This window comes from Pseudomonas sp. ABa2, from assembly GCF_056676075.1.
The window spans coordinates 2,558,097-2,613,414 of sequence record NZ_CM155239.1 but is presented as its reverse complement, the minus strand read 5'-3'; the positions used below and the strand labels follow the sequence as shown (position 1 = coordinate 2,613,414).

The 55,318-nt window shown below is 67.1% G+C and carries 51 protein-coding genes (2 of these 51 only partly in view); 29 read left to right on the top strand and 22 right to left on the bottom strand.

The genetic code is table 11. The features are described from left to right. The 7 genes from AC1G9C_RS12740 to AC1G9C_RS12710 form a co-directional block, all read right to left on the bottom strand. Positions 1-758: the 5' portion of an acetoacetate--CoA ligase gene (locus AC1G9C_RS12740; protein WP_480407739.1), read on the bottom strand. Its footprint begins 1,198 nt before the window's first position; 758 of the gene's 1,956 nt are visible here — the first part of the coding sequence; the start codon lies at positions 756-758; its stop codon lies off the left edge, out of view. A gap of 137 nt (positions 759-895) precedes the next feature. Further along, positions 896-1,795, bottom strand: coding sequence for a hydroxymethylglutaryl-CoA lyase (locus AC1G9C_RS12735; protein ID WP_480407738.1), 900 nt, complete (start codon positions 1,793-1,795; stop codon positions 896-898). Positions 1,796-1,919: 124 nt separating this feature from the next. Then, positions 1,920-3,854 (bottom strand): acetyl/propionyl/methylcrotonyl-CoA carboxylase subunit alpha, encoded by a 1,935-nt coding sequence (locus tag AC1G9C_RS12730; RefSeq protein WP_480407737.1) that lies wholly within the window; start codon positions 3,852-3,854, stop codon positions 1,920-1,922. After that, the gene (locus AC1G9C_RS12725) at positions 3,851-4,651 is read right to left on the bottom strand and encodes a gamma-carboxygeranoyl-CoA hydratase (protein ID WP_480407736.1); all 801 of its coding nucleotides are present in this window, start codon (positions 4,649-4,651) and stop codon (positions 3,851-3,853) included. Before AC1G9C_RS12725 ends, AC1G9C_RS12730 begins: the two co-directional genes overlap by 4 nt. A gap of 109 nt (positions 4,652-4,760) precedes the next feature. Beyond that, positions 4,761-6,368: a carboxyl transferase domain-containing protein gene (locus AC1G9C_RS12720; RefSeq protein WP_480407735.1), complete on the bottom strand. Its 1,608-nt coding sequence runs from the start codon at positions 6,366-6,368 to the stop codon at positions 4,761-4,763. Positions 6,369-6,468: 100 nt separating this feature from the next. Then, positions 6,469-7,632, bottom strand: a complete 1,164-nt coding sequence (locus tag AC1G9C_RS12715; RefSeq protein ID WP_480407734.1) for an isovaleryl-CoA dehydrogenase — start codon at positions 7,630-7,632, stop codon at positions 6,469-6,471. A 64-nt stretch (positions 7,633-7,696) separates the two neighbouring features. Then, the gene (locus AC1G9C_RS12710) at positions 7,697-8,077 is read right to left on the bottom strand and encodes a MerR family transcriptional regulator (protein ID WP_129482315.1); all 381 of its coding nucleotides are present in this window, start codon (positions 8,075-8,077) and stop codon (positions 7,697-7,699) included. Positions 8,078-8,282: 205 nt separating this feature from the next. Here AC1G9C_RS12710 and AC1G9C_RS12705 point away from each other — a divergent pair, with 205 nt between their 5' ends. The 3 genes from AC1G9C_RS12705 (at position 8,283) to AC1G9C_RS12695 (ending at position 11,539) form a co-directional block, all read left to right on the top strand. Further along, positions 8,283-9,050, top strand: coding sequence for a 3-hydroxyacyl-CoA dehydrogenase (locus tag AC1G9C_RS12705; RefSeq protein ID WP_480407733.1), 768 nt, complete (start codon positions 8,283-8,285; stop codon positions 9,048-9,050). A 90-nt stretch (positions 9,051-9,140) separates the two neighbouring features. Beyond that, positions 9,141-10,328, top strand: coding sequence for an acetyl-CoA C-acyltransferase (locus AC1G9C_RS12700; protein ID WP_480407732.1), 1,188 nt, complete (start codon positions 9,141-9,143; stop codon positions 10,326-10,328). 83 nt (positions 10,329-10,411) lie between these two features. After that, positions 10,412-11,539 (top strand): acyl-CoA dehydrogenase family protein, encoded by a 1,128-nt coding sequence (locus AC1G9C_RS12695; RefSeq protein ID WP_480407731.1) that lies wholly within the window; start codon positions 10,412-10,414, stop codon positions 11,537-11,539. A gap of 186 nt (positions 11,540-11,725) precedes the next feature. On the opposite strand, the gene AC1G9C_RS12690 is transcribed toward AC1G9C_RS12695, so the two are convergent. Continuing rightward, on the bottom strand, positions 11,726-13,813 hold the full coding sequence (locus AC1G9C_RS12690) for a TonB-dependent receptor family protein (RefSeq protein ID WP_480407730.1): 2,088 nt from the start codon (positions 13,811-13,813) through the stop codon (positions 11,726-11,728). A 195-nt stretch (positions 13,814-14,008) separates the two neighbouring features. Here AC1G9C_RS12690 and AC1G9C_RS12685 point away from each other — a divergent pair, with 195 nt between their 5' ends. From AC1G9C_RS12685 to gntR, 4 genes are all read left to right on the top strand, one after another. After that, on the top strand, positions 14,009-15,130 hold the full coding sequence (locus AC1G9C_RS12685; RefSeq protein WP_480407729.1) for a gluconokinase, GntK/IdnK-type: 1,122 nt from the start codon (positions 14,009-14,011) through the stop codon (positions 15,128-15,130). A 50-nt stretch (positions 15,131-15,180) separates the two neighbouring features. Further along, entirely contained in the window at positions 15,181-16,458 is a 1,278-nt protein-coding gene (locus AC1G9C_RS12680; RefSeq protein ID WP_021446292.1) for a TRAP transporter large permease, read from the top strand. A gap of 58 nt (positions 16,459-16,516) precedes the next feature. Beyond that, positions 16,517-17,530 (top strand): TRAP transporter substrate-binding protein, encoded by a 1,014-nt coding sequence (locus AC1G9C_RS12675; protein ID WP_480407728.1) that lies wholly within the window; start codon positions 16,517-16,519, stop codon positions 17,528-17,530. 123 nt (positions 17,531-17,653) lie between these two features. After that, on the top strand, positions 17,654-18,673 hold the full coding sequence (gene gntR / locus AC1G9C_RS12670; RefSeq protein ID WP_480407727.1) for an HTH-type transcriptional regulator GntR: 1,020 nt from the start codon (positions 17,654-17,656) through the stop codon (positions 18,671-18,673). Between the two features lie 97 nt (positions 18,674-18,770). Here gntR and AC1G9C_RS12665 read toward each other — a convergent pair whose 3' ends face one another. The 3 genes from AC1G9C_RS12665 to thpR form a co-directional block, all read right to left on the bottom strand. Then, positions 18,771-19,811: a lipase secretion chaperone gene (locus AC1G9C_RS12665; protein WP_480410379.1), complete on the bottom strand. Its 1,041-nt coding sequence runs from the start codon at positions 19,809-19,811 to the stop codon at positions 18,771-18,773. Positions 19,812-19,863: 52 nt separating this feature from the next. Continuing rightward, positions 19,864-20,817 carry an alpha/beta fold hydrolase gene (locus AC1G9C_RS12660; protein ID WP_480410378.1) on the bottom strand — a complete coding sequence of 318 codons (954 nt, stop codon included), beginning with the start codon at positions 20,815-20,817 and terminating at the stop codon, positions 19,864-19,866. A gap of 185 nt (positions 20,818-21,002) precedes the next feature. Next, on the bottom strand, positions 21,003-21,548 hold the full coding sequence (gene thpR, locus AC1G9C_RS12655) for an RNA 2',3'-cyclic phosphodiesterase (RefSeq protein ID WP_480410377.1): 546 nt from the start codon (positions 21,546-21,548) through the stop codon (positions 21,003-21,005). A gap of 193 nt (positions 21,549-21,741) precedes the next feature. Here thpR and AC1G9C_RS12650 point away from each other — a divergent pair, with 193 nt between their 5' ends. Further along, positions 21,742-22,050 (top strand): class I SAM-dependent methyltransferase, encoded by a 309-nt coding sequence (locus tag AC1G9C_RS12650; protein ID WP_480410376.1) that lies wholly within the window; start codon positions 21,742-21,744, stop codon positions 22,048-22,050. Positions 22,051-22,056: 6 nt separating this feature from the next. Here the strand turns inward: AC1G9C_RS12650 and greB are convergent, their stop codons facing one another. From greB to AC1G9C_RS12635, 3 genes are all read right to left on the bottom strand, one after another. After that, the gene (gene greB / locus AC1G9C_RS12645; protein WP_031304191.1) at positions 22,057-22,554 is read right to left on the bottom strand and encodes a transcription elongation factor GreB; all 498 of its coding nucleotides are present in this window, start codon (positions 22,552-22,554) and stop codon (positions 22,057-22,059) included. Positions 22,555-22,683: 129 nt separating this feature from the next. After that, complete coding sequence (locus tag AC1G9C_RS12640) at positions 22,684-25,188, bottom strand: ABC transporter permease (RefSeq protein WP_480410375.1); 2,505 nt, start codon at positions 25,186-25,188, stop codon at positions 22,684-22,686. Further along, positions 25,188-25,871, bottom strand: coding sequence for an ABC transporter ATP-binding protein (locus AC1G9C_RS12635; RefSeq protein ID WP_122109752.1), 684 nt, complete (start codon positions 25,869-25,871; stop codon positions 25,188-25,190). The genes AC1G9C_RS12640 and AC1G9C_RS12635 overlap by 1 nt, the downstream gene beginning before the upstream one ends. 10 nt (positions 25,872-25,881) lie before the next feature. Here AC1G9C_RS12635 and AC1G9C_RS12630 point away from each other — a divergent pair, with 10 nt between their 5' ends. The 3 genes from AC1G9C_RS12630 to AC1G9C_RS12620 all read left to right on the top strand — a co-directional run bounded on the left by AC1G9C_RS12630 (position 25,882) and on the right by AC1G9C_RS12620 (position 27,851). After that, positions 25,882-26,487, top strand: coding sequence for an arylesterase (locus tag AC1G9C_RS12630; protein ID WP_480410374.1), 606 nt, complete (start codon positions 25,882-25,884; stop codon positions 26,485-26,487). Between the two features lie 56 nt (positions 26,488-26,543). After that, positions 26,544-26,825 (top strand): hypothetical protein, encoded by a 282-nt coding sequence (locus AC1G9C_RS12625; RefSeq protein WP_021445790.1) that lies wholly within the window; start codon positions 26,544-26,546, stop codon positions 26,823-26,825. Positions 26,826-26,894: 69 nt separating this feature from the next. Next, positions 26,895-27,851 carry a L,D-transpeptidase family protein gene (locus AC1G9C_RS12620; protein ID WP_021445791.1) on the top strand — a complete coding sequence of 319 codons (957 nt, stop codon included), beginning with the start codon at positions 26,895-26,897 and terminating at the stop codon, positions 27,849-27,851. A 130-nt stretch (positions 27,852-27,981) separates the two neighbouring features. Here the strand turns inward: AC1G9C_RS12620 and oprI are convergent, their stop codons facing one another. After that, entirely contained in the window at positions 27,982-28,233 is a 252-nt protein-coding gene (gene oprI, locus AC1G9C_RS12615) for an outer membrane lipoprotei OprI (protein WP_003239826.1), read from the bottom strand. 265 nt (positions 28,234-28,498) lie between these two features. On the opposite strand from oprI, the gene AC1G9C_RS12610 reads away from it, so the two are divergent. Then, on the top strand, positions 28,499-29,872 hold the full coding sequence (locus AC1G9C_RS12610; protein ID WP_480410373.1) for a GntP family permease: 1,374 nt from the start codon (positions 28,499-28,501) through the stop codon (positions 29,870-29,872). A 141-nt stretch (positions 29,873-30,013) separates the two neighbouring features. Next, complete coding sequence (locus tag AC1G9C_RS12605; RefSeq protein ID WP_021445793.1) at positions 30,014-30,292, top strand: GNAT family N-acetyltransferase; 279 nt, start codon at positions 30,014-30,016, stop codon at positions 30,290-30,292. Positions 30,293-30,355: 63 nt separating this feature from the next. Here the strand turns inward: AC1G9C_RS12605 and AC1G9C_RS12600 are convergent, their stop codons facing one another. Further along, a complete protein-coding gene (locus tag AC1G9C_RS12600) occupies positions 30,356-31,432 on the bottom strand; it encodes a 3-deoxy-7-phosphoheptulonate synthase (RefSeq protein WP_021445794.1) in 1,077 nt (358 codons plus the stop codon). Between the two features lie 163 nt (positions 31,433-31,595). Then, positions 31,596-32,009, bottom strand: coding sequence for a PilZ domain-containing protein (locus AC1G9C_RS12595; RefSeq protein WP_021445795.1), 414 nt, complete (start codon positions 32,007-32,009; stop codon positions 31,596-31,598). Between AC1G9C_RS12595 and AC1G9C_RS12590 the strand changes: the two genes are divergently transcribed. The 5 genes from AC1G9C_RS12590 (at position 32,008) to cysB (ending at position 35,950) form a co-directional block, all read left to right on the top strand. Next, the gene (locus AC1G9C_RS12590; RefSeq protein WP_457787074.1) at positions 32,008-32,394 is read left to right on the top strand and encodes a YbbN family protein; all 387 of its coding nucleotides are present in this window, start codon (positions 32,008-32,010) and stop codon (positions 32,392-32,394) included. The genes AC1G9C_RS12595 and AC1G9C_RS12590 overlap by 2 nt on opposite strands. After that, positions 32,394-33,350 carry a putative 2-dehydropantoate 2-reductase gene (locus tag AC1G9C_RS12585; RefSeq protein ID WP_480410372.1) on the top strand — a complete coding sequence of 319 codons (957 nt, stop codon included), beginning with the start codon at positions 32,394-32,396 and terminating at the stop codon, positions 33,348-33,350. The genes AC1G9C_RS12590 and AC1G9C_RS12585 overlap by 1 nt, the downstream gene beginning before the upstream one ends. 3 nt (positions 33,351-33,353) lie before the next feature. Further along, the gene (locus AC1G9C_RS12580) at positions 33,354-34,259 is read left to right on the top strand and encodes a 5'-nucleotidase (RefSeq protein WP_480410371.1); all 906 of its coding nucleotides are present in this window, start codon (positions 33,354-33,356) and stop codon (positions 34,257-34,259) included. A gap of 110 nt (positions 34,260-34,369) precedes the next feature. Next, entirely contained in the window at positions 34,370-34,870 is a 501-nt protein-coding gene (locus AC1G9C_RS12575; protein WP_021445799.1) for a universal stress protein, read from the top strand. A 105-nt stretch (positions 34,871-34,975) separates the two neighbouring features. After that, positions 34,976-35,950, top strand: coding sequence for an HTH-type transcriptional regulator CysB (gene cysB, locus AC1G9C_RS12570; RefSeq protein ID WP_021445800.1), 975 nt, complete (start codon positions 34,976-34,978; stop codon positions 35,948-35,950). Between the two features lie 50 nt (positions 35,951-36,000). Here the strand turns inward: cysB and AC1G9C_RS12565 are convergent, their stop codons facing one another. Beyond that, positions 36,001-36,735 carry a phosphoadenylyl-sulfate reductase gene (locus AC1G9C_RS12565; protein WP_480410370.1) on the bottom strand — a complete coding sequence of 245 codons (735 nt, stop codon included), beginning with the start codon at positions 36,733-36,735 and terminating at the stop codon, positions 36,001-36,003. Positions 36,736-36,924: 189 nt separating this feature from the next. Between AC1G9C_RS12565 and thrH the strand changes: the two genes are divergently transcribed. Beyond that, complete coding sequence (thrH, locus tag AC1G9C_RS12560) at positions 36,925-37,542, top strand: bifunctional phosphoserine phosphatase/homoserine phosphotransferase ThrH (protein WP_021445802.1); 618 nt, start codon at positions 36,925-36,927, stop codon at positions 37,540-37,542. Between the two features lie 52 nt (positions 37,543-37,594). On the opposite strand, the gene pabB is transcribed toward thrH, so the two are convergent. Then, entirely contained in the window at positions 37,595-38,938 is a 1,344-nt protein-coding gene (gene pabB, locus AC1G9C_RS12555; protein ID WP_397498491.1) for an aminodeoxychorismate synthase component I, read from the bottom strand. A gap of 165 nt (positions 38,939-39,103) precedes the next feature. On the opposite strand from pabB, the gene AC1G9C_RS12550 reads away from it, so the two are divergent. From AC1G9C_RS12550 to AC1G9C_RS12520, 7 genes are all read left to right on the top strand, one after another. Then, positions 39,104-41,818, top strand: a complete 2,715-nt coding sequence (locus AC1G9C_RS12550; RefSeq protein ID WP_480410369.1) for a winged helix-turn-helix domain-containing protein — start codon at positions 39,104-39,106, stop codon at positions 41,816-41,818. Beyond that, positions 41,815-44,538, top strand: a complete 2,724-nt coding sequence (locus AC1G9C_RS12545; protein WP_480410368.1) for a winged helix-turn-helix domain-containing protein — start codon at positions 41,815-41,817, stop codon at positions 44,536-44,538. The genes AC1G9C_RS12550 and AC1G9C_RS12545 overlap by 4 nt, the downstream gene beginning before the upstream one ends. Before the next feature lie 240 nt (positions 44,539-44,778). After that, positions 44,779-45,201 (top strand): DUF6160 family protein, encoded by a 423-nt coding sequence (locus AC1G9C_RS12540; RefSeq protein ID WP_397498488.1) that lies wholly within the window; start codon positions 44,779-44,781, stop codon positions 45,199-45,201. Between the two features lie 85 nt (positions 45,202-45,286). Then, a complete protein-coding gene (locus tag AC1G9C_RS12535) occupies positions 45,287-46,048 on the top strand; it encodes a C39 family peptidase (RefSeq protein WP_480410367.1) in 762 nt (253 codons plus the stop codon). A 38-nt stretch (positions 46,049-46,086) separates the two neighbouring features. Then, complete coding sequence (locus AC1G9C_RS12530) at positions 46,087-47,091, top strand: transporter (RefSeq protein WP_031303833.1); 1,005 nt, start codon at positions 46,087-46,089, stop codon at positions 47,089-47,091. Between the two features lie 18 nt (positions 47,092-47,109). Beyond that, the gene (locus tag AC1G9C_RS12525; protein WP_480410366.1) at positions 47,110-48,699 is read left to right on the top strand and encodes an outer membrane protein transport protein; all 1,590 of its coding nucleotides are present in this window, start codon (positions 47,110-47,112) and stop codon (positions 48,697-48,699) included. A 4-nt stretch (positions 48,700-48,703) separates the two neighbouring features. Next, positions 48,704-49,855, top strand: coding sequence for a MalM family protein (locus AC1G9C_RS12520; RefSeq protein WP_480410365.1), 1,152 nt, complete (start codon positions 48,704-48,706; stop codon positions 49,853-49,855). 170 nt (positions 49,856-50,025) lie between these two features. Here AC1G9C_RS12520 and AC1G9C_RS12515 read toward each other — a convergent pair whose 3' ends face one another. Genes AC1G9C_RS12515 through rloA form a run of 3 tightly spaced genes read right to left on the bottom strand, consistent with a single transcriptional unit; the run spans position 50,026 to position 53,083 of the window. Next, positions 50,026-51,009, bottom strand: a complete 984-nt coding sequence (locus AC1G9C_RS12515; protein ID WP_021445811.1) for an alpha-L-glutamate ligase-like protein — start codon at positions 51,007-51,009, stop codon at positions 50,026-50,028. 4 nt (positions 51,010-51,013) lie between these two features. Continuing rightward, positions 51,014-52,540 (bottom strand): osmotic stress tolerance membrane protein RloB, encoded by a 1,527-nt coding sequence (gene rloB / locus AC1G9C_RS12510; RefSeq protein WP_021445812.1) that lies wholly within the window; start codon positions 52,538-52,540, stop codon positions 51,014-51,016. Positions 52,541-52,546: 6 nt separating this feature from the next. Beyond that, positions 52,547-53,083: a retropepsin-like aspartic peptidase RloA gene (rloA, locus tag AC1G9C_RS12505; RefSeq protein WP_021445813.1), complete on the bottom strand. Its 537-nt coding sequence runs from the start codon at positions 53,081-53,083 to the stop codon at positions 52,547-52,549. Between the two features lie 299 nt (positions 53,084-53,382). On the opposite strand from rloA, the gene AC1G9C_RS12500 reads away from it, so the two are divergent. The 3 genes in view from AC1G9C_RS12500 to prpC are tightly spaced (at most 32 nt apart) and all read left to right on the top strand, a layout consistent with a single transcriptional unit that may run on beyond the window. Continuing rightward, the gene (locus AC1G9C_RS12500) at positions 53,383-54,105 is read left to right on the top strand and encodes a GntR family transcriptional regulator (RefSeq protein WP_021445814.1); all 723 of its coding nucleotides are present in this window, start codon (positions 53,383-53,385) and stop codon (positions 54,103-54,105) included. Beyond that, positions 54,102-54,986, top strand: a complete 885-nt coding sequence (gene prpB, locus AC1G9C_RS12495; protein ID WP_480410364.1) for a methylisocitrate lyase — start codon at positions 54,102-54,104, stop codon at positions 54,984-54,986. The genes AC1G9C_RS12500 and prpB overlap by 4 nt, the downstream gene beginning before the upstream one ends. A 32-nt stretch (positions 54,987-55,018) precedes the next feature. Then, a protein-coding gene (gene prpC, locus AC1G9C_RS12490; RefSeq protein WP_457787062.1) for a bifunctional 2-methylcitrate synthase/citrate synthase crosses the window boundary here: on the top strand, positions 55,019-55,318 show its beginning. The gene runs 855 nt beyond the window's last position; only the first 300 of its 1,155 coding nucleotides appear in the window; it begins with the start codon at positions 55,019-55,021; the stop codon falls past the right edge of the window.

Below are 55,318 nucleotides of genomic sequence, written 5' to 3'. Positions count from 1 at the left end.
CCGGGGCGGTAGAAGTCCTGCCACAGCGCCACTCGGGCCTGGGTGCTGAAGTCGGCGGGCTTCGCCTCGGGCCGGGAGTAGGGCACGACGACGAGTTGCTCCAGGCTCGGCAGGCGTTCGAGGATTTCACCCAGCTTGGCGGTCAGGTCCAGGTTCTTGCCAGCGTAGCGGTAGCCGGCGGCGGCGATCAGCACCTTGGGCTCGATCTGGCCGAAGCGGTCGATCACCCCCTGGGTGCCGAAGTCCGGCGAACAGGACGACCAGGTGGCGCCGAGGCTGGTGGCGGCGAGCATGCCGACCACGGTCTGCCAGGTGTTGGGCATAAAGGCCGCGACCCGGTCGCCGACGCCCACGCCGGCCTCGCGCAGGCTGCGCTGCAGGCCGGCGACATGGCCGGCCAGCTCCAGATAGCTGAGCTGCTCGCGGCTGCCGTCTTCGCCTACGGCCGCTAGCGCCGGATGCGGGTCGCGGCGGCGCAGCAGGTGTTCGGCGAAATTCAGCCGGGCGCCGGGGAACCAGTCGGCGTCGGGCATGGCCGGGCCCTCGCGCAGTACCCGCTCGGCGGGCGTGCTGAAGCGGATCTCGAAGAAATCGACGATGGCCTGCCAGAAGGCTTCGCGCTGTTCGATGCTCCAGGCGTGCAGGACCGGGTAGTCGGCCAGTTCGAGGCCGTGGCGCCGGTTGATCAGGCGGCGGAAGGCATCCAGGCGGGTGGCGGCGATACGCTCGGCGGAGGGCGTCCAGAGAGGCTGCTGCATGGCCGGTCCTCGTTGCTTGTCGGTACTTTCTACCCTAGCGCAAGCGGACGGGGTTGCCTTGACGCGCAGCGACGCTTCTCACCACCGTGTCGACCTTTTTGTTGGGGAGATGGCCTTTCACCTATGCCGCGGTGGTCTTACTGGCTCAGGCGTGCGCGGGCCACCCGCGAGCCGTTGGCCTTGCCCAGCACCTCGCAGATGCGCTGGCCGGCGGCGATCAGCTTGTCCATGTCGATACCGGTGTCGATGCCCAGACCTTGCAGCATGTACAGCACGTCTTCGGTGGCGACGTTGCCGGTGGCGCCTTTGGCATAGGGGCAGCCGCCGAGCCCGGCGACCGAGCTGTCGAACACCTGGATGCCTTCGAGCAGGCTGGCGTAGATATTGGCCAGCGCCTGGCCGTAGGTGTCGTGGAAATGCCCGGCCAGCAGGTGGCGGGGGATATCGCGGCCGACCACGTTGATCAGGTGGCGGGTCTTGCCCGGGGTGCCGGTGCCGATGGTGTCGCCGAGGGAAACCTCGTAGCAGCCCATGGCGTAGAGCTCGCGAGCGACGCTGGCGACCTGCGCCGGGTCGATCTCGCCGTCGTAGGGGCAGCCGAGCACGCAGGACACATAGCCGCGCACGCGCACCTTGGCGGCCTTGGCCGCCTCCATCAGCGGCACGAAGCGCGCCAGGCTCTCGGCGATGGAGCAGTTGATGTTCTTCTGCGAAAAGGCCTCGCTGGCGGCGGCGAATACCGCCACTTCCTCGACCTCGGCCTGCAGGGCGGCCTCGAAGCCTTTCAGGTTCGGCGTCAGTGCGGCATAGGTGACGCCCGGCTGGCGCTGGATGGCGGCGAACACCTCGGCGGAGCCGGCCATCTGCGGTACCCACTTGGGCGAGACGAAACTGCCCACTTCCACGTAGCCAAGGCCGGCGGCGCTCAGCTCGTCGACCAGGCGCACCTTGTCGGCGACGCTGATCGGCTGTTTCTCGTTCTGCAGGCCGTCGCGCGGGCCGACTTCGACCAGGCGTACGGATTTGGGCAGGCTCATCGGGGTTCCTCTTGTATATCCGTTGTCATCGCGCGTGCGCGGTGGCGTAGGGTGCGCTGTGCGCACCATGGAATGACGATCTTACGGCGCCCGGTGCGCATGGCCTAGGCGGCCCCGCGACACCCTACGTTAGCTCCACCAGCACCGCGCCGTCGCTGACCAGCTCGCCTTCGCGGCAGTAGATGGCCTGGACCGTACCGGCCTCGGGCGCGCGGATGCTGTGCTCCATCTTCATCGCCTCCAGCACCACCAGTGCGGTGCCGGCCTCCACGGCCTGGCCCGGCTCGACCAGCACGCGGACGATGCTGCCGTTCATCGGCGCCGTCAGGCCGCCGTGCTGATGATGGCTGGCCTCGGCGGCGGCGATCGGGTCGAAGCGGCTGACCGCGTGCAGTTCGCCCTGCCACTGCAGGTACAGGGTGTCGCCCTGGCGGATCGCGGGCAGGCGCTGCTGCGCCGCGCCGGGCACCAGCAGGCTGTCACCCTGCAGCTGCGCCTGGCCGCTGGCGCGCACCTTGCGGCTGCTGCCCTGGCAGTTCAGGTGCAGTTCGATCTCCGCCGGGCCGCCGCTGCGCCAGCCGCTGCGCGCAGCCCAGGGCGAATGGGCGTCGTCGGCGCGGCGGCGTGCGGCTTCGCTCTGGATAAAGGCATCGGCCGCCAGCTGCCAGAAGGCCTCCGGCAGTTCGCTCGGCGGCGGTAGCAGCTGCGCCTCGTGACGCGGGATAAAGCCGGTGTCCAGCTCGGCGGCGGCGAAGGCCGGGTGGGCCAGCACGCGACGCAGGAAGGCCAGGTTGGTCTTGACCCCGCCGACCAGGGTTTCGTCGAGCATGGCGAGCAGGCGCAGGCGCGCTTCCTCGCGGTTCTCGCCCCAGGCGATGACCTTGCCGAGCATGGGATCGTAGAAGGGCGAGACCACATCGCCCTGAGCCACGCCGCTGTCGGTGCGCCGGCCGGGGCCGGCGGCGGCTTCGCGGTACAACTGCAGGGTGCCGGTGGCCGGGAGGAAGTCGTGGTCCGGATCCTCGGCGTACAGGCGCACCTCGATGGCGTGGCCGTTAAGCGGCACTTGTCCCTGCGTGATCGGCAACGCCTCGCCGCGGGCGACGCGAATCTGCCAGGCCACCAGGTCCAGATCGGTGATCAGCTCGGTGACCGGGTGTTCCACCTGCAGGCGGGTGTTCATCTCCATAAAGAAGAAGTCGCCTCGCTCGTCCAGCAAAAATTCCACGGTGCCGGCGCCGACGTAGCCGATAGCCTGGGCGGCCTTGACCGCCGCCTCGCCCATGGCGCGGCGCAGTTCGGGAGACAGGCCGGGGGCGGGAGCTTCCTCCACCACCTTCTGGTGGCGGCGCTGGATCGAGCAGTCGCGCTCGTTCAGGTACAGGCAGTGGCCGTGCCGGTCGGCGAATACCTGGATCTCCACGTGGCGCGGCTTGAGTACGTATTTTTCCACCAGCATGCGCGAGTCGCCGAACGACGACTGCGCCTCGCGCTGGGCGCTGGCCAGGGCCTCGGCTAGCTCGCTTTCTCGCTCGACCACCTTCATGCCCTTGCCGCCACCGCCGGCAGCGGCCTTGAGCAGCACCGGGTAGCCGATGCGCTCGGCGGCCTGGCGGAAGGTGTCGATATCCTGCGCTTCGCCGTGATAGCCGGGCACCAGCGGCACGCCGGCGGCCTCCATCAGCGCCTTGGCCGCCGACTTGCTGCCCATGGCGTCGATGGCCGAGGCGGGTGGGCCGAGGAAGATCAGTCCGGCCTCTTCGATGGCGCGGGCGAAACCGGCGTTTTCCGAGAGAAAGCCGTAGCCGGGGTGGATGGCCTGGGCGCCGCTGGCTCTGGCCGCGTCGATCAGCTTGTCGATCAAGAGGTAGCTTTCCGCTGGCTTGGCGCCGCCCAGATTCACCGCCAGGTCGGCCTTGCGCACATGCCGCGCCGTGGCGTCGATGGCGCTGTGCACCGCCACGGTACGGATGCCCATGGCCTTGGCCGTGCGCATCACGCGGCAGGCGATCTCGCCGCGGTTGGCCACCAGCAGGGTGTCGATAGGCTTGAGGTTCATGCTTGTTGCTCCTGCCAGGCGGGCGTGCGTTTGTCGAGGAAGGCGCGCAGGCCTTCCTGGCCTTCGGCGCTGACGCGCAGACGGGCGATGGCGTTCTCGGTGTAGCGGCGCAGGGCTGGCGTCAGTTCGCCGCTGCCGACTTCGCGCAGCAGGTCCTTGCTGGCGCGCATGGCCTGCGGGCTATTGAGCAGCAGGTTGGCGATCCAGGCCTCGGCCTGGGCATCGAGTTCGGCGGCCGGGCAGGTCTCGGCGAGCAGCCCGAGCTCGCGGGCGCGGTGGCCGTCGAAGCGCTCGGCGGTCAGTGCGTAGCGCTTGGCCGCGCGTTCGCCCAGTGCCTGGACCACGAAGGGACTGATCACCGCCGGGGCCAGGCCGATACGCACCTCGGACAGGGAGAACAGGCTGTCCTCGGCGCCGATGGCGATATCGCAGCAACTGACCAGGCCCACCGCACCGCCGAAGGCCGCGCCCTGTACCACGGCCAGGGTGGGGATCTTCAAACCGTGCAGGTTGTACATCAGCTCGGCCAGCTCGCGGGCATCACTGAGGTTGGCGTTGTAGTCGAGCTCGGCGGCCTGCTGCATCCAGGCCAGGTCGGCGCCGGCGGAAAAGTGCTTGCCGCGGCCGCGCAGCAGCAGGAAGCGCAGGGCCTTGTCCTCACCGACGGCGTCGAGGGCGAGAATCAGCTCGCGGATCATCGCGGCGTTGAAGGCGTTGTTCTTCTCCGGACGGTTGAGCCAGAGGGTGGCAAAACCGCGCGGGTCTTTTTCCAGTTGGATGGTGCTGAAGTCGGTCATGGCCATTCCGTAGGGTGCGCCGTGCGCACCGATACATTGGATTCGGTGTGGGAGGGGCTTTAGCCGCGAGCTTTGCTGTGGCTGTCGCGGCTAAAGCCCCTCCCACGGATTACATGCGGAACACGCCGAAACGGGTCGGCTCGATCGGTGCATTGAGGCTGGCCGACAGCGCCAGGGCCAGCACTTCGCGGGTCTGCGCCGGGTCGATCACGCCGTCGTCCCACAGCCGGGCGCTGGAGTAGTAGGCGTGCGCCTGCTTCTCGTATTGCTCAACTATGGGTTGCTTGAGGCGCTGTTCATCCTCGTCCGAATAATGCTGGCCGGCGCGCTCGGCCTGCTCGCGCTTGACCTGTACCAGCACGCCGGCGGCCTGCTGCGCGCCCATCACGCCGATCTTGGCGTTGGGCCACATCCACAAGAAGCGTGGGTCGTAGGCGCGGCCGCACATGCCGTAGTTGCCGGCGCCGAAGCTGCCGCCGATGATCACGGTGAACTTCGGCACCTGGGCGCACGCCACGGCGGTGACCAGCTTGGCGCCGTGTTTGGCGATGCCGCCTTCCTCGTACTTCTTGCCGACCATGAAGCCGGTGATGTTCTGCAGGAACAGCAGCGGAATGCCGCGCTGGCAGGCCAGTTCGACGAAGTGCGCGCCTTTCTGCGCCGACTCGGCGAAGAGGATGCCGTTATTGGCCAGGATCGCCACCGGGTAGCCGTCGATGCGGGCGAAGCCGCACACCAGGGTGGTGCCGAACAGCGCCTTGAATTCATCGAACTGCGAGTCGTCGACGATGCGCGCGATCACCTCGCGCACGTCGAACGGCTGCTTGGCGTCGGCCGGGATCACCCCGTACAGCTCCTCGGCCGGGTAGCGCGGGGCGATGGGCGCGCGGGCGTCGAGCTGGCCGAGCTTGCGCCAGTTGAGATTGGCGATGCTGCGCCGGGCCAGGGCCAGGGCGTGCTCGTCGTCGTCGGCATAGTGGTCGGCCACGCCGCTGGTCTTGCAGTGCACATCGGCGCCGCCCAGCTCCTCGGCGCTCACCACTTCACCGGTGGCGGCCTTTACCAGCGGCGGTCCAGCCAAAAAGATCGTCGCTTGCTGGCGCACCATAATGGTCTCGTCGCTCATCGCCGGCACGTAGGCGCCGCCGGCGGTGCACGAGCCCATCACCACGGCGATCTGGGGGATGCCCAGCGCGCTCATATTGGCCTGGTTGAAGAAGATCCGGCCGAAGTGCTCGCGGTCGGGGAACACCTCGTCCTGGCGTGGCAGGTTGGCGCCACCGGAGTCCACCAGGTAGATGCACGGCAGGCGGTTCTCACGGGCGATGGCCTGAGCGCGCAGGTGCTTCTTCACGGTCAGCGGGTAGTAGCTGCCGCCTTTTACCGTGGCGTCGTTGGCCACGATCATGCACTCGACGCCTTCGACCCGGCCGATGCCGGCGATCACCCCGGCGGCGGGCACCTCTTCGCCGTAGACCTCGTGGGCGGCGAGCTGGCCGATCTCAAGGAACGGCGAGCCGGGGTCGAGCAGGCGGTTGATGCGTTCGCGCGGCAGCAGCTTGCCGCGCGCGGTATGGCGCGCCTGAACCTTCTCGCCGCCGCCTTCGTGCAGGCGGGCGAGCAGGGCGCGTAGGTCGGCGACCTGCTCGAGCATGGCCGCGCTGTTGGCGACGAACTCGGGGGAGCGGGTATTGATCTGGGTATGCAGGATGGCCATCTGGGGCGCTCCGATTTCTGGCTACCGTCTGTAGGGTGCGCCGTGCGCACCATGCCGTTGTTTTGGTGCGCACGGCGCACCCTACGGGGCGTTCCCGCGATCACTTGGTCTCGTTGAACAGCTCGCGGCCGATCAGCATGCGGCGTATCTCGCTGGTGCCGGCGCCGATTTCGTAGAGCTTGGCGTCGCGCAGCAGGCGGCCGGCCGGGTACTCGTTGGTGTAGCCGTTGCCGCCGAGCAGCTGGATGGTGTCCAGGGCCATCTTGGTGGCCATTTCGGCGGTGTAGAGGATCACCGCCGCGGCGTCCTTGCGCGATTCCTCGCCGCGGTCGCAGGCCTTGGCGACGTTGTACAGGTAGGACTTGGAGGCGTTCATGCCGGCGTACATGTCGGCCAGCTTGCCCTGCACCAGCTGGAACTCGCCGATCGACTGCTTGAACTGCTGGCGCTCGTGCACGTAGGGCAGCACCACGTCCATGCAGGCGCTCATGATCCCGGTGGGGCCGCCGGAGAGCACGGTGCGCTCGTAGTCCAGGCCGCTCATCAGCACGCGCACGCCGCCGCCTTCGACGCCTAAGATGTTCTCTTCCGGCACCTCGCAGTCTTCGAACACCAGCTCGCAGGTGTTGGAGCCGCGCATGCCCAGCTTGTCCAGCTTCTGGTGGCGGGAGAAACCCTTGAAGTCGCGCTCGACGATAAAGGCGGTCATGCCGCGCGAGCCGGCATTGACGTCGGTCTTGGCGTAGATCACGTAGGTGTTGGCGTCCGGGCCATTGGTGATCCACATCTTGTTGCCGTTGAGCACGTAGCGGTCGCCGCGCTTCTCGGCGCGCAGCTTCATGGACACCACGTCGGAGCCGGCGTTGGGCTCGCTCATGGCCAGGGCGCCGACGTGCTCGCCGGAGCACAGCTTGGGCAGGTACTTGAGCTTCTGCTCGTGGGTGCCGTTCTTGCGGATCTGGTTGACGCACAGGTTCGAATGCGCGCCGTAGGACAGGCCGACCGAGGCCGAGGCGCGGCTGATCTCTTCCATGGCCACCACATGGGCCAGGTAGCCCATGTTGGTGCCGCCGTATTCCTCTTCGACAGTCATGCCCAGCAGGCCCATGTCGCCGAACTTGCGCCACATGTCCATGGGGAACTCGTTGTCGCGGTCGATCTGCGCCGCGCGCGGGGCCAGCTCGGCCTGGGCGAAGTGGTGGACCGCATCGCGCAGCATGTCGATGGTTTCGCCGAGGCCGAAGTTGAGGGTGGGGTAGCTCATGGGACACCTTTTGTTGTCTTGGGGTGCGCCGTGCGCACCGGGTCGGTTGGGGGCGCGACGCACCCTACATGTCGGTTTCGGCCAGGGCTGCCAGGCAGCGCTCCTCGGCGGTATCGAGTTCCAGCTGCATCTGCCGGATGTCCAGCAACTGCTGCTCGAGCTGGGCGCGGCGTGCGGCGATCTTGTCCATGAAGGTTTCCAGCTGCTTGCGGTTGCCGCTGCTGGGGTCATAGAGGTCGATCAGCTCCTTGCACTCGGCCAGGGAAAAGCCGATGCGCTTGCCGCGCAGGATCAGTTTCAGGGTGACCAGGTCGCGGGGGCTGAAGATGCGCTCCTGGCCGCGGCGCTCGGGGGCGAGCATGCCTTGCTCCTCGTAGAAGCGGATGGCGCGCGGCGTCACGTCCAGTTCGCGGGCTAGGTCGGAGATGGAGTAGGTGGTGGGCATCGGGGTGTTCTCGTTTACCTTTACGTTAACGTAAAGCTTGCTTCGTCACCCTGTCAAGCGCGACGTGGCGTCCGTGGAATAGGCATCGGGCGTGCTGCGATAAAAAACGACCGGCGGGTCGCATCCGGGCAAAAGGGGCTTGACGTTGCTTTCCGTTAACGTAAAGGTAAATGGCACGGCCTCATTGCCTCGGGGAAAGTCGTTTATGCGTATCGAAGGTTCCGTGTTTCTGGTTACTGGTGGCGGTTCCGGCCTGGGCCTGGCCGCTGCCCGTCAGCTGCTCGGCCAGGGCGGCAAGGTGCTGCTGTTGGACATCAATGCCGAGGCAGGGCAGCGCGCCGCCTTAGAGCTGGGCGAGGGCGCCCGCTTCGTGCAGGCCGACATCACCCGCGAGGAGGATGGCCGCGCGGCCGTGGAGCAGGCCCTGGAGGCCTTCGGCGCCGTGCACGGGCTGGTCAACTGCGCCGGTATCGCACCGGCCGAGAAGGTGCTGGGACGTAACGGCGTGCACGGCCTGGACAGTTTCCGCCGCACCGTCGAGGTCAACCTGATCGGCAGTTTCAACCTGCTGCGCCTGGCCGCCGAGGCCATCGCGCAGAACTCGCCGAATGCCGAGGGCGAGCGCGGGGTGATCGTCAACACCGCTTCGGTGGCGGCCTTCGACGGGCAGATCGGTCAGGCCGCCTATGCCGCGTCCAAGGGTGGGGTGGCCGCCATGACCCTGCCGGCGGCGCGCGAGTTGGCGCGCTCGGGCATCCGCGTGATGTGCATCGCCCCGGGCATCTTCGAGACGCCGATGATGGCCGGCATGCCGCAGGAGGTGCGCGACTCGTTGGCCGCCGGCGTGCCGTTCCCGCCGCGCCTGGGCCGTCCCGAGGAATACGCCGCGCTGGTGCGCCACATCGTCGAGAACCCCATGCTCAACGGCGAGGTGATCCGCCTCGATGGCGCGCTGCGTATGGCGGCGAAATAACCGACAAATGACCCGGATTGCATCCGGCCGGGGTGAGCTGATCGGCCTGGCCGCAACCCATGGCAAACCATCGACTTTCAGGAGACAACCATGTCTGCAACCGATCCGGTCGTGATCGTCAGCGCCGCCCGTACCCCCATGGGCGGTTTTCTCGGTGACCTGGCCGGCCTGTCCGCCGCCGAACTGGGCGCCGCCGCCATCCGCGCCACCCTGCAGCGCGCCGGACTCGCGGCCGAGGCGGTGGATACCGTGCTGATGGGCTGCGTGCTGCAGGCCGGTCAGGGCCAGGCCCCGGCGCGCCAGGCGGCGCTCGGCGCGGGCCTGAGCCAGGCGGCGCAATGCACCACTTTGAACAAGATGTGCGGTTCGGGCATGCAGGCGCTGATGCTCGGCCACGACCAGCTGCTGGCCGGTAGCGCCGAGGTGCTGGTAGCCGGCGGCATGGAGAGCATGTCCAACGCGCCGTACCTGCTACAGCGCGCCCGCGCGGGCTATCGCATGGGCCACGGCCAGGTACTCGACCATATGTTCCTCGACGGTCTGGAAGACGCCTACGAGCGCGGCCGGCTGATGGGCACCTTCGCCGAGGACTGCGCGCAGAGCTACGGTTTCACCCGCCAGGAACAGGACGCCTACGCCCTGGAGTCGCTACGCCGGGCGCAGCAGGCGATGGAGGCCGGCCATTTTGCCGACGAGATCGTCGCGGTCGAGGCTCCTGCCGGGCGTGAGCGGCGCCTGATCGCCGCCGACGAGCAGCCGCCCAAGGCCAGGCCGGAGAAGATTCCCACGCTCAAGCCGGCGTTCCGCGACGGCGGCACCGTGACCGCAGCCAACTCCAGCTCGATTTCCGACGGCGCTGCGGCCCTGCTGCTGATGCGCCAGTCAGAGGCCGTGCGGCGTGGCCTGAGCCCGCTGGCGCGTATTGTCGCCCATGCCGGCCATGCCCAGGAGCCGAACCTGTTCACCACCGCGCCGGTCACCGCGATTCAGCGCGTGCTGGCGCGCAGTGGCTGGAGCCTGAACGAAGTGGACCTGTTCGAGATCAACGAGGCCTTCGCGGTGGTGCCCATGGTGGCCATGCGCGACCTGGAGATCCTCCACGCCAAGCTCAACGTGCACGGCGGCGCCTGCGCCCTCGGCCACCCCATCGGCGCCTCCGGCGCGCGCATCCTGGTGACCCTGCTCGCGGCGCTGCAGCAGCGCGGCTACAAGCGCGGCGTGGCCGCGGTGTGCATCGGCGGCGGTGAGGCCACGGCGGTAGCCATCGAGCTGTATTGATGGCTGTAGGGTGTCGCGGGGCCACCTAGGCCGTGCGCACCATGGTTCGTGTCATTGATTAACCCGCATTATCGGAGCCAGCCATGCTGCCCAACGAAGAACAACTACTGATCCGCGACATGGCCCGCCAGTTCGCCCAGGAACGGCTAAAGCCTTTCGCCGCCGACTGGGACCGCGAGCATCGCTTCCCGGCCGAGGCCATTGCCGAGATGGGCCAGCTGGGCTTTATGGGCATGCTGGTGCCGCAACAGTGGGGCGGCGCCGAGACCGGCCACCTGGCCTACGCCATGGCCCTGGAGGAAGTCGCCGCTGGCGATGGCGCCTGCTCCACCATCATGAGCGTGCACAACTCGGTGGGCTGCATGCCGATCCTGAAATACGGCAGCGAAGAGCAGAAACAGCACTTTCTCCGCCCGCTGGCCGAAGGCAGCATGCTCGGCGCCTTCGCCCTGACCGAACCGCAGGCCGGCTCCGACGCCAGCGACCTGCGCACCCGCGCGCGGCGCGACGGCGGGCACTACGTGCTGAGCGGCGCCAAGCAGTTCATCACCTCCGGCAACCACGCCGGCATGGTCATCGTCTTCGCCGTCACCGACCCGGGGGCCGGCAAGAAGGGCATCAGCGCCTTTATCGTGCCGACCGACACGCCCGGGTTCTCGGTGGTGCGGGTGGAGGACAAGCTCGGCCAGCACGCCTCGGACACCTGCCAGATCCAGCTCGACGAAGTGCGCATCCCGGCCGAGCTGCGCCTGGGCGAGGAGGGCGAGGGTTACCGCATCGCCCTGGCCAACCTGGAAGGCGGGCGCATCGGCATCGCCGCGCAGGCGGTGGGCATGGCCCGCGCCGCGTTCGAAGCGGCGCGCGACTACGCCCACGAACGGGTCACCTTCGGCAAGCCGATCATCGAGCACCAGGCGGTGGCCTTTCGCCTGGCCGACATGGCCACCCAGATCGCCGTGGCGCGGCAGATGGTGCACCACGCCGCCAGCCTGCGCGAAGCCGGCCTGCCATGCCTGACCGAGGCCTCGATGGCCAAGCTGTTCGCCTCGGAGATGGCCGAGCGGGTCTGTTCGGCGGCGATCCAGACCCTGGGTGGTTACGGCTACCTCAAGGACTTCCCGGTCGAGCGCATCTACCGCGACGTGCGCGTGTGCCAGATCTACGAGGGTACCAGCGACGTGCAGCGGATGGTGATTGCGCGCGGTTTGTAGGCGCCGGCTGCCGTAGGGTGCGCCGGGGCTGACGCCATAGGCTCAGAGAATCGACCCTCTCCCCCAACCCCTCTCCCACAAGTGGGAGAGGGGAGCAAATCCGCGTGGTGATCGAGCATTGGTGCCAGGCCAGGCGGTGCGCGCGACTCAGGCGGCCCCGCGACGCCCTGCGGGACGTCGTGCGACCTAATCGAACCGGTACTGCACCCCCGCACCGACATACCAGGCCCGTTCCGGCCCGGGCTCGTAGTAGCGGCCGTTGCTCTCGCCGACTATCACCGAGCCGATGTACTGGCGGTCCAGCAGGTTGTCGATGCGCAGCACCTGGTTGAAGGTCAGCGCGCCGAGTTGCTGCTCGAAGCGTGCCTGCCAGTTGAACAGGGCGTAGCTGGGCGCGGCCTTGGCGGCGTTGCTGTCCTCGACATACAGCTTGCTGCGGTACAGCCCTTCGAGGGCGGTGCTGAAACCCTCGCGCGGCTGCCAGGCCAGTTCGCCATACAGGGTGCTGGCGGGGATGCCGGGCAGGCGATTGCCAGACGCGATCGGCCGGCCGCCGCTGGCGAAGTCCTGGCTGTAGACGGCCTCGATATGGCTGTAGGCGAGGTTGCCGCGCAGGGTTTCGCTCAGTTGGCTTGCCACCGTCAGCTCCACGCCGCGGCGGCGGGTCTGTGCGGCGTTCTGAAAGCGCGTGCGGCCGCCGCTGGCCGATTCCACCACCAGCTCGTCGTCGGTGTCGATCTGAAACAGCGCCAGTTGCAGGTCGCTGGCCTGGCCGAGGCGGGCCTTGAGGCCGATTTCGGCCTGCTCGCTGGTGGCCGGTTGCAGGTCGAAGCCGAAACCGTTGTCGGGACCGGAGTACGACAGTTCGTTGAGCGTCGGCGTCTCCAGGCCCTTGCCCCAGCTGGCGTACAGATTCAGCTCCGGCAGCAGCGCGTAGCTGGCGCCTAGGGTCGGGGTCAGCTCGCGGTAGGTGACCGCGCCGCCATCGTCGCCATTGCTCAGGAAGCGGTCGTCCACCTCGAACCGCACTTCGTTGTGGCGCAGGCCGGCCTGCAGGTCGAGCTTGCCCAGTTGCCAGGCGGCCTGGACATAGGGCGACAGGCTGCTGACCTCATCGCGCTCGTCGCGGCGCAGGTTGCCCTTCACCCCCAGGGTGCTGCCGACGAAGTTCTCAAAGCCCTGGCGGTCGTCGCGGGAATGGTCGTAGTCCAGGCCGGCGGTCAGGGTCAGCAGGCTGCTGCCCAGGTCGAAGGGCTGGATCCAGCGGTTGCTGGCGCCGAAGAAGCGCCGCTCGAAGTCGATCACTCCGCCTGAGTGGGACGGGTTGGCCTGCACCGCCACCGGGATCGACTGGTACTGGATCACCCGCCGGATACCGCTGTACAGGGTGCTCTGCCAGGTGCCGGCGGCGAAGCTGCGCTCGTAATTCAGGCCAAGCTGCTGGTGATCCACCGTCTTGCGCGTATTGAACGCCAAAGCGCTGGGGGCGGCGGCGCGACGGTCGGCCTGCACCTGTTGCCAGGTCAGGCCCTGCGGGTCCTGAGTGTCGTTCTGGTCGAGCTGATTGAAGCTCAGGCTGAGCTTGCTGGCATCGTCCGGGTACAGGGTCAGCTTGGCGAAGCTCTTGTCGAGGATGGCGCCGCTGTGCTCGCGATAACCGTCGGTCTCGAAGTGCGAGCGGTTGAGGATAAAGCCGGCCTGGTCGTTGCCGCCCTCGGCACTGACTCGCGTGCGGCTGGTGCCGAAAGCCGCCTGCGAGGTATCGAGCGATACCCTCGGTGCGCCTTCGCCATCGCGCGAGAACAGCTGGATCACTCCGCCGGAGTTGCTGCCGTAGACGCTGGCAAAGGGGCCGCGCAGCACCTCGATGCGCTCCAGGGTATCGAGGTCGAAGGTCGCCGCCTGGCCTTGGCCGTCGGGGTTGGACAGTGGCACGCCATCGGCCAGCAGCTTGACACCGCGAATGCCGAAGGCCGAGCGGGCGCCGAAGCCGCGCGAAGACAGCTGCAGATCCTGGGCGTAGTTCTGCCGGTTCTGCACCACCAGGCCGGGCACGCTGCCGAGCGCCTCGGACAGGTTGACCCCCGGCTTGCCCAGGGTGGCCTGCTCGGCATCGATGCGGTTGACCGAGAAGGGCAGGCGCCAGCCGCTGGCCTGGTAACGGCTGCCGGTGACCACCAGCGGTTCGGCCTGGTAGTCGGGCACGTTCTCGGCCTGCGCGGCCAGCGGCAGCAGCAGGGAGGCAAGCCAGGGGCGAGGGCGGAATGGGGTCATGGTCGAGGGATCTTCTGCGGTCGCTATCCCGCGATGGTGACCGCAGCAGCGGACCGCGGGCTAGAGTCGCTGCGCCGCCTGGCGCAGAAATGCTCTACGAAATGTTGCCGCAATAGGGTTGTCGAACGATTTGGATAGCGCTAACATCCGGCCAAACAATGAGCGGCACCACGTCGATGGCGCCCTGGAGTTCCCATGCAGCAACAGCCTTTCGCACTGCCTGCCCGCACCACATTGGTGGTCATGGGCGTCAGCGGCTCCGGCAAGAGCGAGATCAGCCAGGCGGTGGCCACCGCGCTCGGCTGGCGCCATATCGAAGCCGATCACTTCCATCCCCGCGAGAACGTCGAGCGCATGCGCGCCGGCATCCCCCTGAGCGACGACGACCGCAGCCACTGGCTGGACGCCCTGAGCGAGCAGATGCTGGCCGCCCAGGCGGCGGGCGAGGGCTTCGTGCTGGCCTGCTCGGCGCTCAAGCGCGCCTACCGCGAGCGCCTGCGCGCGGCGGTGCCGGGGCTGCAGTTCGTGCATCTTCAGATCGACCAGGCCACCGCGCTGCAGCGAGTCGGCGCGCGTCCCGGGCATTTCATGCCCACCTCGCTGGTCGACAGCCAGTTTGCCACCCTCGAAGCGCCGGCCGGCGAACCCCAGGTGCTGACCCTGGATGCGGCCGCCAGCCGCGAGGCGCTGCTGGCGGATATCTGCGCCTGGTTGCGCCGCGATCTGCCGGAGGCCGGCTCGGGCGCCGATGCCGCTGGTTCGACGACAGAATTTGATAGCGCTAACCATGCCGCGCAGCTGGGCGCCGAACCCATCTACGAGGGCCGTCTGGCGCGGCTGTTCGACCGCCTCACCGACGGCCTGATGGCGACGCTGATGGCCTTCATGGTGCTGGCGGTGTTCGCCAACGTGGTGCTGCGCTACGCCTTCGGCACCGGCTGGGCCGGGGCCGAGGAACTGTCGCGGCTGGCCTTCGTCTGGCTGGTGTTCGTCGGCGTGGCCTCGAGCATGCGCCGCGGCGAGCTGATGACCTTCCGCATGATCCGCGACCGCTTCCCGCAGTCTGCGCAACGTCTGCTGGACTCGCTGAGCTGGCTGCTGGTGGCCGGCGCCAGCCTGCTGGCGGCCTGGGGCGCCTGGATGCAGGTGCAGTTCGGCTGGGGCAACCACAGCACCGTGGTCGGTTATCCGGTGGTGCTGGCCATGGTGCCGGTGCTGGCCTGCATGACGGTGCTGGCCGTCCTCGCCCTGGTGCAACTGATCAACCTGTGGCGCCGCGCGCCGCAGGCAAGCCTGGCTCACGCGCAAGTCGATTGAGGCTGCGTCATCACTAACAAGAACGGGCACTGCCCACCGAGGACCTGCCGATGACCGTCGCCGTCTTCCTTTCATCCCTGCTGGGCTTCATGGCCTTCGGCATGCCCATCGCCTTCGCCCTGATCCTCACGGCGGCGCTGCTGATGTGGTACCTGGACTTCTGGGACGTGCAGTTGCTGGCGCAGAACCTGCTCGCCGGCGCCGACAGCTTCCCGCTGCTGGCCGTGCCCTTCTTCATCCTGGCCGGCGAGCTGATGAATGCCGGCGGCATCTCCAAGCGCATCATCGCCATGGCCCAGGCCTATTTCGGCCACCTGCGCGGCGGCCTCGGCTACGTCGCCATCGCCGCCGCGGTGCTGCTGGCGAGCATGTCCGGCTCTGCCCTGGCCGACACCGCGGCGCTGGCCACCCTGTTGCTGCCGATGATGCGCCAGCGCGGCTACCCGCTGCATTCCTCGGCCGGCCTGGTGGCCGCCGGCGGCATCATCGCGCCGATCATCCCGCCGTCGATGCCCTTCGTGATCTACGGTGTGGTCACCAACACCTCGATCAGCCAGCTGTTCATGGCCGGCCTGGTGCCGGGGCTGATCATGGGCGCCGGGCTGATCGTCGCCTGGAGCCTGATCGCTCGCGGCTTCACCGAGCCGACCCCGGCCAAGGCCAGCGCCGCCGAGCGTCGTCGCGTGCTGGTCGACGGCGCCGCGGCGCTGATGCTGCCGGTGATCATAGTCGGCGGCCTGCGCTTCGGCATCTTCACCCCGACCGAGGCGGCGGTGGTCGCCGCGGTCTACGCCCTGGCGGTGTCGACCCTGCTGTACCGCGAGCTGAGCTGGGCCAGCCTGATGGAAACCCTGACCCGTGCCAGCCGCACCACCGCCTCGGTGATGTTCCTCTGCGCCGCCGCCACGGTATCGGCCTACATGATCACCCTGGCCCAGTTGCCGGATGAGATCGGCGCCATGCTCGGGCCGCTGGCCGACCACCCGCAACTGCTGGTGCTGGCGATCATGCTGCTGATGATCGCGGTGGGCATGGTCCTCGACCTGACCCCGACCATCCTCATCCTCGCCCCGGTGCTGGCGCCGATCGCGATCAAGGCTGGGGTCGACCCGGTGTACTTCGGCGTGATGTTCGTGCTGATCGGCTCCATCGGCCTGATCACCCCGCCGGTGGGCACCGTGCTCAACGTGGTCGGCGGCATCGGTCGGCTGCGCATGGAGGTACTGGTGCGCGGGGTGATGCCGTTCTTCCTGATCTACCTGGGCATCGTCGCGTTGCTGATCGCCTTCCCGGCCATCGTCACCGTGCCGCTGACCTGGCTGCGCTGATTCGCCCCAACCGGCGCGGGCGCGCCGGCTTCGTTCACAACAATAAGAGGTAGTTCCGATGAAACGTCCGCTGCTCGCCATCCTCACCGCTGCCCTGCTGTGCAGCCCGCTCGCCGCCGTCAGCGTCCACGCCGACGAAGTCCGCTCGCGGATGATCCGCTTCGGCTACGGCCTCAACGAGAACAGCAACCAGGGCCGCGCGGCCAAGCTGTTCGCCGAGGAGGTGGCCAAAGCCTCGGACGGCAAGCTCAAGGTGCGCACCTTCGGCGCCGCCAGCCTGGGTTCGGACGACCAGATGCAGAGCGCGCTGATCGGCGGCGCCCAGGAAATGATGGTCGGCTCCACCGCCACCCTGGTCGGCATCACCAAGGAAATGGCGGTGTGGGACACGCCCTTCCTGTTCAGCAGCGCCGAGCAGGCCGACGCCGTGCTCGACGGCCCGGTCGGCCGCCAGGTGATGGACAAGCTGCAGGAGAAGGGCCTGGTTGGCCTGGTGTACTGGGAGAACGGTTTCCGCAACCTGACCAACAACGCCCGGCCGATCAGCAAGCTGGAGGATTTCGCCGGCATCAAGCTGCGCGTGATGCCCAACCCGGTGTTCCTCGAGACCTTCAAGCTGATGGGCGCCAACGCCGTGCCGCTGCCGTTCTCCGAGCTGTTCACCGCGCTGGAGACCAAGGCCGTGGACGGTCAGGAAAACCCGTTCAACACCATCCTCTCCTCGAAGTTCTACGAGGTGCAGAAGTACCTGACCGTGACCAACCACGTTTACAGCCCGTGGATTCTCACCGTGTCCAAGCGCTGGTGGGACGGCCTGTCTGCCACCGAGCAGAACATTCTCATGGAGGCGGCGCAGAAGGCGCGTGACTTCGAGCGCCAGGACACCCGCGCCGAGGCCGCCCGCGCCCTGGCCGAACTGAAGGACAAGGGCATGCAGATCAACGAAGTGGACGCCGCCGAGGTGCAGCGCATGCGCGAGCAGGCCGCCCCGGCGATCCAGAAGGTGGTCGAGACGGTCGGCCAGCAGCTGTTCGATCAGGTGCAGGCCGAGGCCGCCAAGGCTGCCTTGTAAGTTTCGCGGGGCACGTTGGGACGGCCGCTCCTTGCATGGTGGTGGCCTCCCGGGCGGCGTGTCCCGCGCTTTATCCGCTGGCGAGGCTGGTAGAATCCCCGCCAGACCATCTCTGGAGGCGCTATGAGTCAACGTCGTCGCCGTTCCGCCGAACGCGTCACCCTGTCGGATGTGGCCAAGGCCGCCGGCTGCTCGCTGATGTCCGCCTCGCGTGCGCTGTCGCAGCCGGGCAGGGTCTCCGACGCCCTGCGCGAGCAGGTGATGCGCGCGGCCAAGGCGCTGGGCTACGTGCCCAATCCGGCGGCGCGGGCGCTGGCCAGCTCGCGCTCGAACCTGGTGGCGGTGGTGATTCCCTCGCTGTCGAACTCGGTGTTCGTCGATACCGTCGAGGCGATCCAGCGGGTGCTGATGCCGGCCGGCTTCGAAATGATGATCGGCGTCAGCCATTACCGGGTCGAGGAGGACGAGCGCCTGCTGCGCTCCTACCTGGCGCACCAGCCGGCCGGCCTGCTGGTCACCGGCTTCGAGCGCAGCGACGCGGCGCGCGAGATCCTCGGCGCCAGCAGCTGCCCGCTGGTGACCCTGATGGAGCTGAGCGACGAGCCGGAGGACTACTGCGTCGGTTTCTCCCAGGTCGAGGCCGGCGCCGCCATGACCCGCGCCCTGGTCCAGCGCGGCTACCGGCATATCGCTTTCGCCGCCGCCCAGCTCGACCCGCGCACCCTGCAGCGCGCCGAGGGCTACCGCCAGGTGATGCGCTACCTCAACCGTTACGACCCGGCGCTGGAGCTGCTCACCCCCGAGCTGTCGTCCATCGGCCTCGGCGCCGAGCTGCTCGACCGCCTGCTGGCGCAGCAGCCGCAGATCGATGCGGTGTTCTTCAACAACGACGACCTGGCCATGGGCGCGCTGTTCCGCGCTCGTCAGCTGGGCCTCGAGGTGCCGGGGCGGCTGGCCATCGCCGGCTTCAACGACCTGCCGGCGGCGGCCTGGATGCACCCGGCGCTGAGCACGGTGCGCACCACCCGCGGGCGCATCGGCGAGTTGGCGGCGAACATGCTGCTGGCCTTGATGCGCGGCGAGACGCCCGAGCAGCACTGCATCGACGTCGGCTTCGAACTGGTGATGCGCGACAGCACCTGAGGGTAAGGGAGGCCGTGCCGGGTAGGTTGGCGCTGAGCGCAGCGAAGCCCAACGGGGGAGCGCAACACGCTCCGCCCGACGATCCGGCGGCCCGGACTCAGCCGCCGCTCGTATTTCTGCCAGCCTCGGCCAACTGCTCGGCCGCCTCCAGGCGCAGGCGCTCGCGTTCGTCGAAACGCTCCGCCGCCAGCGCCTCGATGGCGGCGCGCTTGTCGCCGCTGCTGAGCCCCTCGTTGGCCTGGATATGCGCCTTGGCGGCGAGATACTCATCGAGACGCTTCTGCCAGCCCTGGCGTTGGCTGTCCAGCGCCTCCAGGCGGGCGGTGGCCTCGGCGCCGACCAGCTGCTGGCGCAGCTGGCGAATCTGCGCGGCGCTGGCGCCTTCGGCCTGCAGGCGCGCGGTGTGCTGGCGCAGCTCCTGCTGCAGCTGCGGCAGCACCATGTCCTGCAGCTCCTCCGGCAGGCTGGCGCGCAGCCGGTCGACCGCCAGGCCCTTTTCCTCGTCGCTCAGTCCGGCGTCCTGGCGGATCGCCAGGCGCTCCAGGGTGAAGCGGTTGTAGCCTTCCTCGCGGGCGAAGAAGGCCTGATGGCTCTCGCTGTCGAACAGCCGCGCGCGCAGCGCCTGCACCGCCGCTTCGCGTTGGCGCATGGCGTCCAGGCTGGCCAGTTGCGGCAGGTCGCGCTCCAGCAGCACCAGCTCGCGCTTGTAGGCCAGGTACTGGTCGAGCAGCGCCTGCGCGCGGGCCCGGGCCGGTTCCTGCAACTGGCCGTCGATATAGCCGCGCAGACGCGCGACGCTGGCGTCCAGGCTCTCCTCGCCGAGGCTGGCGAGGAAGTAGTCGAAAATACGCCGAATGTCTTCGCTGACGATCAGGTTGCCGGCGGCATCGACGCGAAAGCGGCCGTCCACCTCGGTGCCGACGAAGGATGCCGGCAAGCCGAGAGCGGCGGCTTTTCTCGCCGGCGTGACGGGCGCGGGCAGCGCTTGCTGCAGCGCGGGTGGCGCCGCCGGTGGCGGGGTTTCCCCGCTGGTCGCGGGTGGATTGAACCGATCGGGCAGATGCCCGGGCTCGAGATAGAGCATCGACGCCAGGCAGACGGTGAACAGCAGGGGCAACAGCAACAGGGCTTTGTTCACGGCAGATTCCACTACGGCGTCCGGGCCGGATGACCCCGGCCCGGACTTTGGCTCAGAGCCCGGCGTTCTTCAGGCGGTTGGCATGCTGGCGGTAGACGGTCACCGGATCGGTCTCGAACAGGCTGGTCAGGCCCAGGGTCTGGTTGACCTCGTCGAGGTGGTTCATCCGGTAGTTGTCGCGGATCACCTGGCCCATGCGCGAACTGCAGCGGCCGACCAGGCCGTCGTTGGCTTCGCTGCCGAAGGTCAGCGCGCTGGCGCCCAGCAGCAGGTCGCTGGGGTCGAGCAGGTTGGTCAGCGGGCTGGTGCCGCTCCAGGAGTAGTAGCGCACGCCGTTCACGCTGTAGGCGCCTTCGCCGCAGGCGCTGGTGGGAATGCCCTGCGGGAACTTGGCGTTGAAGCGCGCCGCGCCCTCGCTGTTGAGCGACTCCAGCGAACCGAGGGCGTTCTGCGGGGTGGTGCTGGGGCTGCCGGAGAGAAAGTTGATCAGCGCGCCGAGGCCATTGACGATGCCCGCCAGCAGCGGGGTGGCGACCGGGCCGGCGGGGCCGTCGCTGATGCCCTTGAGGAAGTCGGCGGTGGCCGAGCCCTTGTGCGGCGCGCCGACGCTGGTGACCGAGGCGACCAGGTCCGGGCGCACGGCGGCGACGTAGCGGGTGGTGGGGCCACCGTGGCTGTGACCGATCAGGTTGACCTTGGCCTTGCCGCTGATGGCGACGATGTCCTCGACCTGCTGCAGCAATTGCTCGCCGCGCGCTTCGGAGGTGTCCAGCTGGCTGACTTCGGTGACGTAGACGCTGGCGCCGTCGCGGCGCAGGGCGGCGGGAATGCCGTACCAGTAGTCGACGCCGAGGATGCTGTCGAAGCCGAGCATGCCGTGGCCGAGGACGATGGGGTACTGGGTCTGGGTATAGCCGGACGAGCCGAACCAGAAGGCCTGGGTCTGGCCGCTGGCGAGCAGGCCGGCGCCGAGGCAGAGGGCGAGCAGGGTCTTGTTCTTGTTCATGGGCGCTCTCGATGGGTGTGTTGAGGTGCGTCCTGCAACAAAATCGCGCCCATCCCGTGGCACGTACGGCACGAGGGAGATGGCAGGAAACATGCCATTGCCGAGTTTTCCAGACTAACCCCTCTATCGCGGCACTTTTCCCGAGATTGCCCTGTTTTGCCGGCGAGATTGCCCAGGCTTTGCTGTTACGGGGCGCTACGCCCGGTTGGGGTCGCAGGCCGCAACGGCCACTGGCCGAGCAGGCGATAGCGGCTGCCGTGGCCGTCATATTCCGAGCAAAACAGGGCGAACTGCCGCAGCGGCCAATCGAAGGTTGGGGCGGCGCCGGCCGGCGGCTGCGGGTAATGCCGCGCCAGCGTCAGGTGCGGGCGGAAGGCGCGCGGCTCCAGTTCGAAACCGGCGCCGCTCAGGCGTGCGTGCAGCTGCCGCCGCAACTCGTCCAGCGCCTGCGGCACCCGGCTGGGCGCCAGGTGCAGCACGCCGCCGCGCCAGCGGCCGAGGCGATCCAGGCGCAGTTCGCAGCCTGCGCCCGGCAACTGCGCGGCGAGGCTCAGCAGCGGCGCCAGGCAGCTGGCCGGCTGTGCACCGAGAAAGGCCAGGGTCAGGTGCAGGTCGGCGGCATCGACCGGCCTGCCGCCGGGCGCTTCGCGCTCACGCCAGGCGCAGATCGCCGCGGCCAGCGGCGGCGGGCAGGGCAGGGCGAAGAACAGGCGCAACTGGTCGGCGGTCATGGCGCTTGGCCGGTGGTGGCTCGCCTTGACAGTATCGCGCGGGCTTCTCTAGGATGCGCGCTGCGCCGATTTAAACAGCTACTTGCGGGGCGCCACAGGGTGAAGTTTCCAGCACCCGAAATTCCGCTAAAGCGCTGGTTCGGTGTCGCCTCCCACCGCTGCCCAGCGGGATTTTTGAGGCGGAGACTCGAGCATGACCTGTCCCCAACCGCACATTCGCCTGGCCCCCATCACCTCGGGGCTGTTGCTGCGCAACCCGCGCATCCTGCTCGGCGGCAATCACCAACCGACCCTGCTGCGTTACCTCGACGGCTGGCCCAAGCGCTGGAGCGGGCCGCGTACCTTCCGTATCCAGTTCGTGCAGCGCGGCGAGTCGCTGGCGCGCTTTCCGCGCGACAGCTTCGACCTGGCGGTGGTCCAGGCGCCCAGCGCCGATGCCCTGACGGAAACGGTCGCCGAGCTGATACGGGTGGCGCGCCAGGGCCTGATTACCCGGCGGTAGGGAGTCTCAGGGGTAGTCGATCTCGACTATGTAGCAGGTCTTCTCGCCGCTCGGGCTGTGCACCCGCACCTCGGCGTCCAGCGGCTTGCCCACCAGCGCGCGGGCCAGCGGCGAGTCGATGCTGATCAGCCCCTGTTTCAGATCCAGCTCGTCCGGACCGACGATGCGGTAGCGCGACTGTTCGCCGTCTTCGTCCTCGATGGTGACCCAGGCGCCGAAATAGACCTTGTTCGGGTCCGAGGGTCTGTCGCTGACCACCTTGAGCTTTTCCAGGCGTTTGCTCAGAAAGCGCACGCGGCTGTCGATTTCGCGCAGCATCTTCTTGCCGTAGGTGTACTCGGCGTTCTCCGAGCGGTCGCCCTGGGCGGCGGCCTCGCTGACGGACTGGGTCACCTGCGGCCGGCGCACGTGCCACAGCTCGTGCAGTTCGGCGCGCAGGCGCGCCTCGCCTTCCGGGGTGATCAATGGCGTGCCGGCGGGGCGAGGGGGGCGGTAACGGCTCATGGCATCTCGGAATGATTGGAGAGGCGGCAAGTCTAGGGGCTGCCGTCGTTTCGTCGCAAATGCTCCGTCGGGGCAGGCACTCCTAGCGGCGACGGTCGCAGCGCAGAGCCCTTCCGGGTCCTTCCTCAGTCAACCCTCGCGCAGCACGCTTAGCGGGCTGGCATTGAGCGCGCGGCGGGTGCCGAGCACGCCGGCGGTGCCCACCAGCAGGGCACCGATCAGCGGCAACAGCAGCAGCCAGGGGTGCGGTTGCCAGCTCATGTCGAAGGCATAGCGATACAGCAGGAAGCTCACCAGTTCGCAGCCCAGTGCGGCGAGCAGGCCGGCGGCGGCGCCGAGCAGGCCGAATTCGGCGCGCCGGGCGCTGACCAGCAACTGGCGTTCGGCACCCAGGGCGCGCAGCAGGGCGCCCTGGCGGATGCGTTCGTCGAGCGTCGCCTGCAACCCGGCGAGCAGCACGGTGATGCCGGCGGCGAGGACGAACAGCAGCACGTACTCGATGGCCAGGGTGACCTGGGCGAGGATGCTGCGCAGCTGCGCCAAGAGCGCGTCGACCTGCAGCAGGGTGACGCTGGGGAAGGCGCGGCTGAGCGTCACCAGCTCGGCGTCCTGACCCGGCGGCAGGTAGAAGCTGGTCAGGTAGGTGGCCGGCAGGTCCTGCAGGGTCTGTGGCTCGAAGATCATGTAGAAGTTGGGCTGGAAGCTGTCCCAGTCCACCTCGCGCAGGCTGCTGACCTGCGCCTCGCGTTCGATGCCGCCGACGTTGAAGCGCAGACGGTCGCCCAGCTCGAGTTGCAGGCTCTCGGCCAGTTCGGCTTCCACCGACACCCCCGGCAGCTCGCTGGCATGCGCCGCGCCCCACCAGCGGCCGCTGGTGATCTGGTTGTCCGCGGGCAACTGTTCGGCCCAGGTCAGGCTGAGGTCGCGCTGGATCGCCCGTTCGCCGCGGCTCTCCTTGCTTACCAGCTGACGCACCGGCTCGTCGTTGATCGTCACCAGGCGGCCCGGCACCACCGGGTAGAGCGGAGCCGGATGCGGCGAGAGTTCGGCCAGGCGCGCGGCGAAGGCGTCGCGTTCGGCCGGCAGCACGTTGAGGGCGAAGTGGTTGGGTGCGTCTTCCGGCAACTGGTCCTGCCAGGTGTCGAGCAGTTCGCCGCGCAGCAGGGCGATCAGCGCCATGGCCAGCAGGATCAGGCCGAAGGCCAGCGACTGGCCGGCGGCGGCCAGCGGGTGACGCAGCAGTTGGCCGAGGCCCAGACGCCAGGGCAGGGCGGCGCGTTGCAGCAGACGACGCAGGCTCTGCAGGCCGAGCAGCAGCAGGCCGCCGAGCAGCAGGGCGGCGAGCAGGCCGCCGCCGAGCAGCGCCAGGGTCAGGCGCAGATCCAGGCTCAGGCGCCACATGATCAGACCGAGCGCCAGCAGCGCCGCGCCGTACACCAGCCAGGAGCTGGCCGGCACCGGCAGCAGGTCGCGGCGCAACACTCGCAGCGGCGGCACACGGCCCAGCGCGGCCAGCGGCGGCAGGGCGAAGCCAGCCAGCGCGACCAGGCCGGTGGCCATGCCGGCCAGGGCCGGCCAGACGCCGGCCGGCGGCAGGTCGTCGGGGATCAGCCCGCGCAACAAATGGAACAAGACGTGCTGGCCGAGCCAGCCGAGCAGGGCGCCCAGCAGGCAGGCGAGCAGGCCGAGCAGCGCCAGCTGCAGGGCAAATAGCGTCAGCGCTTCACGGCGCGACAGGCCCAGGCAACGCAGCAGCGCGCTGGCGTCGAAACGGCGGGCGGCGAAGCGCGCCGCCGACAGTGCCACGGCCACCCCGGCGAGCAGCACGGCGGCCAGGCTGGCCAGATTCAGGTAGCGCTCGGCACGGCCCAGCGCACTGCCGACCTGGCGATTGCCATCGCGAGCATCCTCCAGGCGCTGGTTGGGTTCGAGGCTGGTCTGCACCGCCTGACGGTAGGCGGCCAGCACCTCGGCATCGCCGCGCCACAGCTCGCGAAAGCGCACGCGGCTACCCGGTTGCACCACTTCGGTGGCAGCCAGATCGTCCAGGTGCATCAGCACCCGCGGGGTCAGGCTGTAGAAGTCGCCGGCGCCGTCCGGATCGTAGGTCAGCACGCGGGTCAGGCGCAGGCGCTTGGCGCCGATCTCGAGCTCGTCGCCGATCTGCAGGCCCAGGGCGGCCAGCAGACGCGTCTCGGCCCAGGCTTCGCCGGGCGCCGGACCCGCGCCAGGCTCTTCCGGCTGATAGGGGGCGGCAGCACTTTTCAGTTCGCCACGCAGAGGGTAGGCGTCGCTGGCGGCCTTGACGCTGGCCAGCTGAATGCCGTCGTCGGCGGCGACCACGCTGGAGAATTCGACTATCTGCGCGTGATCCAGGCCCAGGCGGGTGCCGGCTTCGATCTGTTCGGGTTTGGCCTGCGTGCTGCCGCTCAGGCGCAGGTCGGCGGCGAGAAATTCGCTGGCGCGCAGCAGCATGGCGTCGTTCAGCCGAGCGCTGAAGTAGCCGATGGCGCTGCTGGCGGCCACTGCCACCAGCAGGGCGAAGAACAGCACGCGCAGCTCGCCGGCGCGGGCGTCGCGCAGCAACTGGCGGGTGGCCAGTGCCAGCAGGCGAGTAAGCGGTACGCGGTTCATCAGGGTTCCACGCGGTCGATCAGGTGGCCGGCCTCCAGACGGATCAGGCGTTGGCAGCGATGGGCCAGACGTTCGTCGTGGGTGACCAGCACCAGGGTGGTGCCGCGCTCCTGGTTGAGCTCGAACAACAGGTCGCTGATGCGCTCGCCGGTGTGGCTGTCGAGGTTGCCGGTGGGCTCGTCGGCGAACAGCACGTCCGGCTCGGCGGCGAAGGCGCGGGCGATGGCCACCCGCTGCTGCTCGCCGCCGGACAGCTGGCGTGGGTAGTGCGACAGGCGCTGGCCCAGGCCGACCCGCTCGAGCAGGGCGCGGGCGCGCTGGCGGGCGTCGCCATGGCCTTCGAGCTCCAGCGGCAGCATGACGTTCTCCAGCGCGTTGAGGCTGTCGAGCAACTGGAAGGACTGGAAGACGAAGCCGACATGCTCGGCGCGCAGGCGTGCGCGCTGGTCTTCGTCGAGTTCGCCGAGGTCCTTGCCGGCCAGCAGCACGGTGCCGCCGCTGGGCAGGTCGAGCCCGGCGAGCAGGCCGAGCAGGGTGGATTTGCCCGAGCCGGAGCTGCCGACTATGGCCAGGCTGTCGCCTTTGGCCAGGTTCAGGTCGAGGTCGTGGAGGATGGTCAGCTCGCCTTCCGCGCTCTCGACCACTTTGCTAAGGTTCCGCGCAGCGAGAATGCTCGAAGTCATGGAGATTCCAATGCGTGCATGGTGGCTGAGTGGTGCCTTGGCCCTGCTGTTCTGGGTCCAGGGGGCGGTTGCAGGCACCCTGCTTGTGGTCGGCGATAGTATCAGCGCGGCTTTTGGCCTGGATAGCCGCCAGGGCTGGGTCGCGTTGCTGGAACAACGCCTGCAGGAGGAGGGTTTCGACCACAGGGTGGTCAACGCTTCGATCAGCGGCGATACCAGCGCAGGCGGCGCCGCACGGCTGTCTGCGCTGCTTGCCGAGCACCAGCCCGCGCTTGTGATCATCGAGCTGGGCGGCAACGATGGCCTGCGTGGCCAGCCGCCTGCGCAATTGCAACAGAATCTTGCATCGATGATCGAGCAGTCCCAGGTCGCCGGGGCGCGCGTGCTGCTGCTCGGCATGCGTTTGCCGCCCAACTACGGCGCCCGCTACACCCAGGCCTTCGCCCAGGTGTTCGCCGACCTGGCGCAGGACAAGCAGGTGCCGCTGGTGCCGTTCTTCCTCGAAGGCGTTGGCGGCGTGCCAGCGATGATGCAGGCCGACGGCATCCACCCCACCGCGGCGGCGCAGCCGCTGCTGCTCGATAACGTCTGGCCGGCGCTGAAACCGCTGCTCTGAGACTTTTCCGCCCCAAGCCTTTCGGCTAATGTGGCCGGCCCGCCATGGAGCCCCAGATGCCGCGTCTCGCCTGGTCCCTGTATGCCTATCAACTGATCGAGCCGGACGAGCAGCTGGATCTGTTCGCCTGCCGCGAGGTGCGCCTGCACCTGGTCGCCCGCCAGTTGCGCCTGGGCGGCCATGCCGACCGTACCCTGTGCGGCGGTTTGCTGCCGGCGCAGCCGCGCTGGCGGGCACTGGACAAACCCTTGTTGCGCGACCGGCGCCTGTGTCCGGCCTGCCTGGCCACGTTCGAGGCCCAGCGCCAGGGGCTGTACTCGAACTGGGCGGATGGCTGACGGCTGCCCTGGGCTCGAACGGCGGTGTACAATCGCTGCACTTCTAGTCAACCCATCAAGGATTCCCGGATGTTGTCGCGATTCTCTGCGGTCAACCGTTGCCTGACCCTCATGGCGCTGTGTACCAGCGCCGCGGTGCAGGCGCTCGAACTTCCCCTGCCGCCGCCCGGCGAAGACGTGGTCGGTCAGGTGCAGGTGATCAAGGCCAAGTACGAGGATACCTTCGCCGATCTGGGAACCACCCACGACCTGGGCTACCTGGAGATGGTCGCGGCCAACCCCGGGGTCGACCCCTGGCTGCCGGGCGAGGGCACCGAGATCGTCCTGCCGACGCGCTACGTCCTGCCGCCGGGCCCGCGCGAAGGCATAGTGATCAACCTGGCCGAGTACCGTCTGTACTACTACCCGAAAGGCCAGAACGTGGTGCATACCTTCCCCCTCGGCATTGGCCGCGAGGGCTGGGGCTCGCCGCTGGGCACCGGACGCATCACCGCGAAGACGCCGAACCCGGCCTGGTATCCGCCCAAGTCGATCCGCGAGGAGCATGCCGCCGAAGGCGATATTCTGCCCACCGTGGTGCCGCCGGGGCCGGACAACCCGCTGGGGCCGTACAAGATGGGGCTGTCGTTTCCGGGCTACCTGATCCACGGCTCGAACAAGAAGTTCGGCATCGGCATGCGCGTCAGCCATGGCTGCTTCCGCATGCTCAACCACAACGTGCTGGAGCTGGCGGACATGGCGCCGGTGGGGACGCCGGTGCGCATCCTCAACGAGCCTTACAAGTTCGGTGTGAGTGGCGGCAAGGTCTATCTGGAGGCCCATGCGCCGCTGGACGACGAAGGCGCGCCCTCGGTCGTCGACAAGCACACGGCGGTGATCAATACCCTGCTCAAGCGCGAGGAACTCAGCGGCCTGCGCCTGGACTGGGAGATGGTCCGCGAAGTGGTGGCTTCGGAAGACGGCCTGCCGGTGCCGATCGCCGCCCAGGGCGACAACGTGGTGGCGAGCAGCGCTAACCCGTTCTAACGCGATCTGTGCCGAACAGCCCGCCCGCACTTGTGCCGGCGGGCTTTTTATTGCTGGTAGTGTGCGTGCAGCGGCCAATAAAAAAGCCGACCCAGTTGCCTGGGGCGGCTTTCTAAAAGCCGGTCGCCTATTACTTGCGGCTGGCTTTTTCCAGCATGCGCAGAGCGCGCTCGTTGGCTTCGTCAGCGGTCTGCTGAGCCTTCTGAGCGGCAGCCAGAGCTTCATCGGCCTTGCGGTAGGCTTCGTCGGCACGGGCTTGAGCGCGGGCAGCTGCGTCTTCGGTAGCAGTCAGACGAGCTTCGGTTTCTTTGGACATGCTGCTGCAACCGGTAGCCAGAACTGCGGCCAGAGCCAGAGCAGAGAATTTCAGAACGTTGTTCATCGTGTTCCCCTTGAGGTGGAGTTTTCCATAAAAGCAATTCCCCAACTGCGGGAAATTAGCCGGCCTACATACTACCTATTACTTTTAGTAAGTAAACGGAGGGCGAGCAAGAGTTGCGTGTTTTTTTACTGGCTGAGTCGTTTTCAGGTCAGTGGCTATGCTCTTTGGATAAAAAATAGCCAACTCCGATGCTGTTAGGACGTGCTCGCGGCCAAGCTGTTATAACTGTCGCGCAAGGACTACAACAATAAGGGCGGGGACGAAGATGTTGGGTAACTTGGGGTTGTTGCTGGGCTTGGCGTTGCTTATCTACATGGCGCTGCGTGGGGTGAACATTTTCATTGCGGCGCTGGTCTGCGCCATGCTGGTGGCCTTGACCAACGGCGTGGCCGTGCCCAAGGCTTTGCTCGAGCACTTTCCGTTCGGCCCGCTGGGCGCATTCACCTTCGCCGGCAAGTTCTTCGTGCTGTTTCTCTGCGGCGCCATCTTCGGCAAGGTCATGGCCGCCAGCCAGGCCGCCGGCAGCATCGCCCAGGCGATCACCCGCGGCCTCGGCACCCAGCGCACCCTGTGGGTGGCCATGCTGGTCTGCGCGGTGCTGACCTACGGTGGCGTGGTGGTGTTCGTGGTGATCTTCACCATGTACCCGCTGGGCATCACCCTGATGCGCGAGGCCAACCTGCCCAAGCGCCTGTTCTGCGCGGCGACGGCCCTGGGCGCGGGCACCTTCACCATGACTGCCTTACCGGGGTCGCCGTCGATCCATAACGTGATCGCCGCCAGTGCCCTGGGTACCGATCTGTTCGCCGGGGCCTGGATCGGCGTGTTTGCCAGCCTGCTGATGATCGGCCTGGGCATGGCCTATCTGCAGCGCGAATGGCGCCTGGCGCGCGAGCGGGGCGAGGGTTTCGAGGCCAACGCCCAGGATGCGCGCATGGAGCAACTGGCCGGCACACCGGGAACCGGGCCGCACTGGGGCATGGCGCTGGTGCCGATCGTCGTGGTGCTGGGCATCATCCTGCTGCCGCGTCTGCTCGCCTTGTCCGGCGCGGTCGCACCCGGCGAGGGCGCCCTGGGCGGGCTGCTGGCGTTCAGTCAGGCGCAACCGATTCTCTGGCCGAGCCTGGCGCTGGTGCTGGCCACCGGAGTGGCGGTGCTGATGTTCCCAACCTTGCGTCGCAACACCCTGGGTGTGCTGGGGCAGGGCGCCGACGACGCGATCATGCCGCTGCTCAATACCGCGGCGGTGATCGGCTTCGGCGGCGTGGTGACGCAGACCGCGGGTTTCGCCCAGTTCGCGCAATGGATACTGGCGGTGGACCTGCCGCCGCTGCTCTCGGTATTCGCCTCGGTCAGCGTGGTGTCCGGCATCGTCGGCTCCTCCTCCGGCGGCCTGCAGATCTTCATGCAGACCCTGGCGCCGCGTTATCTGGAAATGGGCGTGGAGCCGGAGGTGCTGCACCGTATCGCCAATATCGCCGCCGGTGGCCTGGATTCGCTGCCGCACTGCGGGGCGGTGATCGCCATGCTGATGATCATGGGCCTGACCCACAAACAGGCCTACAAGGATATCTTCGTCATCACCGTGCTGATCCCGGTGCTGGCCGTGCTGCTGTGCATCGCGGTCTTGAGCCTGTGATTGCGCATGACTGGGCGGTCTTTGGCCTGATAAGCTGTCGGCTCGCGCCGCCGAGACGAGGCGCGGGGATTTGCGCTTTCGGTAAAGCGTAGGTATGAAATACGGATGTGCCGCGACAGGCTCGCGGCTAGAGGAGTGAAGATGAGCGAGGGGTTGTCCATTCACCACGATCAGGCGGGTCACCAGTTCGTGACGTCCGTTGACGGTGATCGTGCCTACCTGGCCTATATGGACCTCGGTAAGCAGACCCTGGACATCTATCGCACCTTCGTCCCCAACGCCCTGCGCGGTCGCGGCATCGCCGCGGCGCTGACCGAGCACGCCTTGCGCTACGCCGAGGGCAAGGGCTACACGGTGATTCCGTCCTGTTCCTACGTCGAGCGTTATATGGAGCGTCGGTCGCGCCACCAGGCCGGCTGAGGCCGAACGCGGATATGAAAACGCCGGGCATCGCCCGGCGTTTTCGTTTGCGCGGCTGCCGAATCAGCCGCGTTGACGCTTGGGCAGCACGTCCTTGAGCTTGGCGTGCATGCTGCGCAGGCTCTTCTCGGTGGTGTCCCAGTCGATGCAGGCATCGGTGATGGACACGCCGTACTTGAGGTCGCAGAGATCCTTGGGAATCGACTGGTTGCCCCAGCCCAGGTGGCTCTCGACCATCAGGCCGACGATGGAGTTGTTGCCTTCGAGAATCTGATTGGCGACGTTTTCCATCACCAGCGGTTGCAGCGCCGGGTCCTTGTTGGAATTGGCGTGGCTGCAGTCGACCATGATGTTCGGGCGGATGCCGGCTTTGGTCAGTTCCTGCTCACAAATGGCAACGCTGACCGAGTCGTAATTGGGCTTGCCGTTGCCGCCGCGCAGCACCACATGGCCGTAGGCGTTGCCCTTGGTGGTGACGATGGATACGCCGCCTTCCTGGTTGATGCCGAGGAAGCGGTGCGGGCTGGACACCGACTGCAGGGCGTTGATCGCCACGGTCAGGCCGCCGTCGGTGCCGTTCTTGAAGCCGACCGCAGACGACAGGCCCGAGGCCATTTCGCGGTGGGTCTGGGATTCGGTGGTGCGCGCGCCGATGGCCGACCAGCTGATCAGGTCCTGCAGGTATTGCGGGGAAATCGGGTCGAGCGCCTCGGTGGCGGTGGGCAGGCCCATCTCGGCCAGGTCGCGCAGCAGCTGGCGACCGATGTGCAGGCCATCCTGGATCTTGAACGAGTCATCCAGGTAGGGATCGTTGATCAGGCCTTTCCAGCCGACCGTGGTGCGCGGCTTCTCGAAGTACACGCGCATGACCAGGAACAGGCTGTCGGACAGTTCGGCGGCCAGCACCTTGAGGCGCTCGGCGTATTCGTGGGCGGCCTTGATGTCGTGAATCGAGCAGGGGCCGACCACCACGAACAGGCGATGATCCTTGCCGTCGAGGATGTCGCGCACCACCTGGCGACCGTGGGCCACGGTCTTCAGCGCGGCATCGGTCAGGGGAATCTCGCGTTTCAGCTGATCGGGGGTGATCAGGGTTTCGTTGGAGGCGACGTTGAGGTCGTCGATCGGTAAATCAGCCATCGTGCTATTCATCGGGTCAGGTCGTCAGGTCACGGGTGCCGGCCGCCAGCGATCCCCTGTGGCGGTGCACAGCTAGTTGGCGCAGGGGGAGGCCGAACCTTAGCGCGTAAGGGGCTTCGCGACAATGGGCGGTAGGTGCAATGAGGCCTATAGAGGGGGCGCATCAGGCCAGATAGGGAAATTGCGCGGCGTGCTTGGCGATCCATTCGCGGGCGCAGTGTTCGATGGCCATGGGCTGGCCCGTCTCCTGCTCCAGTTGCTGGCGGTAATGCTGGATTTGGCACACCTGCTCGACCATGCGCGCACGGAACAGGGTGTCCTCGTCGAGGAAGGCGATGCCCACCAGATAGTCTTCAGCCTGGCGGCGACACCAGGCGACCACACCGGGGTAGCGCGCCTGTTCGCCGAACAGGGGAATGCGCAGTTCCACCGAGGTGCCGCGGCGAAAGCCGCGCGTCGAGTTGCACGCCACCCCGCCGAGGCTGATATTGTTCAGCCGTTGCCGCGGAATGCAGGCCTGTCTGCGCAATACCAGTTCCACCGGCATGTCGCTTGGATGACGCAGAAACTTACGCATGAGCACCGACCTCGAATGCAGGCAAACTGATATCAGTGATTTCAGTATAGCGACGCAATTGGAACTGACCGATCTGGATGCGGACCGCCGCCTGCTCGATCTGCCCGGCACCTCGCTACTACTCTTCACAAGCACGGGCTGTGCCAGTTGCCGCTGGGCGCGTCGGGTGCTGCCGGCCATGCCCTTGCCGGTGGCGCGCCTGTGCTGGGTCGACGCCGGGCACAACGCCGGTCTGGTGACGCGCTACGAGGTTTTTCACCTGCCGGCGCTGTATCTGATCCGCGACGGTCAGTTCTTTGGCGCGCTGCAGGCGCGCCTGACCCCCACCGATCTTGTTGCCGCCATGGGCGAAGCGCTGCGTCGCCCGGCTGAGGAGCTTCCCTGATGTCTCAATCCCCCGCGCCGCGCATCGGCATCATCGGCACCGGTGCCATCGGCGGTTTTTATGGCCTGCTGCTGGCGCGCGCCGGCTACGACGTGCATTTTCTCCTGCGCAGCGAATATGCCGCGGTGGCCGAGCGCGGCCTGCAGCTCAACAGCGCGGTGCATGGCGCCCTGCAGCTGGCACCGGTGCAGGCCTATCGCAATGCCGGTGACATGCCGCCCTGCGACTGGCTGCTGGTCGGTGCCAAGACCACCGCCAACGCCGAGCTGGCGCCGTTGATCACCCAGGCGGCGGCGCCCGGCGCCAAGGTGGTGCTGCTGCAGAACGGCCTGGCGGTGGAGGACGAGCTGCGTCCGCTGCTGGCGGACGACCTGCATTTGCTCGGCGGGCTCTGCTACATCTGCGTGCACCGCATCGGTCCCGGGGCGATCGAGCACCAGGCGCTGGGGGCGATCAACCTGGCCTATCACTCCGGGCTGGCGGCGGAGGGCGAGGCGCGCCTGGCGCTGGCCGAGGAGGGGGCGGGCATGTTCCGCGGCGCCGGGCTGGATTCCGCGGCCATGCCCAACCTGGCCCAGACACGCTGGCAGAAGCTGGTGTGGAACGTGCCCTACAACGGCCTGTCGGTGCTGCTCGATGCCGACACCCGCCAGCTGATGGGCAACCCCGACAGCCGCGCGCTGATTCGCGACCTGATGCTGGAAGTGGTGCAGGCCGCTCAGGCACTCGGCCACGGCATGCCGGACAACTACGCCGACAAGCTGCTGGCGGCCACCGAACGGATGCCCGATTATCTGCCGAGCATGTACCACGATTTCGCCCAGGGGCGGCCGGCCGAACTGCATGCCATCTACGAGGCGCCTCTGGCGGCCGCGGCGGCGGTCGGTTGCGACATGCCCAGGGTCCGCGCGCTGTATCAGGCGCTCAGCTTCATTCAGGCGCGTCGGGAGGCCTAGGCCATGGGCAAGGGATTGGGCGACAAGCTGGTGCTGGCGATTTCCTCGCGGGCCTTGTTCGACTTGAGCGAGAGCCACCAGATCTACGAGAGCGATGGGGTGGAAGCCTACCGCCGCTACCAGATCGAACACGAGGACGAGGTGCTGATGCCGGGCGATGCCTTTCCCCTGGTGGAAAAGCTGCTGGGGCTCAACCAGCGCCTCAGCGAGCAGCGTGTCGAGGTGATTCTGGTCTCGCGCAACAGCGCCGACACCGGCCTGCGCGCCTTCAACTCGATCCAGCATTACGGCCTGGGCATCTCCCGCGCGGCTTTCGTCGGCGGCCGCAGTCCCGATCCCTACCTGGCGGCCTTCGGCTGCCACCTGTTCCTGTCGACCCATGCCGATGACGTGCGCAATGCATTGAAAGCCGGCTTTGGCGCGGCAACCCTGCTTTCCGGCGGTACCCGGCGGGCGAACAGCAACGAGCTGCGCATCGCCTTCGACGGTGATGCGGTGCTGTTTTCCGATGACTCCGAACGGGTTTACCAGAGTGGCGGTTTGCACGCCTTCCAGAGCCACGAGCGCGAGGCGGCGCGGCAGGCGCTGCCGGGCGGGCCGTTCAAGCCGTTTCTGGCGGCGCTGCACAGCCTGCAGCAGGAGTTCCCCGAGGTGGATTGCCCGATCCGCACCGCGCTGGTCACCGCGCGCTCGGCGCCGGCCCACGAACGGGTGATCCGCACCTTGCGCGAGTGGAACATTCGCCTGGACGAGTCCTTCTTCCTCGGCGGCCTGGACAAGTCGGCAGTGCTCGAAGCCTTCGCCGCCGACGTGTTCTTCGACGACCAGACCGGCCATTGCGAGAAGGCCCGTCAGGTGGTGGCGACCGGGCATGTGCCGCACGGGGTGAGCAACGAGCTGCAACCCTGAGCGGCTCGTCGCTATATAGCCATTCGTCCTAAATAGCGCCTCCGATCTTGCTTTGCCTGATGCGCTGCTAAGCTCAATCAAGGGCCTGGGCCAGCAGTCAAGGAGGCCGCGTGATCCGCTCGATACTCTACGCCACCGATCTTGGCCTCTATGCCTCCTATGTGTTGCAGCATGCCCTGGCGTTGACCCGCAGTTTCAACGCCGATCTCTACGTGGTGCACGCGGTGGAGCCCATGGGCCTGTTCGCCGAATCCGTGCTGCAAACCTACCTGGACGAAGACACCCTCGGCGAGTTGCGCCGCAACGGCCTGAGCACGGTGATGGCGAGCATCGAGCAGCGTGTGCTGGAGGGGTTTCGCGACGAGCTGGGCGAGGGCCAGCAGGACTTGCAGCTGATCCGCGCGGTGCGCGTGCTGCAGGGCGACCCGCCGGCGGTGATTCTCGCGGAGGCGCAGAAACTCGGGGTGGATCTGCTGGTCGTAGGCAGTCACAGCCACGGCGCCGATCTGGCCGTGCCGCTGGGGCGCACGGCGGCGCGGGTGGTGCAGCTGTCGGAGGCGCCGGTGTACCTGGTGCCGATGCTGCAACATCGCGGACATGGCGAACTCTAGGAGGCGAATCCGAATAAATGGTCTAGATTGTTGGTTTAAACCAATAATATGGTTATAAAAGGCGTCGGCGGCCACTGGCCGGCCTACCAGCTTTGAGGGAAACATATGAAGCTTCAGCAACTGCGCTACATCTGGGAAGTCGCGCACCACGACCTCAACGTATCGGCGACCGCACAGAGCCTGTACACCTCGCAGCCGGGGATCAGCAAGCAGATCCGCCTGCTCGAGGACGAGCTGGGCGTGGAGGTTTTCGCACGCAGCGGCAAGCACCTGACGCGCGTCACCCCGGCCGGCGAACGCATCATCACCACCGCCGGCGAGATCCTGCGCAAGGTGGAGAGCATCAAGCAGATCGCTCAGGAGTTCTCTAACGAGAAGAAGGGCACCCTGTCCATCGCCACCACCCACACCCAGGCGCGCTACGCCTTGCCGCCGGTGATCAGCGCCTTCATCAAGCAGTACCCGGACGTCGCCCTGCACATGCACCAGGGCACGCCGATGCAGATCGCCGAAATGGCCGCCGATGGCACGGTGGATTTCGCCATCGCCACCGAAGGCCTGGAGCTGTTCAACGACCTGATCATGATGCCCTGCTACCGCTGGAACCGCTGCGTGGTGGTGCCGCAGGGGCACCCGCTGACCAAGCTGCCGAAGCTCACCCTGGAGGCGCTGGCCGAGCATTCCATCGTCACCTACGTGTTCGGCTTCACCGGCCGTTCCAAGCTGGACGAAGCCTTCAGCCATCGCGGCCTGACGCCCAAGGTGGTGTTCACCGCCGCCGACGCCGACGTGATCAAGACCTATGTGCGTCTGGGCCTGGGCGTCGGCATCGTGGCCCGGATGGCGGTGGACGCCAAGCTCGACCCCGACCTGGTGGTGCTCGATGCCAGCGACCTGTTCGAGGCCAGCGTGACCAAGATCGGCTTCCGTCGCGGCACCTTCCTGCGCGGCTTCATGTGCGATTTCATCGAGAAGTTCGCCCCGCACCTGACCCGCGAGGTGCTGGCCAAGGCGGTGCAGTGCCATAACAAGTCGGAGCTCGAAGAGCTGTTCCACGGCGTCGAGTTGCCGACCTACTGAAGGCCGGCGTCGCCCATGAAAAAGCCCGCGTCGCGCGGGCTTTTTTCTGCTCAGTGTTTGGCGATCAGGTTGCCGGCGTGCAGGCCGCATTCCTTCTGCGTGGCTTCCTCCCACCACCAGCGGCCCTCGCGCTCGTGCTGGTTGGGCAGTACCGGGCGGGTGCAGGGCTCGCAGCCGATGCTGATGAAACCGCGCTCGTGCAGCGGGTTGTAGGGGATCTCCAGCATGCGGATATAGGCCCAGACTTCTTCGCTGCTCATCCGCGCCAGCGGGTTGAACTTGTACAGGCTGTGCTGCGCGGTGGAGAAGGCCTGGTCCAGTTCCAGCACGGCGACCTGGCTGCGCGTGCCGGGGCTCTGGTCGCGGCGCTGGCCGGTGGCCCAGGCCTTGATCGTGGCCAGCTTGCGCTTGAGCGGGGCGATCTTGCGCACGCCGCAGCATTCCTCGTGACCGTCCTTGTAGAAGCTGAACAGGCCCTTGGCCTTGACCAGCGCTTCGAGCGCGGCGGCGTCGGGGCTGAGCACCTCGATGGCGATGCCATAGTGTTCGCGCACCTGCTCGATGAAGCGGTAGGTTTCCGGGTGCAGGCGACCGGTGTCGAGGCTGAACACCTTGACGTTCTTGTTCAGCTTCCAGGCCATGTCCACCAGCACCACGTCCTCGGCGCCGCTGAAGGACAGCCAGAGCTCGTCGCCAAAGTGCTCGAAGGCGAGCTTGAGGATGTCCTGGGGGGATTTGCTGGCGTAGGTCGCGGCCAGTTCGGCGACGTCGAAGGGGTGGCTCATCAGGCGGGCTTCCTTATTGATCGGGGTGGCGCTGGGCGCTCTGGCGGCGATGGTAGCAAAAGCCGGTTATGCGTCTAAATAACCAATACCCCTTGTTACTGCATTAGTTGGCTATAAGGGCTGCGTTGCGCGGCTTCTGGCGAGCCGTTAGAGTGCCGCCTTCTTTCAAGCTCAATCGAGGAGTGGCCTGTGGAAATCGCGTGTCTCGACCTGGAAGGCGTGCTGGTCCCGGAGATCTGGATCGCCTTCGCGGAAAAAACCGGCATCGAGTCGCTCAAGGCGACCACCCGGGACATTCCCGACTACGACGTGCTGATGCAGCAGCGCCTGCGCATCCTCGACGAGCACGGCCTGAAGCTGCGCGACATCCAGGAAGTGATCGCCACCCTCAAGCCGCTGGACGGCGCGGTGGAGTTCGTCGACTGGCTGCGCGAGCGCTTCCAGGTGGTGATCCTCTCCGACACCTTCTACGAATTCTCCCAGCCGCTGATGCGCCAGCTGGGCTTCCCCACGCTGCTGTGCCACAAGCTGATCACCGACGACACCGATCGGGTGGTGAGTTACCAGCTGCGTCAGAAGGACCCCAAGCGCCAGTCGGTGATCGCGCTGAAGAGCCTGTACTACCGGGTGATCGCCGCCGGCGATTCGTACAACGACACTACCATGCTCAGCGAGGCCCACGCCGGCATCCTGTTCCATGCTCCGGACAACGTGATCCGCGAGTTCCCGCAGTTTCCGGCCGTGCACAGCTATGCAGACCTCAAGCGCGAGTTCCTCAAGGCGTCCAATCGCCAGCTGAGCCTGTAAGGCTCGCCGCAATGCTACAAGGCCCGCTGCTGCGGGCCTTGTGCTTTCTGCCTCATAGGCTTTCCAGGGTCTGCAGCAGCACCTTCACCTTGGTGATGGACTCCTGGTACTCGGCCTGCCAGTCCGAGTCGGCGACTATGCCGCCGCCGCCCCAGCAACTGACCTGGCCGTCCTTGACCAGCAGGCTGCGGATGGCGATGGAGCTGTCCAGCTCGCCGCGCACGTCCAGGTAGAGCAGCGAGCCGCAGTACAGGCCGCGGCGGGTCGGCTCCAGCTCGTCGATGATCTGCATGGCGCGGATCTTCGGCGCGCCGGTGATGGAGCCGCCGGGAAAGCTGCCGGCGAGCAGGTCCAGGGCGTCCTTGCCCGGCGCCAGTTCGCCGGTCACCGCGCTGACCAGGTGGTGCACGTTGGGGTAGCTCTCCAGGGCGAACAGCTCCGGCACCCGCACCGAGCCGATGCGGCAGCTGCGCCCGAGGTCGTTGCGCAGCAGGTCGACGATCATCAGGTTTTCTGCGCGGTCCTTGCCGCTGGCCAGCAGCGCCTGCGCCTGCGCCTGGTCGTCCGCTGCATCCGCGCCGCGCGGGCGGGTGCCCTTGATCGGTCGGGTTTCTACCTGGCCGGCGCTGACCTTGAGAAAGCGCTCCGGCGACAGGCTGAGGATGGCGCTGCCGTCGGCCAGGCGCTGGAAGCCGGCGAAGGGCGTCGGGCAGGCCCGGCGCAGGGCCTGGTAGGCGGCCCAGGGATCGCCTTCGCATGGTGCCTGGAAGCGCTGGGCGAAGTTCACCTGGTAGCAGTCGCCGGCCAGGATATAGCCCTGGATGCGCTCGATGGCGCGGCGGTAGGCGGCCTGGTCGAGATCGGCGCGAAACGGCTGCAGCAGGCGAAAGTGCGCATCCGCGTCGGCTGCCGGCGTGGCGAACAGCTGGCACAGCCGGGTGCGTTCGGCCGGCGCCAGGGCCGGGTGGAACAGCAGCTGGCTGGTGCCGAGCAGGTGGTCGCTGATCAGCGCCCAGCCGTACAGGCCGAAGCATGCATCGCCCAAGGCCAGGTCGTCGCGGCTGTGCGCGGGCAGGCGTTCCAGGCGCCGGCCGAAGTCGTAGGCGAGGTAGCCGATCAGTCCGCCGACGAACGGCAGCGCGCTGCCGGCCGGCACCTCGGCCGGGCCGAGGCTCTGCAACGCGGCACGCAGGCGGGCGAGGAAGTCGTTGGCCGATTCGTCGGCAGCCGGCGCCAGCTCTGCCAATGGCCAGGCGCTCATAAGGTCATAGCGTCCACGCTCGGCGCCCGGCCGGCCGGCATCCAGCAACACGGCGCCGGGAGCCTGACGGATACGCTGGAAATACTCGGCGGGATCGGCCCGGTAGGGCAGGGAATGCAGGGAGCAGCTAGGCATGCGTGGCAGTCGAGAGGGCTGAAGGGGCGATTGTAGTCTGCCGCTAACATTCATCCTAGAGCTTGCGCCCGGGTTTACTCGGGAGCCGCCGGCTGATTAGTATGAGGCCGTGCCGGAACGTTGAACCGCCGTACCAGAACAATAATTAACGAAGGGATCCAGGCCATGGATGAAGTTATAGATCCAGCCGCTGGAAGCCTGCTGCGCTCGAAACTCTCGCCGCCCCAGGCCTCCACCGACCATCTGGCAAGGCCCCAGGTTGAAGCCGCGCTTTCAGCCCATCCGCATGCTCGCCTCGTGCTCTTTTCCGCTCCCGCCGGCTTCGGCAAGACCACCGCCCTGGCGATGTTCGCCGCCGAGCGCCGCAGCGCCGGTGCCGGCATCGCCTGGTTGTCGCTCGGCCCTGGCGACGACGAGCCGGTGCGCTTCTTCCAGCAACTGCTCGAGGCCCTCGGCCGCGCGCTGCCCGGGTTGGGCGACGACGCCCTGGGCTACCTGCGCAACACCATGCGCGTGCCGGTCGAGGCCGTCATGGAAAGCCTGCTGGTCGATCTGGCGCAGCGCCAGGAGCCGCTGCTGCTGGTGCTCGACGATCTGCACCTGATCCAGGACGCGGAGCTGCTCGGCTCGCTCAATCGCCTGGTCAAGCTGGCGCCACCGAACTTCACCCTGGCCATCGGCAGCCGCTCGCAACCGCCGCTGAACCTGGCCACGCTGCGCGCCAAGGGGCTGCTGCTGGAAATCGGCAGCGAGGAGCTGCGCCTCAACCCGCAGGAGGCGCGCAGCTACCTCGAACGCAGCGGCCTGCAGCTCGATGCCGAGGCGTTCCGCGCGCTGTACAGCCACACCGAGGGCTGGATGGTCGGCGTGCACCTGGCCAGCCTGTGGCTGCGTCATCAGCCCCAGCCCGGCGCGCGCATGGCCGAGCTGGGCGCGGAGCAGCACGCGGTGGGCGACTACCTGCTGCGCTCGGTGTTCGAGCAACTGCCGCTCGAGCGCCAGGAGCAGTTGCTGGCCCTCGGCGTGGCGCAGCAGCTCAGCGGCGATCTGGCCAACGCGCTGACCGGCCGACAGGACGGCCAGCGCCTGCTGGAGGAGCTGGAAGCCATGCAGCTGTTCCTCCTGCCGCTGGATCGCGAGCGACAGTGGTACCGCTTCCACAACCTGTTCGCCGAATTCCTGCGCAACCGCCTCAAGGAGCGCGACCCCGAACGCCTCAAGCAGCTGCATTTTAATGCCAGCCTGTGGTTCACCAATCACCACATGCAGAACCTGGCCATCGAGCACGCCTGCCTGGCCGAGGACGCCGAGATGCTCGCCGCGCTGCTCGACGGCTGCGGCCTGGAGCTGATCAATCGCGGCCAGCTCAACCTGATCTACAAGTGGCGCCAGCACGTGCCGGACGAGATCGCCGGACGTTTTCCCGTGCTGGTGCTCGCCGACGTCTGGACCCGCGCCGCCGAACTCGGCCTGAGCGAAGCCAACCGCATGCTCGACGAGCTGCTCGAGCGCTGGGGCGAGTCGCGCAGCAGCGGCCCGCTCAGCGACAAGCTGCTGGCCACCCTGGCGATCAAGGCGGTGATCGCCCTGCAGAAGGACGACCTGGACACCTGCGTGAGCCTGGCGCGGCGCATCGAGGCGCAGCTCGGCCAGCACACCGCCTTTCTCGAGGTGGCGATCCTCACGGTCGGCGCCCTGGCCCAGGTCATGCTCGGCCAGGCCGAGCCGGCGCGCCGCCTGCTGGCGCTGGCGCAGCAGCGCAACCATTTTCTCGAAGGCCGCTACCTGGACATGCAGCTGGCCAACGTGGAAATCCTGCTGTGCCTGGAGCAGGGACGGATCAAGCAGGCGCAGCTGCTGTTCGAGCAGCTGCGTGCGCGGGTGATGCCCTGGTTCGGCGAGAAGTCCCGCGCCCTGGCCCTGCCGACCATCACCGAGGCGCTGATCGCCTACCGCCAGGGGCGGCTTGCCGGGCTGCAGGAGCGTCTGCGCTGGGCCCTGGCCACGGTCGACGTGATCAACCCCATCGATCTCTACGCCCAGGCCATGCTCTGCCTGGCGCGGGTGCAGCGCATGCAGGACGCACCCAAGGAGGCGGCCGCGACCCTGGTGCTGATGCAGAACCTGGCGGCGCGCAACCATTCCTGGCGCTTCTACGTGCAGGCGGTGGGCGAGGAGATCGCCCTGATCCTGCAGGAGCCTGCGGCCGACCGCAGCAAGCGCGCCGAGCAGCGCCTGAAGGCGGTGGACTGGCACAAGCTGGCGGCGCACTACAAGCAGCGCAGCTTCAACCCGGTGCTCTGGGTGCTGGGCCTGACCCGCATTCGCCTGCAACAGGCGCGCGGCCATTACAGCGAGGCGCTGCACGAGATCACCCAGCTGCGCAGCCAGCTGCAGAGCGGCTGGCACGGCCTGCAGCGCCTGCGCCTGGACCTGCTGGCGGCGCTCAGCTACCAACGCCTGGGCTATCAGGAACGGGCACAGAGCCTGCTGGTGCAATGCCTGATCGGTGCCGAGCGGGAAGAGGCGCGCAGCCTGTTCGTCGAGGAAGGCGAGGCCATTCGCCTGCTGTTGCAGCAGCTGGAAGCTGCCGAGCGCCAGCCGGCGCTGCAGGGTTTCATCCGCAGCCTGCTGGCGATCTGGCCGGGGCAGGAGTCGCGCCAGGCCCTGGACGTGCTGGAGGAGGGGCTGACCGAGCGCGAGCGCGAAGTGGTCTGCCTGGCCGCCAAGGGCCTGTCCAACGACGAGATCGGCCAGCAGCTGTCGCTGGCCCTGGGTACCGTCAAATGGCACCTGCACAACATCTACGAAAAGCTCAAGGTGCGTAATCGCACCCAAGCCATCCGTCGCGCCCGTGAGCTGAGCCTACTCGAATCATGACCAGTCATAACCAGCCCCGCCTGCAGGCGTTTCCCCTGCTGCGCACCAAGCTCTATCCCGCCCACGGCGAAGGCGCACCGTTGCTGGAGCGCTCGGCGCTGCTCGAGCGTCTGCTGGCGGCGCGCGAACAACGCCTGTTGCTCCTCAGCGCGCCGGCCGGCTTCGGCAAGAGCACGGTGCTCAGCCAGTTGCGACGGCGTTTGCAGGCGCAGGGCGCGCGCCTCGCCTGGCTGTCGTGCGACGAGGCCGACAGCGAGCCGCCGCGTTTTCTGCAGTACCTGATCGCCTCCATCGAACTGGCCTGCCCGGGGTTCGGCAGCAGCGCCTCGGCGCTGCTGCAGGGCGACATCAGCTGGCCGCTGGAGGCGGTGATCGACGCCTTCATCGACGACCTCAAGGGCCTGCCGCACGCGCTCTACCTGATGCTCGACGACTTCCACCGCATCCGCCATCCGTCCCTCGGCCAGGGGGCGCGCTACCTGGTCGAGCGCCTGCCCAGGCACGTGCACCTGGTGGTCAGCACGCGCTACCAGCCGCGTTTTCTCGACGAGCCGCCGTCGCTCGGCGCCTGGGCCTTCTGGCTCAAGGCCGAGGACCTGCGCCTGAGCCGCGCTGAGACCGCCGCCTACTTCCGCGAAATCAAGCAGCTGGCGCTGGAGGAGGGCGAGCTCAACCAGCTCTATGCGCGTACCGAGGGCTGGATCACCGCGCTGCACCTGGCCGCGCTGGCCTTGCCGCGCCAGCAGGATCGCGCCGCCTTTCTCGCCGGGCTGTCCGGCGCCGAACGCGATATCGCCGACTACCTGGCCGAGGACGTGGTGGCCAGCCTGCCCGAGGCGCTGCAGCTGTTTCTCGATCAGACCTCGGTGCTCGACGAATTCAACGCCGAGCTGTGCAATGCCCTGACCGGCCGCCGCGACGGTCGCGACATGTTGCGTCGGCTGCAGGGCGAGCAACTGTTCGTGATCCCGCTGGACGAGCAGGGCGAGTGGTTCCGCTATCACCACCTGTTCGCCGAATTCCTCCAGGGCCGCCTGGCCAAGCGCGGCGATCCGGCCCACCTGCTGCACGCCGCGGCACGCTGGTGCGAGGGCCGCGACCTGGCCGACAAGTCGATCAAGTACGCCCTGCGCGCCCGCGACTACGCTTTCGCCGCCGAACTGCTGGAGCGCCAGGGCGCGCGGCTGATCGCCGGCAACCGGGTGTATGGCATCCTCGCCATCCTCAAGGACGTGCCGCCGGTGGTGATCGGCGAGCAGCCGGTGTTCCAGATCTTCTATGCCTGGCAGCTGGCCTTCGAGCAGAAGTTCGCCGAATCCGAGGCGCTGATCGAGGAGGTCAGCACGCGCCTGACCCAGGGGCGCGGCAAGGGCATGCACTTCGGCCTGATCGAGCTGCTGGCGGCGGCGCAGGTGCTCAAGGCACTGGTGCTGCTGTACCAGGACAAGTTGGAGGCCTGCCTCAAGGTGGCCGGGCACTGGCTGGCGCTGGTGCCGCAGAACCAGCCGGTGTTCCGCGCCAGCCTGGCCTGCGTGCAGGCCGCGGCGTTCGCCCTGCTCGGCGAATTCGGCGAGGCGGCCAAGGCCATCGCCGTGGCGCGGGAGAACCTGCGCCAGTGCGAGAGCGAATACCTGCACGTGATGGCCAGCCTGATCGAGGCGCTGATCTGCAAGGAATACGGCGAGCTGGAGCGCGGTCGCGCCCTGGCGGAAACCGCGCGGGCGCGGGTCGAGCAGGTGTTCGGCCGGCGCAGTCGGGTCGGCGGGCCGCTGGGTCTGGCCTACGCCGACCTGCTCTACGAACAGGATCGGCATGGCGCCATTCTCGCCGAGCTGCCGCTGGCCACCACCTGGCGCGACGTGGCCACGCCGGTGGAGCTGATCAGCCGCGGCAAGCTGGTGATGGCGCGCGCGCGGTTCTTCGCCGGCGAGGCCGAGCAGGGGCTGGCCGAGCTCGACGAGTGGCTGGCCGGCCTGCAGGGCCCGGGCTACGAGCGGGTATTCGCCTTGGGCATGGGCTGCAAGGTGCAGTTCCTGCTGTGGCTGCGCCGGCCCAACGAGGCGCAGCGCATCTACCTGCAGCTGGAGCGGCACCTGGCGGCGCTGCCCATCGAACGCTATGGCGATGCCCATACCGCCCTGGCCCTGAGCCAGGCGCGCCTGGCCCTGGCCGAGCGCCGGGTGGAAAAAGCCCAGGCCAGTCTGGAAGCCTGCCTGGCCAAGCAGGGCGCCGAGCACCAGCGCGACCGCCGGCTGCGTCTGGCCCTGTTACTTTCTGTGGCGTACTGGCGCAAAGGTAACAGCGAAAAAGCCTTCGCCTTGCTCCGCGCGACGCTGGAGGAGGCCTGGCAGTGCGGCTACCGCCGCCTGTTCCAGGACGATGCGCTGTGGCTGCTGCCGCTCTGGGACGCCTGGAGCAGCGCCGAACCCAAGCGCGCCGCGGCCTGGCAGGGGCTCGCCGAACTGCTCCGCGAGCAATGTCGGCGAATGGCCATAGATCCGGAAAGTTTCGAGGAAAATCAGGATGTTAGTCATCGCGAGCGGGAGATCCTGCGGCTGGTGGCGGCGGGCCTGTCGAACCGCGATATCGCCCAGGCGGTGCACCTGTCGGAGGCCACCATCAAGTGGCACCTGCACAACCTGTTTTCCAAGCTGGGGGTGCGCAGCCGCACCCAGGCGGTACTCAAGGGCAAGAGCCTGGGCCTGCTCAGCGAGGCCTGAGCTGTCCGGTGAGGAAAGTGAGCGGCCGTGCTCCATCCCTTGGATGGGCTGGCAGTCGGGGAGGGGGTTAGTAGCTTGTAGCCAGGTCGAGAAGCACGCTGCTTCGCGAATCCAAGCCTGGCGCGCTTAGGGAAGCAGCGGCAGGCCTGGTGATCGGCATGAGCCGATCCAGCTGCTTGCGACAGGGAGTCGCTGGCAGAGCCCCGGGGAACCCCCATTAGAACTGTGGAGATAACAACAATGATGACCCTGAAAAAAATCGCTCTTGCCGCCGCGATCATGGCCGTTCCGTTCATGGCTCAGGCCGACCTGAAGGCGCTGGACGACGCCGATCTGGCCGGTGTGACCGGTCAGGCCGGGATCAGCATCGCCGGTAACTTCGACGCCACCATCGGCTCCATCGTCTACACCGACACCGAAGCCGGCGTCACCGACGGCAGCAACAGCCTGACCCTGGAAACCGTCACCCTGTCCGGCTTCAACATCGACGAAAGCAACCCGCTGACCATCGACGTGGTCGACAGCAAGCTGGAAATCGGCCTGCCGGGCATCAACGGCGGTGTGTCGGTGGCCGCGGTGAAGATCGGTGCCAACAGCATCGGCGGTCTGGCCATCAACGGCCTGGACATGGCCGGCTCCACCGTCAAGGTCTGGGGTCATTGATCCTCGTTTGACCCGATCCACAGGAGCCCTGTCGCCAGGCGCGGCGGGGCTTCCTGCTTCGTTGTACGCAGTCGCGGATTGACCAATGATCGAGATTCTCGTGGGCAGCCTGATCGGTTTGTACGGTTTTACCGAGGCGGTCGACACCAAGCCGCAACCTGCCGGAGTCGTGAATATCAGCCAGCCGCTGGTGCCCAATGGCCCGTTGCGCGAGTCGGTGGTGCTGGAGCCGATGAGCCAACTGCAGTTTCGCAACGTGATCCGCCAGGCTTACGACTACAGCTGCGGCTCCGCGGCGCTGACCACCCTGCTCGACTACTACCTGGGGCGCAATCTGGAAGAGCGCCAGGTAATGGAAGGGCTGCTGCATTTCGGCGAGGCGGAGAAGATCGTCGAGCGTCGCGGCTTCTCGCTGCTCGACATGAAGCGCTTCGTCACCGCGCTGGGCTACAAGAGCGGCGGCTTTCGCGCCGACTTCGCCGACCTCGAGCAGCTCGAGCACCCGGCCATCGTGCCGATCGAGTATGCCGGCTTCAAGCATTTCGTGGTGGTGCGCGACGTCTACAACGAGCACGTCTTCGTCGCCGATCCGGCGCTGGGCAATATCAGCTTCACCCGCGTGCGCTTCGAGCAGATCTGGGATCAGAACGTACTGTTCGTGATCTTTCCCAGCGGCAACGAGCCGGCCAATGCCATGGCCCTGACCGACCGCGATCTGCGCATCATCGACGACCGCTCCATCAGTCTGCTGGCCTTCCGCGAGTTTCCGCAGATGGCCAAGTTCACCTCCAATCAGGCCGATCAGCTGGGATCGGGGGGCGACATTCAATACATTCGCCGCAAGTGATTCACCCGGCATAACAATAACGACCTGGGGATAGCGTCATGGGAGTTTGGGGGTACGCAGGGCTGGCCGCGCTGGCGCTGGCCATGGCGCAGCCGGCCTGCGCCGAAGAGGCGACGGTCGACGAGGCGCGCGAGGCGCTGACCAAGAAGGAAGACGACGCCGACAGCGCCAAGGCGCTGGAAGAGGTGTTCCAGGCCGCCGAGAAGAGCTACACCCTGCTCAAGAAGGGCGAACGCACCCTGACCTACGGCTTCGACTACTCGCTGCTGCGCGATACCCAGATCCAGACCGTGCGCACCGGCAGCAACGTGTTCAGCGTGATCGGCCAGAGCGAGGCGCAGCACACCTTCACCAACTCCTTCACCTTCGACTACGGGGTGTGGGACAACCTGACCTTCAGCATGCGCGTGCCGTTCCTGGCCAAGTACGACACCGAGCGCGACCTCAGCACCTACAGCCTCGGCGACGTCTCCGCCAGCCTGCGCTGGCAGCCCTGGTCGTCGGCGCGCGGGCGGCCGGTCACCACGCTGTTCGCCACCCTCGGCCTGCCCACCGGCGACAGCCCTTACGACGTCAGCCTGGACAACGGCCTGTCCAGCGGCAACGGCTATTACAGCCTGGGCGTCGGCGCCAACCTGTCCTACGTGATCGACCCGGTCGTGCTGTTCGGCTCTCTGGGTTACACCTACAACCTGCCGATCCGCGACGCCGACCAGGTGCGCGCCGGCCGCCTGCTGGAAGAGGTCGACCCGGGCTCGAGCCTGTCGCTGAGCATGGGCTTCGCCTACGCGCTGTCCTACGACGTGTCGCTGGCCACCTCGTTCCAGATGGCGCACAACCTGGCGCCGAAGTTCAAGTTCAGCGACGCCAGCTTCGAAGGCAGCGAGCAGACCAGCGCGGTGATGAACTTCTCCCTCGGCCTGCGCACCTCGCCGAACCATATCGTCAACGTCAACGCCGGCTTCGGCATGACCGAAGATTCGCCCGATGTCCTGCTCGGCGTCTCCATGCCCCTGGACATCAAGGGCCTCAAGGCCGAATAAGCAGCGAGCGAAGCCGATATGACCCATCTTGCGACGCTGCAGGCCGTGCTGCTGGTCGGCCTGAGCGCGGGCTGCGCCCTGCAGGCCCAGGCCCAGCTGGCCAATAACCTGACCATCGGCAATCCCAAGGCCATGGCCATGGGCAACGCGGTGACCGCCGATTCCACCGGCATCGACGCCGTGCACTACAACCCGGCCGCTCTGAGCAAGCTCAAGGGCCGGCAGACCACGGTCAAGCTGCTCAGCGGGGTGATGGACATCCGCGCCGAATTCGAGGCCAAGGAAGACTACGGCTTCATGGGCTTCGACGACGACCCGTTCAAGAACTCCAGCAGCCGCACCCTGACGCCGACCATGTACCTGCCCGGCGTCGGCGGCATGACCGAGCTGCCGGTGCTGGTGGCACCGCTGGCGGGGCTGTCGATCAACCCGCCGGGCTCGAAGTTCACCTTCGCCACCAACGTCTACGCGCCGATGGCGCTGGGCTACTCGCGCGATTCGGACAGCGACCCGGGGCGCTTCCAGGGGCGCCAGGTATCGCTGCAGCGCATCACCTACTTCTCCCCCTCGCTGGCCTATCAGGTCAACGATGAACTCTCCGTGGGGCTGTCCGTGGGCTTCTCGCACCAGGCCGTGGCGCTCAACCAGGATTTTCGCAACCCCGGCATGCTCACCGGCCTGACCCGCATCCTCAACGAGGCGCTGTGCCTGCCCGGTCTGGAGGAGATCCTCGGGCCCTTCATCAACGTCTGTAGCGGCAAGATCGGCCCCTTCGACTCGCTGGCCAACCTCGATCTGGACCTGCAGCAGAGCCTGTCGCCGACCTACAACCTGGGCATCCTCTGGGAGCCCACCGACTGGTTCGCCTGGGGCGCCACCTACCAGAGCGAGGCGCGGATGAACCTGCAGGGCAAGTACCGCATCGACTACACGGACGACTGGGCCGGGTTCTGGTCGGGGCTGCAGGGCTCGCTGTTCGGCCAGGTGCTCAGCCCGCTGTTTCCCTACGGCGCGGACGAGGAGAGCGGCAATGCCTCGCTCAAGCTGACCTACCCGGATGCCTTCAGCACCGGCATCAAGCTGCGCCCGCTGGACAAGTGGCAGTTCAACCTCGACCTGCGCTGGGTCGGTTACAGCGACTGGAACAACTTCGAGATCGAGTTCGACCGCGAACTGGACCTGCTGCGCATCGCCAAGACCTTCGGCGGCGGCAACGCCACCGATCGCAGCATCATCCTCGACCGCGGCTACCGCGACACCTGGAGCTGGGGCGTGGGCGTGCAGTACGAGGTCAACGACCGCCTGGCTCTGCGCGCCGGTTACGAATACCGCCCCTCGGCCATCCCCAAGGACAAGGCCGACGTGCTGGCGCCGGTGGGCGACGGCGATCTCTACGGCCTGGGCCTGGGCTACCGCTGGGACAAGGACAGCAACATCGACATCGGTTTCAACTACTTCGTCTCCAAGCAGAACATTCCCGCCGGCAGCAGCTGCAACCTCAGCTGCGAGGGCCTGGACAACCTGGTCTACAACCCCTATGCCGGGCTCAATGTCGAAACCACGGTCAAGGCCTATATCTTCTCCATGACCTACACCTCGAGGTTCTGAGGCGATGCGCAGTCTGTTGTTCGTCCTGATGCTGCTGCCGCTGATGCATGCCGCTGCCAGCAGCCGCTACCTGACCTGGGTCGACGACCTCGGTCGGGTGCACAACACCTTCGTCGATACCCGCTTCGCCGAGCAGCAGCGCCTGGCCCAGCGCCGCGCGCAGCAGAGCGATCAGGCCCGCCTCGGCGACGGCGGCGCCTGGCCGGGCAGTGCGCCGAGCACCGGCGAGAGCAAGCGCCGCTATTTCACCTGGGTCGACGGCAGCGGCCAGCTGCAGAACAGTTTCTATGCCGGCGAGCAGGTCGCAGGCGTGGCCCGCCGCGACCGCCTGCTGGCCAGCGGCGAGCGGGCAGGGGACTACATCGATTCGGCGGTGCTGGAGGGGCGCGGCTTCGTTCGCGACGGCGACGACAGCCCCTATTACACCTGGGTCGACGATCAGGGGCGGATGCACAACTCGCCGGTCGCCGCCGGCCAGCGAGGTGCCCGTGGCAGCGAACAAAGCGCGTCGGTGCGCTATAGCGAGGGCCGGCAGATCGAGTTCGAGCGCGGCCAGCCGGCCCTGCCGCTGCTCGACGGCCAGCCGACCGCGGCCATGCAGGCGCTGCTGGCCGGCAGCCAGAGCCGAGGCGACGGCCTCTACGGCGAATTGCTGACACGCTGCTGCGGCCAGCTGCGCGACAGCGATTTCACCGCGCTGTCCGCCGACGAGCCGCGCTACGAGGAGCTCGACCGCTTCTCGCCCAGCTTCGAGTTCCCCATGGGCCGCAGCTACTACGCGGCGCTGAAGCTGCCGGCATCGCGCCAGACCTACGGCCTGCGCGTGCGCAGTTTCGCCAATCGCCAGGTGGTCTACCCCTCGTTGCTGTTTCTCGACGAGGCCAAGCGGCCGACGCGCCTGGTCAGCGACGCGGTGTACCAGCTGCACCCGGAAACCTGGTATCGCTACGCCTTTATCGAAGGCACGGTGCAGGTGCGCGCCGAGCGCGGCGAGCGCTACGTGCTGCTGCTCACCACCGACGAGGATCGCAGCCTGCAGACCCTCGACAACAAGCCGTTCAAGCGTCCGCTGCAGGAGCTGGCGACCGATGCGGCGGGCATGCAGCGCCATGCCCATGCCGACGAGGGGGCCTTCGAACTAGCGATCGTGCGGTAGGTTGGGTTGAGGCGCGCAGCGCCGAAGCCCAACGGAGGATGCTGGGCGCAGCGCCGAAGTCTGGCCGGGCGTCGGCGATTGATGGTCGCGGTGCTTCGCTGCGCCTAGCGCCAACCTACAAATGAAAGGGCCCGGTCATTTGACCGGGCCCTTTCATCGTCTCGGCGCCGTCAGGCGTTCTGCTGGACGTGGCCGAACAGCTGCTGGGAGAAACGCACGCGTTCCTCCGGGCTTTCCTGGATGCCTTTCTTCTTCAGCTCTTCCAGGCGTGCCTCGACGGCGTGGGCGCGGTGGGTCAGGCCGCAGTCGTTGGCGATCTGGATGTTCAGACCGGGGCGGGCGTTGAGCTCGAGGATCAGCGGGCCCTTGTCCTGGTCCAGCACCATGTCCACGCCGATGTAGCCCAGGCCGCACAGCTCGTAGCAGCCGGCGGCCAGCTTCATGAAGCCGTCCCAGTTCGGCAGTTGCACGCCGTCCACCGCGTTGGTGGTGTCCGGGTGCTTGCTGATCTTGTTGTTCAGCCAGGTGCCGCGCAGGGTCACGCCGGTGGCCAGGTCGACGCCGACGCCGATGGCGCCCTGGTGCAGGTTGGCCTTGCCGTTGGACTGACGGGTCGGCAGGCGCAGCATGGCCATCACCGGATAACCCATGAGCACGATGATGCGGATGTCCGGCACGCCTTCGTAGCTGATGCTCTTGAAGATGGTGTCCGGGGTCACCCGGTACTCGATCAGCGCGCGGTCGCGGTGGCCGCCCAGCGAGTAGAGGCCGGAAAGGATGTTGGAGATCTGCTGCTCCAGCTCCTCGTGGCTGACGATCTTGCCGGACACCGTCTTGAAGCGCTCCTCGAAGCGGTCGGCGATCACCAGGATGCCGTCGCCGCCGGCGCCTTGCGCCGGCTTGATGACGAAGTCGGTGCGCCCGGCGATGATCTCGTCGAGCTTGTCGATGCCTTTCTCGGTGTCGATGATGCCGTACAGCTCGGGCACGTCGATGCCGGCCTCGATGGCCCGCTCCTTGGTGATGATCTTGTCGTCGACTATGGGGTAGAGGTGCCGTTTGTTGTACTTCAGCACGTAGTCCGCATTGCGTCGGTTGATGCCCATGATGCCCTTGGCTTCAAGGGCCTTCCACGTCTTGATCAGGCCGAACATGGCGTTAGTCCTTGAGGAAGGCTTTGAAGCGGAACAGTTCGGTCAGGCGGTAGCCGCGGTAACGACCCATCGCCAGCATAAAGCCCACCAGGATCATCAGCACCGCCGGGAAGGTGAACACGAAGTACACCAGCTCCGGCACGCTCATCAGCAGGTGCGCCAGGGTGGCGGCGACCAGGGTGCCGATGGCGACCTTGAAGGCATGGCTGCCGCCGCGCTCTTCCCAGGTGATCGACAGACGCTCGATGGTCATGGTCAGAATCACCATGGGGAACAGCGCCACCGACAGACCGCGCTCCAGGCCCAGCTTGTGGCTGAACAGGCTGATGGCGGCGATCAGCACCACGACGAAGGTCAGTACCACCGACAGGCGCGGCAGCATCTGCAGCTTGAGGTGCTCCAGGTAGGAGCGCAGCGACAGGCCGAGTGCGGTGATCACGGTGAACAGGAAGATGCCGAAGCCCAGCTGGGTCTCGCGGAAGGCCAGGGCGATCAGCACCGGGGTGAAGGTGCCGAGGGTCTGCAGGCCGCCGAGGTTGCGCAGGATCAGGATCACCAGCACGCCGATGGGGATGACGATCATGATCTGGAAGGTCTGCTGGGTCGACAGCGGCAGGCCGTACAGCGAGTACTCGAGGAAGTCGGCGTCGGTGGTTTCGTCGGTCAGCTTGGCCAGGCGAATGGCGTTCATCTCGCTGTTGTTCAGGCTGAAGCTGACTTGCGCCTGCTTGCCGCCCTCCAGGCTGACCAGGTCGCCATCGCCGATCCACCACACCAGACGGTCGGCCGGCAGACCCTGTTCGCCGCTTTCCGGGTTGAAGTACAGCCACTTCTCGCCGTTGAAGCTGCGCAGCCAGAGTTCCGGCGACTGGCTGGTCTCGGCTTGCAGGCGAATGGTGTGCACGCGCTCCATCGGCACGTGGGCGATGGACAGCAGCAGGTCGATCACCTTGGCCTTGTTGGCCGTGGAGGCGTCGCCGCCGAGCAGCAGCTTGACGTTGTCGTCATTGGCGTTGTTGACCCGCTTGATGGTCTCGCTGATGAAGGTTTCGACGTCGGCCGAGTGCTGGCGGATGGGCGCGAGCAGGGCGTCGGCGGCGATCTTCTCCGCACCTTCGACCGGGATGCTGTCGCGGAAGATCGGCCCCTTGGCCGGCGTCTGTTCGCCGCTGTAGCGCTTGGTCAGCACCAGGCGGTAGTAGAGGGTCTGCTTGCCGCTGGCGCGACGGGCCGACCAGGTGACGCGGCGGTTGCCGTCGGCACGGTTGACGCTGACGCCATAGTTGTTGGAGATGAAGCTCTCGTTGAGGCTGACGTAGTCCTGGTTCAGCGGCGGCACGTACATCTGCAGCTTGACCGGCTCGCGCGGGCTGGCCTGGAACTCGACCTTGGCGTCGATGTTCCACAGGTCGTCGGTCTCGTCTTCGGTCACCGGAATGCCGAGGATGAAAATTTGGTATGCCGTAATCAGAACGCCCAGGGCCACCAGCAAGGTGATCAGGACTTTCAGATGCAGGTTCAGAGAGCGCATGGGGAGTTACTCGCCAGGGGTTGCGTCAGAGTCGCAGCCGGGTTTGCCGGCGGCGTATTTAAGGCTTGGATCGACCAGGGCTTCGAAGTGCTTGAGCGCTTCGGAGCCGATCAGCAGCGGGTATTGGAATGCACTACGGTCGGTCAAGTTCACTTCGATGGTGCGCAGGGCCTGACCCATGCACAGCTGCAGCTCGATCACCGGGCGCGCCGTGTAGGTCTTGCCTTCATCCGGGTCGTAGTCGCCGGCGCGGCGCTTGATCTTGCTGATCCGTGCCAGCGGGCGTTCGATGGTCTGCTCCTGGCCGCCGTCGATGGCCAGGACGAAACGCACCCAAGTCTCGCCGTCGCGCTTGAAGCGTTTGATGTCGCGGGCGCTGAGCGAGGCGGTCTTGGCGCCGGTATCGAGTTTGGCGGCGACTTCCAGGTCGAAGTCGAGCACGCGGGTGTATTCGTTGAGGCCATAGACGGTTTTGCCCACCGCGAGACTCGGGCAGGACAGGGCCAGCAGGCAAAGCAACAAGGCGAAGGGCTTGAGTGTCATAAGTCCTTGAAGGGAATGTTGCCAGGGGCGTGTGGGCGACTGGCGGCGGATAACCGGCGCGTTTGCTTGCCAGGAGTCTAGCAGGCATGGCCGGGCGCAAGGCCCGGTCTGAGCGGGCGCCATTCTAGCATGGGGTTTTTCCGTGCTGACAGACGCTTATGTAGCTTTCTGCAAGTAAGGTCGGCGGTTGGCTGGCGGAGTGGCCTGCTACAGATTGTCGACAATGACTAATTTTTCTTTGACAAGAACCGGTCGTAAGCTTATTTTTTCGCCATTGCATAGCCATGGTGTCGACAATCATGTTGATCGATTCAACGCTCACCGCTGCGCCCCAGGCCGATTCGGAGACGCTTTCCGAGCACGTCTTTCGCCTGATCCAGGCCGCCATCGTCAAAGGCGAGATCGCCCCCGGCAGCAAGATCTCCGAGCCCGAGCTGGCGCGCACCTACGGCATCAGTCGCGGGCCGCTGCGCGAAGCGATCCACCGTCTGGAAGGGCAAAAGCTGCTGGTGCGCGTGCCCCATGTCGGCGCGCGAGTGGTTTCGCTGTCGCACGCCGAGCTGATCGAGCTGTACGAGATCCGCGAATCCCTGGAAGGCATGGCCTGTCGCCTGGCCGCTGAGCGCATGAGCCAGGGCGAGATCGACGAGCTGCGCCGGGTGCTGGACACCCACGAACGCGACGAGGCCTTTCAGGCCGGCCGGGGTTACTACCAGCAGGAAGGCGATTTCGATTTCCACTACCGGATCATCCAGGGCAGCGGCAACGAGACCCTGGCCAAGATGCTCTGCGGCGAGCTGTATCAGCTGGTGCGCATGTATCGCCTGCAGTTCTCCTCGGTGCCGAACCGGCCGCGCCAGGCGTTCGCCGAACACCACCGCATTCTCGATGCCATCGCCGAGCGTGACGGCGAGCTGGCCGAACTCCTGATGCGCCGCCATATCGGCGCCTCCAAACGCAATATCGAGCGCCATTATCTGGATGCTCAGTCCAAGACAGCCAAGAAACGAGGTGAGTCATGAGTCAGCTTTCCCCCGGCCAGCGTTTTCGCCAGGCCCTCGCCATCGAGACGCCATTGCAGGTGATCGGCGCAATCAACGCCAACCATGCGCTGCTGGCCAAGCGCGCCGGTTTCCGCGCCCTTTACCTGTCCGGTGGCGGCGTCGCGGCCGGCTCCCTGGGCCTGCCGGATCTGGGCATCAACACCCTCGATGACGTGCTCACCGACGTGCGCCGCATCACCGACGTGTGCGACCTGCCGCTGCTGGTGGATATCGACACCGGCTTCGGCCCTTCGGCCTTCAATATCGAGCGCACCATCAAGAGCCTGATCAAGGCCGGCGCCGCCGCCGCCCATATCGAGGACCAGGTCGGCGCCAAGCGCTGCGGCCACCGTCCGGGCAAGGAAATCGTCTCCTGCGAGGAAATGGTCGACCGCGTGCGCGCCGCCGCCGACGCCAAGACCGATCCGGATTTCTTCCTGATCGCCCGTACCGACGCGATCCAGGCCGAGGGCGTGGACGCCGCCATCGAGCGCTGCCAGGCCTACGTCGAGGCCGGCGCCGACGGCATCTTCGCCGAGGCCGCCTATGACCTGCCGACCTACAAGCGCTTCGTCGAGGCCCTGAACGTCCCGGTGCTGGCCAACATCACCGAATTCGGCGCCACCCCGCTGTTTTCCCGCGACGAGCTGGCTTCGGTCGGCGTGGCCATCCAGCTCTACCCGCTGTCGGCCTTCCGTGCCGCCAACAAGGCGGCAGAAGCGGTCTACACCTCGATCCGCCAGAACGGCCACCAGAAGGACGTGATCGAGCTGATGCAGACCCGCGCCGAACTCTATGACCGCATCGGCTACCACGCCTTCGAGCAGAAGCTCGACGCGCTGTTCGCCGCGAAAAAATAACAATGCATCAACCGGATTCGAGGAGATAAGAGATGAGCGCCGAAACCACTGCCGGCTTCAAACCGAAGAAATCGGTCGCCCTGAGCGGCACCGCCGCCGGCAACACCGCCCTGTGCACCGTCGGCCGCACCGGCAACGACCTGCACTACCGCGGCTATGACGTGCTCGACTTCGCCAACCGCTGCGAGTTCGAGGAAATCGCTCACCTGCTGGTGCATGGCAAGCTGCCCAATGTCGCCGAACTGGCCGGCTACAAGGCCAAGCTCAAGGCCCTGCGCGGCCTGCCGGCCGGCGTCAAGGCCGCCCTGGAGACCCTGCCGCCGTCCGCCCAC

Bases quoted from the DNA above. Each gene is read 5' to 3' on its own strand.
- AC1G9C_RS12545 (WP_480410368.1), top strand. From the start codon at position 41,815: ATGACCAGTCATAACCAGCCCCGCCTGCAGGCGTTTCCCCTGCTGCGC.
- AC1G9C_RS12635 (WP_122109752.1), bottom strand. From the start codon at position 25,871: ATGACTTCGAGCATTCTCGCTGCGCGGAACCTTAGCAAAGTGGTCGAG.
- AC1G9C_RS12605 (WP_021445793.1), top strand. From the start codon at position 30,014: ATGAGCGAGGGGTTGTCCATTCACCACGATCAGGCGGGTCACCAGTTC.
- rloA (WP_021445813.1), bottom strand. From the start codon at position 53,083: ATGACACTCAAGCCCTTCGCCTTGTTGCTTTGCCTGCTGGCCCTGTCC.
- AC1G9C_RS12610 (WP_480410373.1), top strand. From the start codon at position 28,499: ATGTTGGGTAACTTGGGGTTGTTGCTGGGCTTGGCGTTGCTTATCTAC.
- AC1G9C_RS12585 (WP_480410372.1), top strand. From the start codon at position 32,394: ATGTCTCAATCCCCCGCGCCGCGCATCGGCATCATCGGCACCGGTGCC.
- AC1G9C_RS12685 (WP_480407729.1), top strand. From the start codon at position 14,009: ATGCAGCAACAGCCTTTCGCACTGCCTGCCCGCACCACATTGGTGGTC.
- AC1G9C_RS12690 (WP_480407730.1), bottom strand. From the start codon at position 13,813: ATGACCCCATTCCGCCCTCGCCCCTGGCTTGCCTCCCTGCTGCTGCCG.
- AC1G9C_RS12550 (WP_480410369.1), top strand. From the start codon at position 39,104: ATGGATGAAGTTATAGATCCAGCCGCTGGAAGCCTGCTGCGCTCGAAA.
- greB (WP_031304191.1), bottom strand. From the start codon at position 22,554: ATGAGCCGTTACCGCCCCCCTCGCCCCGCCGGCACGCCATTGATCACC.
- AC1G9C_RS12590 (WP_457787074.1), top strand. From the start codon at position 32,008: ATGAGCACCGACCTCGAATGCAGGCAAACTGATATCAGTGATTTCAGT.
- AC1G9C_RS12710 (WP_129482315.1), bottom strand. From the start codon at position 8,077: ATGCCCACCACCTACTCCATCTCCGACCTAGCCCGCGAACTGGACGTG.
- AC1G9C_RS12535 (WP_480410367.1), top strand. From the start codon at position 45,287: ATGATCGAGATTCTCGTGGGCAGCCTGATCGGTTTGTACGGTTTTACC.
- rloB (WP_021445812.1), bottom strand. From the start codon at position 52,540: ATGCGCTCTCTGAACCTGCATCTGAAAGTCCTGATCACCTTGCTGGTG.
- AC1G9C_RS12650 (WP_480410376.1), top strand. From the start codon at position 21,742: ATGACCTGTCCCCAACCGCACATTCGCCTGGCCCCCATCACCTCGGGG.
- AC1G9C_RS12630 (WP_480410374.1), top strand. From the start codon at position 25,882: ATGCGTGCATGGTGGCTGAGTGGTGCCTTGGCCCTGCTGTTCTGGGTC.
- AC1G9C_RS12730 (WP_480407737.1), bottom strand. From the start codon at position 3,854: ATGAACCTCAAGCCTATCGACACCCTGCTGGTGGCCAACCGCGGCGAG.
- pabB (WP_397498491.1), bottom strand. From the start codon at position 38,938: ATGCCTAGCTGCTCCCTGCATTCCCTGCCCTACCGGGCCGATCCCGCC.
- AC1G9C_RS12525 (WP_480410366.1), top strand. From the start codon at position 47,110: ATGACCCATCTTGCGACGCTGCAGGCCGTGCTGCTGGTCGGCCTGAGC.
- AC1G9C_RS12695 (WP_480407731.1), top strand. From the start codon at position 10,412: ATGCTGCCCAACGAAGAACAACTACTGATCCGCGACATGGCCCGCCAG.
- AC1G9C_RS12565 (WP_480410370.1), bottom strand. From the start codon at position 36,735: ATGAGCCACCCCTTCGACGTCGCCGAACTGGCCGCGACCTACGCCAGC.
- AC1G9C_RS12620 (WP_021445791.1), top strand. From the start codon at position 26,895: ATGTTGTCGCGATTCTCTGCGGTCAACCGTTGCCTGACCCTCATGGCG.
- oprI (WP_003239826.1), bottom strand. From the start codon at position 28,233: ATGAACAACGTTCTGAAATTCTCTGCTCTGGCTCTGGCCGCAGTTCTG.
- AC1G9C_RS12705 (WP_480407733.1), top strand. From the start codon at position 8,283: ATGCGTATCGAAGGTTCCGTGTTTCTGGTTACTGGTGGCGGTTCCGGC.
- cysB (WP_021445800.1), top strand. From the start codon at position 34,976: ATGAAGCTTCAGCAACTGCGCTACATCTGGGAAGTCGCGCACCACGAC.
- AC1G9C_RS12600 (WP_021445794.1), bottom strand. From the start codon at position 31,432: ATGGCTGATTTACCGATCGACGACCTCAACGTCGCCTCCAACGAAACC.
- AC1G9C_RS12520 (WP_480410365.1), top strand. From the start codon at position 48,704: ATGCGCAGTCTGTTGTTCGTCCTGATGCTGCTGCCGCTGATGCATGCC.
- AC1G9C_RS12735 (WP_480407738.1), bottom strand. From the start codon at position 1,795: ATGAGCCTGCCCAAATCCGTACGCCTGGTCGAAGTCGGCCCGCGCGAC.
- prpB (WP_480410364.1), top strand. From the start codon at position 54,102: ATGAGTCAGCTTTCCCCCGGCCAGCGTTTTCGCCAGGCCCTCGCCATC.
- thpR (WP_480410377.1), bottom strand. From the start codon at position 21,548: ATGACCGCCGACCAGTTGCGCCTGTTCTTCGCCCTGCCCTGCCCGCCG.
- AC1G9C_RS12720 (WP_480407735.1), bottom strand. From the start codon at position 6,368: ATGGCCATCCTGCATACCCAGATCAATACCCGCTCCCCCGAGTTCGTC.
- AC1G9C_RS12530 (WP_031303833.1), top strand. From the start codon at position 46,087: ATGGGAGTTTGGGGGTACGCAGGGCTGGCCGCGCTGGCGCTGGCCATG.
- AC1G9C_RS12515 (WP_021445811.1), bottom strand. From the start codon at position 51,009: ATGTTCGGCCTGATCAAGACGTGGAAGGCCCTTGAAGCCAAGGGCATC.
- AC1G9C_RS12675 (WP_480407728.1), top strand. From the start codon at position 16,517: ATGAAACGTCCGCTGCTCGCCATCCTCACCGCTGCCCTGCTGTGCAGC.
- AC1G9C_RS12725 (WP_480407736.1), bottom strand. From the start codon at position 4,651: ATGACCGACTTCAGCACCATCCAACTGGAAAAAGACCCGCGCGGTTTT.
- AC1G9C_RS12660 (WP_480410378.1), bottom strand. From the start codon at position 20,817: ATGAACAAGAACAAGACCCTGCTCGCCCTCTGCCTCGGCGCCGGCCTG.
- AC1G9C_RS12580 (WP_480410371.1), top strand. From the start codon at position 33,354: ATGGGCAAGGGATTGGGCGACAAGCTGGTGCTGGCGATTTCCTCGCGG.
- AC1G9C_RS12680 (WP_021446292.1), top strand. From the start codon at position 15,181: ATGACCGTCGCCGTCTTCCTTTCATCCCTGCTGGGCTTCATGGCCTTC.
- AC1G9C_RS12700 (WP_480407732.1), top strand. From the start codon at position 9,141: ATGTCTGCAACCGATCCGGTCGTGATCGTCAGCGCCGCCCGTACCCCC.
- AC1G9C_RS12540 (WP_397498488.1), top strand. From the start codon at position 44,779: ATGATGACCCTGAAAAAAATCGCTCTTGCCGCCGCGATCATGGCCGTT.
- AC1G9C_RS12640 (WP_480410375.1), bottom strand. From the start codon at position 25,188: ATGAACCGCGTACCGCTTACTCGCCTGCTGGCACTGGCCACCCGCCAG.
- AC1G9C_RS12500 (WP_021445814.1), top strand. From the start codon at position 53,383: ATGTTGATCGATTCAACGCTCACCGCTGCGCCCCAGGCCGATTCGGAG.
- AC1G9C_RS12595 (WP_021445795.1), bottom strand. From the start codon at position 32,009: ATGCGTAAGTTTCTGCGTCATCCAAGCGACATGCCGGTGGAACTGGTA.
- AC1G9C_RS12715 (WP_480407734.1), bottom strand. From the start codon at position 7,632: ATGAGCTACCCCACCCTCAACTTCGGCCTCGGCGAAACCATCGACATG.
- gntR (WP_480407727.1), top strand. From the start codon at position 17,654: ATGAGTCAACGTCGTCGCCGTTCCGCCGAACGCGTCACCCTGTCGGAT.
- AC1G9C_RS12625 (WP_021445790.1), top strand. From the start codon at position 26,544: ATGCCGCGTCTCGCCTGGTCCCTGTATGCCTATCAACTGATCGAGCCG.